Source organism: Nonomuraea sp. NPDC049269 (assembly GCF_043197155.1).
In the GTDB taxonomy this organism is placed as follows: Bacteria; Actinomycetota; Actinomycetes; order Streptosporangiales; family Streptosporangiaceae; genus Nonomuraea.
On record NZ_JBICSO010000001.1, the window covers coordinates 1,291,732 to 1,347,547 of the forward strand.

Annotated in this window: 53 protein-coding genes (2 of these 53 running past the window's edge); 21 read left to right on the plus strand and 32 right to left on the minus strand. The window is 71.3% G+C overall.

Going from position 1 to position 55,816, the window contains the following annotated elements:
- Positions 1-674, plus strand: the 3' portion of a protein-coding gene (locus ACGFNP_RS05880) for an acyl-CoA dehydrogenase family protein (protein WP_393315303.1). 487 nt of this gene lie to the left of the window's left edge; only the last 674 of its 1,161 coding nucleotides appear in the window; its start codon lies beyond the left edge, outside the window; it ends in the stop codon at positions 672-674.
- Positions 675-679: 5 nt separating this feature from the next.
- On the opposite strand, the gene ACGFNP_RS05885 is transcribed toward ACGFNP_RS05880, so the two are convergent.
- The 9 genes from ACGFNP_RS05885 to ACGFNP_RS05925 are packed head-to-tail and all read right to left on the minus strand — an operon-like array spanning position 680 to position 10,425.
- Positions 680-1,741 carry a C45 family autoproteolytic acyltransferase/hydolase gene (locus ACGFNP_RS05885; RefSeq protein WP_393315306.1) on the minus strand — a complete coding sequence of 354 codons (1,062 nt, stop codon included), beginning with the start codon at positions 1,739-1,741 and terminating at the stop codon, positions 680-682.
- Positions 1,738-2,388: an FMN-binding negative transcriptional regulator gene (locus ACGFNP_RS05890; protein ID WP_393315309.1), complete on the minus strand. Its 651-nt coding sequence runs from the start codon at positions 2,386-2,388 to the stop codon at positions 1,738-1,740. The genes ACGFNP_RS05885 and ACGFNP_RS05890 overlap by 4 nt, the downstream gene beginning before the upstream one ends.
- Before the next feature lie 5 nt (positions 2,389-2,393).
- Positions 2,394-3,362 carry a P1 family peptidase gene (locus tag ACGFNP_RS05895; protein ID WP_393315311.1) on the minus strand — a complete coding sequence of 323 codons (969 nt, stop codon included), beginning with the start codon at positions 3,360-3,362 and terminating at the stop codon, positions 2,394-2,396.
- Positions 3,359-4,096 (minus strand): ATP-binding cassette domain-containing protein, encoded by a 738-nt coding sequence (locus ACGFNP_RS05900; RefSeq protein WP_393315314.1) that lies wholly within the window; start codon positions 4,094-4,096, stop codon positions 3,359-3,361. Before ACGFNP_RS05900 ends, ACGFNP_RS05895 begins: the two co-directional genes overlap by 4 nt.
- Positions 4,093-5,121, minus strand: a complete 1,029-nt coding sequence (locus ACGFNP_RS05905) for an ABC transporter ATP-binding protein (RefSeq protein ID WP_393315317.1) — start codon at positions 5,119-5,121, stop codon at positions 4,093-4,095. The genes ACGFNP_RS05900 and ACGFNP_RS05905 overlap by 4 nt, the downstream gene beginning before the upstream one ends.
- On the minus strand, positions 5,118-5,975 hold the full coding sequence (locus ACGFNP_RS05910) for an ABC transporter permease (protein WP_358326921.1): 858 nt from the start codon (positions 5,973-5,975) through the stop codon (positions 5,118-5,120). Before ACGFNP_RS05910 ends, ACGFNP_RS05905 begins: the two co-directional genes overlap by 4 nt.
- A complete protein-coding gene (locus ACGFNP_RS05915; protein ID WP_358326919.1) occupies positions 5,972-6,880 on the minus strand; it encodes an ABC transporter permease in 909 nt (302 codons plus the stop codon). The genes ACGFNP_RS05910 and ACGFNP_RS05915 overlap by 4 nt, the downstream gene beginning before the upstream one ends.
- 2 nt (positions 6,881-6,882) lie before the next feature.
- The gene (locus tag ACGFNP_RS05920; protein WP_393315322.1) at positions 6,883-8,508 is read right to left on the minus strand and encodes an ABC transporter substrate-binding protein; all 1,626 of its coding nucleotides are present in this window, start codon (positions 8,506-8,508) and stop codon (positions 6,883-6,885) included.
- Between the two features lie 6 nt (positions 8,509-8,514).
- The gene (locus ACGFNP_RS05925) at positions 8,515-10,425 is read right to left on the minus strand and encodes a primary-amine oxidase (RefSeq protein WP_393315324.1); all 1,911 of its coding nucleotides are present in this window, start codon (positions 10,423-10,425) and stop codon (positions 8,515-8,517) included.
- Positions 10,426-10,565: 140 nt separating this feature from the next.
- Here ACGFNP_RS05925 and ACGFNP_RS05930 point away from each other — a divergent pair, with 140 nt between their 5' ends.
- Complete coding sequence (locus tag ACGFNP_RS05930) at positions 10,566-11,531, plus strand: LacI family DNA-binding transcriptional regulator (RefSeq protein ID WP_358326913.1); 966 nt, start codon at positions 10,566-10,568, stop codon at positions 11,529-11,531.
- Here the strand turns inward: ACGFNP_RS05930 and ACGFNP_RS05935 are convergent.
- The gene (locus tag ACGFNP_RS05935) at positions 11,526-12,203 is read right to left on the minus strand and encodes a response regulator transcription factor (protein ID WP_358326911.1); all 678 of its coding nucleotides are present in this window, start codon (positions 12,201-12,203) and stop codon (positions 11,526-11,528) included. The two genes, ACGFNP_RS05930 and ACGFNP_RS05935, sit on opposite strands and share 6 nt — an antisense overlap.
- Positions 12,191-13,447: a sensor histidine kinase gene (locus tag ACGFNP_RS05940; RefSeq protein WP_393315329.1), complete on the minus strand. Its 1,257-nt coding sequence runs from the start codon at positions 13,445-13,447 to the stop codon at positions 12,191-12,193. The genes ACGFNP_RS05935 and ACGFNP_RS05940 overlap by 13 nt, the downstream gene beginning before the upstream one ends.
- Before the next feature lie 85 nt (positions 13,448-13,532).
- Between ACGFNP_RS05940 and ACGFNP_RS05945 the strand changes: the two genes are divergently transcribed.
- Complete coding sequence (locus ACGFNP_RS05945; protein ID WP_358326907.1) at positions 13,533-13,691, plus strand: hypothetical protein; 159 nt, start codon at positions 13,533-13,535, stop codon at positions 13,689-13,691.
- On the opposite strand, the gene ACGFNP_RS05950 is transcribed toward ACGFNP_RS05945, so the two are convergent.
- From ACGFNP_RS05950 to ACGFNP_RS05960, 3 genes are all read right to left on the minus strand, one after another.
- Positions 13,692-16,277, minus strand: coding sequence for a beta-glucosidase (locus ACGFNP_RS05950; RefSeq protein WP_393315332.1), 2,586 nt, complete (start codon positions 16,275-16,277; stop codon positions 13,692-13,694).
- A gap of 98 nt (positions 16,278-16,375) precedes the next feature.
- On the minus strand, positions 16,376-17,623 hold the full coding sequence (locus ACGFNP_RS05955) for an MFS transporter (RefSeq protein WP_393315335.1): 1,248 nt from the start codon (positions 17,621-17,623) through the stop codon (positions 16,376-16,378).
- On the minus strand, positions 17,620-18,522 hold the full coding sequence (locus ACGFNP_RS05960; RefSeq protein ID WP_358326901.1) for a DMT family transporter: 903 nt from the start codon (positions 18,520-18,522) through the stop codon (positions 17,620-17,622). The genes ACGFNP_RS05955 and ACGFNP_RS05960 overlap by 4 nt, the downstream gene beginning before the upstream one ends.
- A gap of 89 nt (positions 18,523-18,611) precedes the next feature.
- Here ACGFNP_RS05960 and ACGFNP_RS05965 point away from each other — a divergent pair, with 89 nt between their 5' ends.
- On the plus strand, positions 18,612-19,499 hold the full coding sequence (locus ACGFNP_RS05965) for a LysR family transcriptional regulator (protein WP_393315339.1): 888 nt from the start codon (positions 18,612-18,614) through the stop codon (positions 19,497-19,499).
- 95 nt (positions 19,500-19,594) lie between these two features.
- Here ACGFNP_RS05965 and ACGFNP_RS05970 read toward each other — a convergent pair whose 3' ends face one another.
- Positions 19,595-20,578, minus strand: a complete 984-nt coding sequence (locus tag ACGFNP_RS05970; protein ID WP_358326898.1) for a LacI family DNA-binding transcriptional regulator — start codon at positions 20,576-20,578, stop codon at positions 19,595-19,597.
- 267 nt (positions 20,579-20,845) lie between these two features.
- Between ACGFNP_RS05970 and ACGFNP_RS05975 the strand changes: the two genes are divergently transcribed.
- Positions 20,846-21,592: a hypothetical protein gene (locus tag ACGFNP_RS05975; protein WP_393315343.1), complete on the plus strand. Its 747-nt coding sequence runs from the start codon at positions 20,846-20,848 to the stop codon at positions 21,590-21,592.
- Between the two features lie 41 nt (positions 21,593-21,633).
- Here the strand turns inward: ACGFNP_RS05975 and ACGFNP_RS05980 are convergent, their stop codons facing one another.
- Genes ACGFNP_RS05980 through ACGFNP_RS06005 form a run of 6 tightly spaced genes read right to left on the minus strand, consistent with a single transcriptional unit; the run spans position 21,634 to position 28,057 of the window.
- Entirely contained in the window at positions 21,634-22,668 is a 1,035-nt protein-coding gene (locus ACGFNP_RS05980) for an ABC transporter ATP-binding protein (protein WP_393315345.1), read from the minus strand.
- Complete coding sequence (locus ACGFNP_RS05985; protein WP_393315348.1) at positions 22,661-23,653, minus strand: ABC transporter ATP-binding protein; 993 nt, start codon at positions 23,651-23,653, stop codon at positions 22,661-22,663. The genes ACGFNP_RS05980 and ACGFNP_RS05985 overlap by 8 nt, the downstream gene beginning before the upstream one ends.
- The gene (locus ACGFNP_RS05990) at positions 23,650-24,585 is read right to left on the minus strand and encodes an ABC transporter permease (protein WP_358326890.1); all 936 of its coding nucleotides are present in this window, start codon (positions 24,583-24,585) and stop codon (positions 23,650-23,652) included. Before ACGFNP_RS05990 ends, ACGFNP_RS05985 begins: the two co-directional genes overlap by 4 nt.
- The gene (locus tag ACGFNP_RS05995) at positions 24,582-25,508 is read right to left on the minus strand and encodes an ABC transporter permease (protein WP_358326888.1); all 927 of its coding nucleotides are present in this window, start codon (positions 25,506-25,508) and stop codon (positions 24,582-24,584) included. The genes ACGFNP_RS05990 and ACGFNP_RS05995 overlap by 4 nt, the downstream gene beginning before the upstream one ends.
- 11 nt (positions 25,509-25,519) lie before the next feature.
- Positions 25,520-27,079, minus strand: coding sequence for an ABC transporter substrate-binding protein (locus tag ACGFNP_RS06000; protein ID WP_393315352.1), 1,560 nt, complete (start codon positions 27,077-27,079; stop codon positions 25,520-25,522).
- Between the two features lie 45 nt (positions 27,080-27,124).
- Positions 27,125-28,057, minus strand: a complete 933-nt coding sequence (locus ACGFNP_RS06005) for a 5-dehydro-4-deoxyglucarate dehydratase (protein ID WP_393315355.1) — start codon at positions 28,055-28,057, stop codon at positions 27,125-27,127.
- 94 nt (positions 28,058-28,151) lie between these two features.
- Here ACGFNP_RS06005 and ACGFNP_RS06010 point away from each other — a divergent pair, with 94 nt between their 5' ends.
- Positions 28,152-28,937 carry an IclR family transcriptional regulator gene (locus ACGFNP_RS06010; protein WP_358326883.1) on the plus strand — a complete coding sequence of 262 codons (786 nt, stop codon included), beginning with the start codon at positions 28,152-28,154 and terminating at the stop codon, positions 28,935-28,937.
- An 88-nt stretch (positions 28,938-29,025) separates the two neighbouring features.
- On the opposite strand, the gene ACGFNP_RS06015 is transcribed toward ACGFNP_RS06010, so the two are convergent.
- Positions 29,026-29,808 (minus strand): DeoR/GlpR family DNA-binding transcription regulator, encoded by a 783-nt coding sequence (locus ACGFNP_RS06015; protein WP_358326881.1) that lies wholly within the window; start codon positions 29,806-29,808, stop codon positions 29,026-29,028.
- Between the two features lie 238 nt (positions 29,809-30,046).
- Here ACGFNP_RS06015 and ACGFNP_RS06020 point away from each other — a divergent pair, with 238 nt between their 5' ends.
- The 3 genes from ACGFNP_RS06020 to ACGFNP_RS06030 are packed head-to-tail and all read left to right on the plus strand — an operon-like array spanning position 30,047 to position 33,089.
- Positions 30,047-31,351, plus strand: a complete 1,305-nt coding sequence (locus tag ACGFNP_RS06020; RefSeq protein WP_393315359.1) for an extracellular solute-binding protein — start codon at positions 30,047-30,049, stop codon at positions 31,349-31,351.
- A gap of 8 nt (positions 31,352-31,359) precedes the next feature.
- Positions 31,360-32,280, plus strand: a complete 921-nt coding sequence (locus ACGFNP_RS06025) for a sugar ABC transporter permease (protein WP_358326878.1) — start codon at positions 31,360-31,362, stop codon at positions 32,278-32,280.
- Positions 32,277-33,089: a carbohydrate ABC transporter permease gene (locus ACGFNP_RS06030; protein WP_358326876.1), complete on the plus strand. Its 813-nt coding sequence runs from the start codon at positions 32,277-32,279 to the stop codon at positions 33,087-33,089. The genes ACGFNP_RS06025 and ACGFNP_RS06030 overlap by 4 nt, the downstream gene beginning before the upstream one ends.
- Before the next feature lie 17 nt (positions 33,090-33,106).
- Here the strand turns inward: ACGFNP_RS06030 and ACGFNP_RS06035 are convergent, their stop codons facing one another.
- The 3 genes from ACGFNP_RS06035 to ACGFNP_RS06045 are packed head-to-tail and all read right to left on the minus strand — an operon-like array spanning position 33,107 to position 36,154.
- On the minus strand, positions 33,107-34,342 hold the full coding sequence (locus ACGFNP_RS06035) for an amidohydrolase family protein (protein ID WP_393315367.1): 1,236 nt from the start codon (positions 34,340-34,342) through the stop codon (positions 33,107-33,109).
- On the minus strand, positions 34,329-34,766 hold the full coding sequence (locus ACGFNP_RS06040; protein ID WP_393315370.1) for a GAF domain-containing protein: 438 nt from the start codon (positions 34,764-34,766) through the stop codon (positions 34,329-34,331). The genes ACGFNP_RS06035 and ACGFNP_RS06040 overlap by 14 nt, the downstream gene beginning before the upstream one ends.
- Positions 34,763-36,154 carry an MFS transporter gene (locus ACGFNP_RS06045; protein WP_393315373.1) on the minus strand — a complete coding sequence of 464 codons (1,392 nt, stop codon included), beginning with the start codon at positions 36,152-36,154 and terminating at the stop codon, positions 34,763-34,765. Before ACGFNP_RS06045 ends, ACGFNP_RS06040 begins: the two co-directional genes overlap by 4 nt.
- 143 nt (positions 36,155-36,297) lie before the next feature.
- Here ACGFNP_RS06045 and ACGFNP_RS06050 point away from each other — a divergent pair, with 143 nt between their 5' ends.
- Positions 36,298-37,194, plus strand: a complete 897-nt coding sequence (locus tag ACGFNP_RS06050; RefSeq protein ID WP_393315376.1) for a MurR/RpiR family transcriptional regulator — start codon at positions 36,298-36,300, stop codon at positions 37,192-37,194.
- Positions 37,195-37,200: 6 nt separating this feature from the next.
- Here the strand turns inward: ACGFNP_RS06050 and ACGFNP_RS06055 are convergent, their stop codons facing one another.
- The gene (locus tag ACGFNP_RS06055) at positions 37,201-39,237 is read right to left on the minus strand and encodes a spermidine synthase (protein WP_358326867.1); all 2,037 of its coding nucleotides are present in this window, start codon (positions 39,235-39,237) and stop codon (positions 37,201-37,203) included.
- A gap of 183 nt (positions 39,238-39,420) precedes the next feature.
- On the opposite strand from ACGFNP_RS06055, the gene ACGFNP_RS06060 reads away from it, so the two are divergent.
- The gene (locus ACGFNP_RS06060; RefSeq protein WP_358326865.1) at positions 39,421-40,785 is read left to right on the plus strand and encodes a S8 family serine peptidase; all 1,365 of its coding nucleotides are present in this window, start codon (positions 39,421-39,423) and stop codon (positions 40,783-40,785) included.
- A gap of 55 nt (positions 40,786-40,840) precedes the next feature.
- Here ACGFNP_RS06060 and ACGFNP_RS06065 read toward each other — a convergent pair whose 3' ends face one another.
- On the minus strand, positions 40,841-41,566 hold the full coding sequence (locus ACGFNP_RS06065; RefSeq protein WP_393315379.1) for an ABC transporter permease: 726 nt from the start codon (positions 41,564-41,566) through the stop codon (positions 40,841-40,843).
- Positions 41,566-42,306: an ABC transporter ATP-binding protein gene (locus tag ACGFNP_RS06070; protein ID WP_393315382.1), complete on the minus strand. Its 741-nt coding sequence runs from the start codon at positions 42,304-42,306 to the stop codon at positions 41,566-41,568. Before ACGFNP_RS06070 ends, ACGFNP_RS06065 begins: the two co-directional genes overlap by 1 nt.
- A gap of 67 nt (positions 42,307-42,373) precedes the next feature.
- On the opposite strand from ACGFNP_RS06070, the gene ACGFNP_RS06075 reads away from it, so the two are divergent.
- A complete protein-coding gene (locus tag ACGFNP_RS06075; protein ID WP_358326859.1) occupies positions 42,374-43,072 on the plus strand; it encodes a TetR/AcrR family transcriptional regulator in 699 nt (232 codons plus the stop codon).
- On the opposite strand, the gene ACGFNP_RS06080 is transcribed toward ACGFNP_RS06075, so the two are convergent.
- The gene (locus ACGFNP_RS06080; protein WP_358326857.1) at positions 43,007-43,312 is read right to left on the minus strand and encodes a DUF4190 domain-containing protein; all 306 of its coding nucleotides are present in this window, start codon (positions 43,310-43,312) and stop codon (positions 43,007-43,009) included. The two genes, ACGFNP_RS06075 and ACGFNP_RS06080, sit on opposite strands and share 66 nt — an antisense overlap.
- A 92-nt stretch (positions 43,313-43,404) precedes the next feature.
- Here ACGFNP_RS06080 and ACGFNP_RS06085 point away from each other — a divergent pair, with 92 nt between their 5' ends.
- Together ACGFNP_RS06085 and ACGFNP_RS06090 are read left to right on the plus strand one after the other, a co-directional pair.
- Positions 43,405-43,881 (plus strand): nitroreductase family deazaflavin-dependent oxidoreductase, encoded by a 477-nt coding sequence (locus ACGFNP_RS06085; RefSeq protein ID WP_358326855.1) that lies wholly within the window; start codon positions 43,405-43,407, stop codon positions 43,879-43,881.
- A 54-nt stretch (positions 43,882-43,935) separates the two neighbouring features.
- Positions 43,936-44,727 carry an ion transporter gene (locus tag ACGFNP_RS06090; RefSeq protein ID WP_358326854.1) on the plus strand — a complete coding sequence of 264 codons (792 nt, stop codon included), beginning with the start codon at positions 43,936-43,938 and terminating at the stop codon, positions 44,725-44,727.
- Here the strand turns inward: ACGFNP_RS06090 and ACGFNP_RS06095 are convergent.
- Complete coding sequence (locus ACGFNP_RS06095; RefSeq protein WP_358326852.1) at positions 44,724-45,935, minus strand: low temperature requirement protein A; 1,212 nt, start codon at positions 45,933-45,935, stop codon at positions 44,724-44,726. The genes ACGFNP_RS06090 and ACGFNP_RS06095 overlap by 4 nt on opposite strands.
- A 2-nt stretch (positions 45,936-45,937) precedes the next feature.
- Positions 45,938-46,552 (minus strand): 30S ribosomal protein S4, encoded by a 615-nt coding sequence (gene rpsD / locus ACGFNP_RS06100; protein ID WP_358327083.1) that lies wholly within the window; start codon positions 46,550-46,552, stop codon positions 45,938-45,940.
- Positions 46,553-46,628: 76 nt separating this feature from the next.
- On the opposite strand from rpsD, the gene ACGFNP_RS06105 reads away from it, so the two are divergent.
- Together ACGFNP_RS06105 and ACGFNP_RS06110 are read left to right on the plus strand one after the other, a co-directional pair.
- Entirely contained in the window at positions 46,629-47,330 is a 702-nt protein-coding gene (locus tag ACGFNP_RS06105; RefSeq protein WP_393315386.1) for a DUF2470 domain-containing protein, read from the plus strand.
- 89 nt (positions 47,331-47,419) lie between these two features.
- Positions 47,420-47,932: a hypothetical protein gene (locus ACGFNP_RS06110; RefSeq protein WP_393315389.1), complete on the plus strand. Its 513-nt coding sequence runs from the start codon at positions 47,420-47,422 to the stop codon at positions 47,930-47,932.
- 45 nt (positions 47,933-47,977) lie between these two features.
- On the opposite strand, the gene ACGFNP_RS06115 is transcribed toward ACGFNP_RS06110, so the two are convergent.
- Positions 47,978-49,168 (minus strand): ROK family transcriptional regulator, encoded by a 1,191-nt coding sequence (locus ACGFNP_RS06115; protein WP_358326847.1) that lies wholly within the window; start codon positions 49,166-49,168, stop codon positions 47,978-47,980.
- Between the two features lie 142 nt (positions 49,169-49,310).
- Here ACGFNP_RS06115 and zwf point away from each other — a divergent pair, with 142 nt between their 5' ends.
- The 5 genes from zwf to ACGFNP_RS06140 all read left to right on the plus strand — a co-directional run.
- Positions 49,311-50,786 carry a glucose-6-phosphate dehydrogenase gene (gene zwf / locus ACGFNP_RS06120; protein WP_358326845.1) on the plus strand — a complete coding sequence of 492 codons (1,476 nt, stop codon included), beginning with the start codon at positions 49,311-49,313 and terminating at the stop codon, positions 50,784-50,786.
- Between the two features lie 58 nt (positions 50,787-50,844).
- Entirely contained in the window at positions 50,845-52,785 is a 1,941-nt protein-coding gene (gene edd, locus ACGFNP_RS06125; RefSeq protein ID WP_358326843.1) for a phosphogluconate dehydratase, read from the plus strand.
- A 76-nt stretch (positions 52,786-52,861) separates the two neighbouring features.
- Entirely contained in the window at positions 52,862-53,866 is a 1,005-nt protein-coding gene (gene glk / locus ACGFNP_RS06130) for a glucokinase (RefSeq protein ID WP_393315393.1), read from the plus strand.
- Between the two features lie 13 nt (positions 53,867-53,879).
- Positions 53,880-54,491 (plus strand): bifunctional 4-hydroxy-2-oxoglutarate aldolase/2-dehydro-3-deoxy-phosphogluconate aldolase, encoded by a 612-nt coding sequence (gene eda, locus ACGFNP_RS06135; protein WP_393315396.1) that lies wholly within the window; start codon positions 53,880-53,882, stop codon positions 54,489-54,491.
- A 235-nt stretch (positions 54,492-54,726) separates the two neighbouring features.
- Positions 54,727-55,816, plus strand: partial view of a phospholipase A2 gene (locus tag ACGFNP_RS06140; RefSeq protein ID WP_393315399.1) — the 5' portion only. 4,937 nt of this gene lie beyond the right edge of the window; 1,090 of the gene's 6,027 nt are visible here — the first part of the coding sequence; it begins with the start codon at positions 54,727-54,729; its stop codon lies off the right edge, out of view.

Genomic DNA, 55,816 nt, shown 5'->3' on the forward strand with positions numbered 1-55,816 from the left:
TGTGGATCACCAACGGCTCGGTGTCCGACGTGGCCGTGGTCTGGGCGCGGACCGAGGAGGGCATCCGCGGCTTCCTGGTGCCCGCGGGGACGCCCGGCTTCGCCGTACACGATCTCAAGCGGAAGGTCTCCCTGCGCGCGAGCGTGACGAGCGAGCTGGTGCTGGACGGCGTGCGGCTCCCGCGAGAGGCGATGCTGCCCGGCGCCCGCGGCCTGTCCGGGCCGCTCGGCTGCCTGAACGAGGCCCGGTTCGGCATCGTGTTCGGCGCGATGGGCGCGGCGCTCGACTGCCTGGAGACGGCGCTCGCCTACGCGGCCGAGCGGGAGATCTTCGCCCGGCCGCTCGCCTCCTTCCAGCTCACCCAGGAGAAGCTCGCCGACATGACGCTGGAGCTGGGCAAGGGGCTGCTGCTGGCGGTGCATCTCGGGCGGCTGAAGGAGCGGGGCGAGCTCACCCCCGAGCAGGTGAGCGTCGGCAAGCTGAACAACGTGCGCGAGGCGATCGACATCGCCAGGACGTGCCGCACGCTGCTCGGCGCGAGCGGCATCACCCTGGAGTACCCGGTGATCAGGCACGCGGTCAACCTGGAGTCCGTGCTGACCTACGAGGGCACCTCGGAGATCCACACGCTGGTGGTGGGCAAGGCGCTGACCGGGGTGCCCGCGTTCCACTGACGGGCTCAGAAGGTCTGCCAGGTCGCATCGGTGACCTGGCAGAGCCTGCCCTTGTGCACCCGCATCTCAGCCGCGGCCACGTCCAGGCTGATCACCGCGAGCGTCTCCCAGCGCTGGTCGAGCGGCAGCGCGGGGTCGGCGTGCGCGCAGACCGGTGCCACCGGCCCGTGGCTGGTCATCGCCCGCGCCCTGGCCGTGGCGTCCAGGTCGCCCAGCTCGCCGGTCCGCTCCTCCAGGTGTTCGAGCCTGGCGTAGGTGCCCGGCCGCTCGGTGCCCAGCCGCTCCCCCGCGCTCAGCGCGCCGTCCAGGAAGTGGTTGGCGTGCAGCAGGACACCGGCGGCGTCCGCCTCGACGACCGCGACGCCGTCCGGGCAGATCTCCAGCGACCTGGCCCCTTCCACGGTGACCACGGTGATCACGGTGGACGCCGACGTCCTGGCCGACCTGGCGATCTCGGTGGCCTGCTCCAGGGTGGCGGCCTCGTCCAGGATCCGGCGGGCGACCACGTGCACGGGCACGCCGGCGTTCGCGTGGTCCGACTCGTGGCGCAGGATGTTGAAGTGCGCGCCCAGTCCCGCGCTGTTCACGCCGATCTTGGCCAGCACCCCGAACTCGGTGAAGGTCCGTACCTTGTGTCCCTCGCGCGGCTCGTACGCCCACAGCAGCGGCGCGTCGCGCAGGTGGTCGTGCCAGTCCCAGGTCTGCGTCGTGCGCGGCGGCAGCCCGCCGCCGAGCACGACGGCGGTGGAGCACTCGCCCTCCCCGTCGTGGCGCAGCGCGGCCAGGATCTCGGTGCGCGCGTTGACGACGGCGACCTGCCAGGGCTCCAGGCCTGATCCCGCCGCGATGCCGCCGATCTCCTCGGCGAGCTCCGGCGCCCACGCGGCCGTGCTGTCGAGCGCCCGCTCGCCCAGCTCCCTGACCCGCCCCGCGTGCGCGCCGCTCACCTCGAACAGCCGCAGGTAGCCGTCGAGATTGGCGTGTACGGCCTCGCGCCAGCGGGCGCCGAACTGCCTGCCGCGTCCGGCCGCGTCAAGGCAGGTGGAGGTATAGGAGGGAAAGGTCATCTGGGGTCCACCTCGTCCATCAGTGCCGCGACGGCGGCGCCCGCGTCGCGGTGGACCCGGTGGCGCTGCTCGTCGTCCTTGTCCTGGCTCAGCTTGAACACGCTCTGCTCGGCCGTGACCCGCACGCGGAAGGCCGCCACGCCGGACACGATCCTGGCGAAGACCTCCTCGGAGGCCGGGCTGGGCCGCCAGCTCGGCGTCCGCGGCGACTCCATCGCCTCCACGGTGCGCCGCACGACGTCCAGGGGGTCGGGGTGCGGCTCGATCAGGCCGGTCAGGTGGACGGCCGCGTAGTCCCAGGTCGGCACCGCGGGGTCGACGGCGTAGCTCGTCGGCGAGACGTAGCCGTGCGCGCTGGAGAAGACCACGAGCACCTCGGGCGCCTTTGGCTCGGGCGCTTTGGGCGCGGACCCGTCAGCGGTGGCAGCCGGGTCCCAGGCCCGCCAGTGCGGGTTGACTCTGGCCATGTGGCCGAGCAGCGTCGCCCCCACGAACGTGGACTCGCCGCCGCTCTCGACGATGACGGGCACGTGGGTGGCCACGGGCACGCCGCCGGTCGCGGTGATCACCAGCGCGAACGGGTTCTCCCGCACCAGCCGCGCCACGTGCGTGGAATCCGGCGCCGCAAAACGGGGAAAGCTATACATTCCGCTTACTCCACACTGCTCAAGATGGCGTCCCAGGCGATCTCCGACGCCAGCGCGCCCAGTCCGGCCGGCTTGAGCCCGCCCAGGTCCACCTCGTCGGTGGTCAGCGCGAACAGCACGTCGCCGTCGTTCTGAGTGTGGAAGGGCTGGATCCCCCGGTGCATGGAGCCGTGCACCTGGCGGCTGAGCTGGGTGAGCTCGACGTCGGCCAGCCGTACGTTCGTGATCAGCACCGTCAGCGTGGTGTTGCCCATGACGGCGGGGGCGTCCGACGTGATCGCGTAGTCCACACTCGGGTGGCGCCTGGTGTCCTCGTCGGCGTGGTAGTTGCCGCGCAGGATCGTCCCGTCGCGGCCCACGACCACGCCGACGGAGTTGACCACCGTCGCCACCAGGACCTTGACCGCCCCGAAGGTGCCGAAGGCGGCGCCCTGCCCGGCGAACTCGGCCCGGGCGAACTCGACCTTGCCCGCGCTGGCGCTGCGGCCGGCGCCGCACCTGCCCACGGGGAACTCGCCCTCGACGGCGGCGCGCAGCGCGGCGCGGCCGAGCTGCCCGTCGGGGTGGACGGCGTTGTCCCGGGTGGAGAAGTCGTAGATCACCGCGCCCGAGACGAGTTGGAGTTCATCCCACTTGGTCCGGTTGCTCCGGCGGGCCAGCAGTTCCTCGCTCGCCCCGGCGATCGCCGACATCCCGTACACCGAGCCGCCCGTCAGGCAGATGGCGTGGTTGTAGTCGTAGCCGCCGCTCAGGCCGACCGCTCCGCCGCGGGCGTCCACGGCGGTCCGCGCGCCCGCGGGGACGTGCACGACGGTGCAGCCGGTGGGGCCCTCGCCGTACTCCGCGGTGCCGACGTACACGCCGGGCAGGTCGAAGGCGACCGAGCCGCGTCCCGGGCTGGGCTGCGGGGTCAGCGTGAGGTCGGAGTTACCGGGCACGCCGGCGGCGAAGGCCGACACGGGAGCGAGGGTCACAGGGACTCCAGGAGTTGTCGCGAGTACGGATGTTCGGGTGCGGTGTAGAAGGTGACCGCGTCGGCGGTCTCGACGACCTCGCCGCCGCGCATGACGGCGATCCGGTCGGCCACGTAGCGGACGGCGCCGAGGTCGTGGGAGATGAACAGCGCGGCGAAACCGTACTCCGCCTGCAGGTCCTTGAGCAGGTTGAGGATCTGCACCTGGACGGAGACGTCCAGGGCGCTGACTGCCTCGTCGAAGACGATGAAGCTCGGCCGGGTGATCAGCGCGCGGGCGATGGACACCCGCTGCCGCTGGCCCCCGGACAGTTCGTGCGGGTAGCGGTCGGCGAAGCCGGCCTCCAGGCCGACCTGTTCGAGCGCCTCGGGGACCCGCTCCCCGGCGGCTTTTCCGAGTACGGCCAGCGGCTCGGCGACGCTCTGGCCGATGCGCATCCTCGGGTTCAGCGACCAGTGCGGGTGCTGGAGCACGGCCTGCATCCGCCCGGCCAGGTCCTTGCGCCGCCGGGGGAACGGGCGGCCGTCGAACCTGACGGTGCCGGAGGTGGGCCTTTGCAACCCGAGCGCCACCCGGCTGGTGGTCGTCTTGCCCGAGCCCGACTCACCCACCAGGCCGAGCGTCTCGCCTTCGGCGACGGAGAGCGAGACCCCGCGCATGGCGTCCAGCCGGGTACGGCGCAGCGGCGGGCCCGTGGTGAAGGACACCGTGACGTCGGTGAGATCGAGGATCACGCGATCACCTCCAGCTCGGCGGCCCGGTGGCAGAGCACGTCCTGGGCGCCGACGCGGACCGGTCCGGGGCGCTCGGTGGTGCAGCGGTCCTCGGCGAAGGGGCAGCGGGGCGCGAACGCGCAGCCGGCCGAGGGGCCGGTCAGGACCGGAGGGCGGCCCGGCACCGGCTCCAGCCGCACCCCGGGGGTGGCCGCGGCGGGGGCCGATCTGGCCAGGGCGGCGGTGTAGGGGTGGACGGGATTGCCGAGCACTTCGGCGGCGGGGCCGCTCTCCACCACGCGCCCGGCGTACATGACCGCCACGCGGTCGCATCTGCGGGCGACGGCGGGCAGGTCGTGGCTGAGCCAGACGATGCTCGTGCCCTCCTCGCGGGCCAGCGAGAACACCACGTTCAGCACCTCCTCGCGCACCTGACTGTCGAGCGAGGCGGTCGGCTCGTCGGCGACCAGCAGCTCGGGCGAGGCGGCCATGGCCAGCGCGATCGCCACCCGCTGGGCCATGCCGCCGGACAACTGGTGCGGGTAGGCGGCCGCCACGCGCGGGTCGTCGAGCTTGACCCGCTTCAGGTGGAAGGCCACGTCCGCGTCACTCCCGCCGCCACGACCACCGCGACCACCGTCCCGACCACCGTGGCCGCCGTCCCGACCGCTGTCACGGCCGTCGCGACCATTGCCGCCTTGTTGTCGCAAGACGAGCCGGAGCTGGTTGCCGACCCGCATGGTCGGGTCGAGAGAGGCGATCGGGTCCTGGAAGACGAAGCCGAGCCGCTGCCGGCGCAGCCGCCGCAGCGCGGCGGGCGGCAGGTCCAGCACCGGCTCGCCGGCCACGCGCACCGTGCCCGCGCTGACCACCGCCTGGCGGGGCAGCAGGCGGCCGATCGCCGCGCCGAGCGTGGACTTGCCGGACCCGCTCTCCCCCACGACCCCGACGGCCTCGCCCGCCGCCACCCGCAGGTCGGCGCCGTCGAGGGCGCGGGCCGTTCCGTAGTCGACCTCCAGGCCGTCCACTTCGAGCAGCGCGCTCATATCAGTGCCCTCGTCTCCCTCGGCTCGAACCGGTCGCGCAGCCCGTCGCCCAGCACGTTGATGGACAGGATGGCGAGCACCAGCACGACGCCGGGCCCGATGATCAGCCAGGGGGCCGCCATCATGTAGGTTCCGCCCTGGCGGATCAGCACCCCGAGCGACGCCTGCGGCGGCTGCACGCCGAAGCCGAGGAAGCTCAGCCCGCCCTCGACCGAGATGCCGACCGACAACGCGTAAGTGCCCTGCACGGCGATGGTGCCGGCCACGTTCGGCAGGATGTGGCGGCCGAGGATCCGGGGCAGTCCGGCACCGCTGATGGCCGCCGCGGTCACGTAGTCGCGTTCGGCCACGGCGACGGCGGCGGCTCGTACCAGCCGGATCATCAGCGGGATCGTGACCAGCACGATGCTGGCCACCGCCGCGAGCTGGCCGGGCCCGGCGACGGCCGCCACCAGGATCGCCAGGACGATGGCGGGGAAGGAGTAGAGCAGCTCCACGACCCGCATGACCAGCTCGTTCAGGTAGCCGCCGCGGTATCCGGCCAGGATGCCGAAGCCCGCGCTGAGCGCGGCGGTCACCAGGACGGCGGCCGAGGAGAGCAGCAGCGTGGTGCCGACGCCCTCCATGACGCGCGGCAGCATCGAGCGGCCCAGGTTGTCGGTGCCCAGCCACCAGCCCGGCCCCGGCGGCCGCAACCGCGGGCCGACGATCGCGTCGGGGTCCCCGCCGGCGTGCACCAGCGAGCCGAGCGCGACCAGGACGAGCAGCAGCAGGCAGCCCAGGCCGGTCATCGACAGCGGATCGAGCCGCCGTGCCCGCCGCACTTCGACCCGCGTCTGTCCGGGTCTGTTCACGCGCGCCTCCCGAGCCTCGGGTCGACCAGCCCGACGAGCAGGTCGATCAGGACGTTCATGACGATGAACACGGTGGCCGCCAGCAGCACGCCCGCCTGTACGACCGCGTAGTCCCTGCGTCCGACCGCCTGGACGACGTACGAGCCGATGCCCGGCAGGTTGAACAGGTACTCCACGATCAGCGCCCCACCCAGGAGGTAGGCGGTGATCGTCGCGGTGAGCGTCAGCACGGGCCCTGCGGCGTTGCGCAGGATGTGGTGCCTGACGATGAACCACGGCGTCTCGCCCCGGGCGACGGCGGCGGTGACGTGCGGCTCGACCAGCACGTTCAGCACGGCGTCACGGGTCGTCCTGGCCGTAGCCGAGATGGCGAAGATCGACAGCACCGCGGCGGGCAGCAGGTAGCCGCTGGTCTGCAGGCCGTACCGAGAGACCACGAACACCACCAGGCTGCCCAGCGCGAACTCGGGGACGCTCACGCCCAGCCCGCTCAGCAGCCGCCCGGCGGCGCCGCCGCCTCCCGGGCGGGCGCGCAGCGCGGTCAGCACGCCGAGCGGCACCCCCGCCAGCAGGGCGGCGCCGACCGCGAGCAGGGTGAGCTGGGCGGTCACCGGAAGCCGGGCCCACAGCTCGGCCGCGACCGGCTGCCTGCTGATCATCGAGGTGCCGAAGTCCCCGGTGCCGACCGCCGCCATCCAGTGCCCGTACTGCGCGAACACCGACTGGTCGAGCCCGTACCTGGCAGCCAGCTCGGCCTTCTGCTCGGGCGTGGCGAACGGGCCCAGGATCGTCTCGGCGAACCCGCCCGGCATCAGCCGGAGCGCCGCGAAGATCAGGACGGAGATGCCGAGGAGGGTGACGGCCGAGCTCAGCGCCCGGCCCGCCCACCACAGCAGGAGCCGCATCGTCAGCCCTTCTTGACCCGGGCGTCGGCGACCAGCCGCAGCAGGTTGCCGTAGCCCTCGGTGGCGTACAGGCTCGGGCTGACCGCGTCGGCGCGGTAGGCGACCGTGGCCGGGCGGGTGACCAGCGGGATCATCTGCGCGTCGGTGTCCGCCTTGGCGCACACCGCGGCCAGCGCCTTGTCGCGCTCCGCGCCCGACGGGGTCTCGGCCGCGGCGGCGATCAGCTTGTTGAGGTCCTTGTCGGCCTGCATGAAGCCCACGTTGAAGCCGGCGACGTCGGGGTTCCACCAGGTGGTGACCATGCCGGGGTCGGCGTACCCGGCGAACCACGACAGCGCGGCGTCGAACGTCGCGGGCACCTTGCCGTACACCTTGCCCGCCCAGCTCGCCTCGTCCATCTGCTCGATCTTGACGGTGACGCCGGCCTGCTGGAGGTTCTGCTGGATCACCTGGGCGACGGCGGGGGCCGGCTCGGTGGAGTAGATGCTGAGCGTGAACGACAGGTTCGCGACGCCCGCCTGGGCCAGCAGCTCCTTGGCCTTCGCGGCGCCGCCTCCGGTGGCCGAGGGCAGCGCGGCCGGGTCACAGGCGCCGGGCAGGCCGGCGGGCGTGACGCCGGTGGGCTTGCCCTGGCCGCCGAGCGCCACCTCGGCCATCTGCTTGCGGTCCAGGGCCATGTTCAGGGCCTGCCGGACCCGGGGGTCGGCGAACTTGGGGTTCTTGGAGTTGAGCATCAGGTAGTAGAAGTCGGTGGTGGCCTGGGTGGCGACCTTGACGTTCGCGGCGCCGGCCAGCATCGCGGCGGAGTCGACGTTGCCCAGCGCGGCCAGGGCGGAGCTGCCGTTCTGCACGGCGGCCACGCGGGCGGCCTCCTCGGGCGCGATCGTGACGGTCAGGCTGTCGGCGGCCGGCTTCCCCTTGTCCCAGTAATGCTCGTTGCGGGCGAAATTCCAGGACACGTCCTGGCGGTGCGCCTGCACCTTGAACGGCCCGGTGCCGAGCATCTCCTTGGCCGGGTCGAGCGTCTTGGCCTCGATCTCCTTCATCGGCAGGATCGCGGCGGGCACGTTGGCCAGCGCCGCGAGGAACGGCGTGTACGGCTTGGCCAACGTGATCTTGACCGTGGCCGCGTCGACCTTGGCCACCTTCTCGACCGGGCCGAGCTGCCCCCGCCATACCGACTTGGCGGCCAGCAGCCGCTTCAGGCTGCCCACCACGTCGTCGGCGGTCATCTCCCTGCCGTTGGAGAAGGCGACGCCCTTGCGCAGGTGGAACACGTACGTGGTCGGGTTCGGGTTGTCCCAGCTCTCGGCCAGCCGCGGCTGCGGGCTGAAGTCGGGCCCCACGGTGACCAACGTCTCGTAGACCAGCGACATGAGCTGCCAGGAGGTGGCCACGTCGGCGAGCTGCGGGTCGAGCCCGGTCGCCGCGCCGCTGTCGATGTGCACCGCGACGTTGAGCGCGCCGCCCGCGGGCAGCTTGTCGTCGGCCACGGCCAGGAAGCCGGGGGCGGCCGTCGAGCCGGTCGCGGCGGTGCCCGGCGGGGCCGCCGCCGTCCCGCCGCCGCAGGCGGCGGTGGTGGTGGCCAACGCGAGTGCCGCGACGCTACCGGCCAGTCTGTATCGCATGACGCCTCATCTCTGGTGACAGGAGCCCTGGCTGCTCGGCGGGACGTCGAGCGTGGGGTTGCGGTCGAAGAACCCGGCGGGCTTCAGGGTGAATCCGCACGTGTCGACGGGCATGATCGGCCAGTCCTCGGTACGGGGGAAATGGGTCAGCCCGAACGTGTGCCACAGCACGATGTCCTGGCCGTCGATGTCGCGGTCCGCCGCCGTGTACGCGGGCAGACCGGCGCCACCTGGATGCTGGTTGACCAGGTCACCGGCCGGATACCGCTCCCGGGGGTGGTACCTGGTGACCCAGAGATGGCTGGTGGCGAACTCCGCCCTGGCGCGGATCGAGGAGTCCTCGTGGGCGAGCAGGGTGGGCAGCCCCTCGGGGTACAGCGCGTAGCCGACGGGCTCGCCCAGACGGTTGGTCACCGCCGGGTTGACCACGTGCCAGGTCCGGCCCGTGGCGAGGTCGGCGTCGCGCCGGCCCTCCGACTCGGTGTGCAGCCTGGTGACCTTGCGGCCGAAGGCGTTGCCGTACGGGTTGCCCTCGTCCATGGGCAGGCGTACGACCTCCACCTCGTCCACCGCGTTGGCCGGGCCGTCGACCATCATGTCCAGCCGCGCGGAGAACAGGTGCTGGTGATACGGTGCGGCCAGCCCCGGAGCCACCTGCGAGCCGTACGGCGCGGCCCGCTCGTCGTAGGCGCCGGTGAACACGATGCCGGTGGCCTTGACCTCCAGCTCGATGGTGCCGTCCAGGTAGAGGTACCAGTAGAAGCCGTAGTCGTAGTTGCCGACGGTGACGAAGAAGGAGATGACCAGCCGCCGCTGCCTGCGGGTCTCGCGGGAGCCGTTGGCCGGGTCGGTGTGCTTCCACAGCACGCCGAAGTCCTCCTCGTGCATGCAGATCGCGTTCTGCAGCACCTGGGGCGAGCCGTCGCCGCCGGTGACGGTGACGTCGAAGTAGGTGATCTCGCCCAGGCAGTCGCAGCCCAGCTCCAGCGAGTTGGCCAGCTTGCCGAGCTGGTATTCGCCGGTGTCGAAGTAGTTCTGCCAGAACCGGATCGGACTCGGGTCCCCGTAGGGCACCAGCATCTCGGCCACCGACGCCCGGTAGACGATCGGCCGGCCGTCGAAGCCGATCTGGTGCAGGACCAGGCCCTCGCGCATGTCGTAGCCGAGGCGGACGTTCCACTTCTCCCAGGTGACGAGGTTGCCGTCGATGCCGAAGCTGGGGCCGTCCGGCTGGGTGATGTGGATGGGCCGCTGGGTGGTGCGGTGCTCGCGCTCCAGATGGTAGTCGCCCGCTTCCGCGGGGATGGGCTGCGCGCCGGTGTCGACGATCTCGATCACCACGCCCTTGAGCAGGTCGACGAAGGCCACCAGGCCGTCGATGGGGTGCGCCCAGGGCAGGCTCTCCTCGGTGGGCCGCAGGTGGGCCAGGACGCGGGCGATCCGCCTGCCCTCCTCGCCCGGCAGGCCGTAGCTGCCCGCCGACAGCGCCGCGAGCCACACCAGAGCCGTGTCGTCCAGGCCGCGCCTGGCCAGCGCCTCGGCCCACCCGGCGTCGGCGCCGAGCACCCGCCTGACCAGCTCGTGCTCCTCGTCCAGCATCGGAACCTGGCCGTCGGTGACCGGGTCGATCGGCCGGCGTTCCGCCACCCGTCCTTCGGTGATCGAGACGACGACGTCCTGGGCCTGCTCGGTCGCCAGATCGAGTACGAGGGCGCGGGCCCGCCGGTCCGTGGGGCCTTCTCCGAGCACGGCTTCCTTCGGGGGCTCCTCGATCCCGAGGTAGGCCACCCGGCCGGTGACGGCCAGCACGCCGTCGTCCGCCATGATCCGCTTGACGTCCTCGATCTCCTGCGCGCTGAGCGGGTCGAGCGGATGAGACCGCTCCCCGACGCCGAGAACCCGCCGTCCAGCTGCCATCCGGCTTTCGCCCCTCTCATTACACTGCCGGAACGTTCCGGCATGCGGGTCAACATACTTCCGTGTCAGGGCGAGGACAAGACCTTTGGGCAGGTCGATACATGGCGGAAACAGAACAACGGTGGCGCTAACATCGGGGCGTGCGCGCAGACGAGCCGGCCACTATCCTCACGGTCGCCAAGACGGCAGGGGTTTCCAAGACGACCGCGTCCGACGCGCTCAGGGGCTCCGGCAGGGTGTCGGAAGAGACCAGGGCCCGGGTGATGGAGGCGGCCGACGCGCTCGGCTACGTGCCCAACGGCTCGGCCAGGCACCTGCGCCGCGCGAGCACCGGCACCATCGGCCTGCACGTGCCCGAGGTGCTCACCCGCTCGTCCTACTACATGTCGTTCGTGTTCGGGGTCGTGCAGGGGGCGGCCGACAACGACTACGACGTCACGCTGATCACCTCGGGCCGCCGCACCCCGCGCGTCGACGGCCTCGTCCTCGGCGACCCGCTCGGGGACGACCCGATCGTGGCCAAGCTCATGGACACCGGCCTGCCCACGGTCACCTGCGAACGCTTCACCGGCACCGGGCGGGCCGACGGCGTGGTGCGCTCCGAGCACGCCGAGATGCTGGGCCGGCTCATGGACCATCTGCGGGCCTCCGGCGCGACCCGCCCCGCGCTCATCGTGGCCGGCGACATGAGCGACTGGGCCGCCTCCGTACACCGGGGCTTCCGCGACTGGTGCACGCGCCACGGCGTGGATCCGCTGGTCCGCACGGTCCCCTTCGACTGCTCGGCGGGCGAGGTCCACCAGGCCGCCCGCGACCTGCTCGCGCTGGAGCCGCGCGTCGACGCACTGGTCTGCGGTCCCGCCGGGTCGGCCACGGACCTGCTGCCGCTCCTCCGCGAGGAGGGCCGCGACCTGCTGCTCGCCTCCTGCGTCGACAGCCCCGCGATGCAGCAGGCCGACCCGCCCATCACCGCCATCGACCTGCGGCCCAGGGAGGCCGGGGTACGGTGTGCGGAGCTGCTGTTCGACCTGCTGAGGGGTACGAGCCCGGCGGGGACCGAACGCATCCACCCCATCGAGCTCACCTTGCGAGCCTCCACCTCATGACGGACTCTCGGCGTCATGGACGACCAGGGCGAGCTGGACCCGGTTGTCCAGGGCCGCCTTGGTGAGGATGCGGGAGATGTAGCCCTTCACGGTGCCGACGCTCATGTGCAGCTCGGCGGCGATGACCGCGTTCGGCTTGCCCTGGCCGACCGCCAGCGCCACCTCACGCTCCCGCTCGCTGAGCCGCGCCAGCACCGTCCGGGCGTCGGCGCGACGGCGGTTCTCCTCCTCGGGCACCAGGTGCGCGATCAACCGCCGGGTGACGCTCGGCGACAGGATCGGCTCGCCGCCCACGACCCGGCGGATGGCATCGACGATCCCCTCCGGCGGGGTGTCCTTGAGCAGGAACCCGCTGGCCCCCGACCGCAACGCCCGGAAGACGTGCTCGTCGGCGTCGAACGTGGTGAGCACGACCACCTCGGGCGCCTCGGGGCGGCCGCGCAGTCGCCGAGTCGCCTCGATGCCGTCGAGCCCGGACATCCGGATGTCCATCAGCACCACATCGGGCGCGTACTGGTCGACCGCGGCCTGCACCTCACCACCATCGGCCACCGCGCCCACTACGAGGAGGTCGGCCGCGCCTTTGAGCATCAGCGTCAGACCGGCACGGACGAGCGCGTCATCATCGACGATCAGCACCCGGATCGGTGGCGAGTCACTCACACCGGCCATGGTAGCCACGCCACCAGCCGGAACCCGCCGCCCACCACGGGCCCGCACGCCAACCGCCCACCCGCCAGCACCGCCCGCTCCGCCAACCCTGCCAACCCCGCCCCCGCACCCGTCAGCCCGAGATCGGCCCCGGACGCGAGTCCTCCGGTCTCACCGGCAGGCCCGGCATCCTCCCCGAACCGCCCCACTCCACCGCCTGGCTCGGTGCCCGTCTCGCCAGGCGACGGGTTGCGTACCTCGACCCGCAGCTCGGCGCCCGCCGTACCGGACAGGAGGACCGTGACCGGCTGGCCGGGCGCGTGCTTACGGGCGTTGGTGAGCCCTTCCTGGACGATGCGGTAGGCGGCACGGCCGGTGGCGTCCGGCAGGTCCGCCAACCGCAGCCCCTGGTCGTACAGCTCGACCCGCATCCCCGCCCGCCGGGACTCCGCCACGAGCGGCACGAGATCCGGCCGGTCACGCGTCAACGAGCCGTCATCAGACGGCGGCGCGTCGCGGAGCACCGAGATGACCGCGCGCAGCTCCTCCAGCGCCAGGTGCGCGCTCGACCGGATCACCCCCGCGGCCTCCGCGACCTCGCCCGGCGTCGCACCCGCGTTGAACTCCAGCGCCCCGGCATGCACCGCCAGCAGCGACAGCCGGTGCGCGAGCACATCGTGCATCTCCCGCGCGATGCCGACCCGCTCCGCCCGGCGCGCCTCTTCGGCACGGAGCCGCTGGTCGGCCTCGGCCCGCCGGGCCCGTTCTGCCAGCGACAGCACCAGCTCCCGCCGGGTACGCGCCAGCATGCCCCAGCCGGTCAGCGCCCCACCGAACAGCAGGCCCACCAGCGCCCACACCGGATAGGGCGCCACCCCCGGCGGCCGCCAGGCGAACCTGACCAGCGTCGCCACCACCCCCGCGACCCCCACGGCGATCGCGGCGGGCGGCCGCCGATACAGGGCCGCGATCAGCGCGGCGATCCCGGCCGCCACCGAGGCGGCCGCCGCGGGCACCGACAGCGCGATGATCGCCAGCCCCACGGGCACCGGCCACCTGCGGCACAACCACAACCCCGCGCAGGCCAGCGCACCACCCGCCACGTCGGCCACCAGGTACCAGCCCGGCGTGCCACCCGTCAGATCCCCCCAGACGACCGCGACCGCCCCGGCGAGCGCGAGCACGAAACCGCCCGCCCCGACCGCCCAGTCACGCCGCGACCGCAGCCAACCGGGCCGAACGTCCTCCACGCTGGCCACGAACATGACCGCAGATGCTAGCCCGCCACCGACCCGTGCGTAAGCAACCAAAGTCATCACCGCAGACGACCGAAGTCACGGCGCCCGGTTCATGGGCTGTCGGGGCCAGGCTCCCGAGCTCGAACACGTGACGGGCCGCTACTTCGCCAACGGCAAACCCAAGAGGTCCTCCCAGCTCAGCTACGACGAGGCGGCCGCGGCGCGGCTCTGGCAGGTGAGCGCCGAGCTGGTCGGCCTGACCTCTTCCTGATCACGATCGCCGAGGATCGAAAATGAGGCCCGGCGCCTCGGAGAGGGTCTTCGCGTCCGAGGAGGAGCCGACCTCCAGCCGGAAGGTGCCCGGCTCGACGGCCCAGCGGCCCGCCGCGACGTCCCAGTGCTCGACGGCCCGCCGCCGGACGGTCACCGTCACCGCCACCTCCTCGCCGGGCGCGGCGTCGACCGTGGCGAACCCGGCCAGCCAGCGCGGGGAACGCTCGACGGCGCTGTCGGGGCGGCTCGCGTACACCTGCACGACCTCGCGTCCGGGCCGGTCACCGGTGTTCCGCACCAGGACGGTGACCTCGGCCGTCGCATCGTCTTGGCGAACCTTCGCGGGACCGTACTCCCAGGTCGTGTAGCCGAGGCCATGACCGAAGGGGTAGAGGGCCTCGACCTCGCCGCGGTAGCCGATCGCCGGCCCCTCGTCGTAGGTGAGCACGCCGTCGACCGGCTGGGTGGCGGCGTGGTCCCCCTCTCGGAGCGGCCACGAGGTGGGCAGCCGCCCGCCGGGCTCCACCCGCCCGAGCAGCACGTCGGCCAGCGCGTTGCCGTACTCCTGCCCCGGGAACCAGGTGAGCAGGACCGCGGCGACCTCGTCGTGCCAGGGCAGCAGGACGGGGGCGCCGGAGTTGACCACGACGATGGTGCGCGGGTTCGCGGCGGCGACGCGGCGGACGAGCTCGTCCTGGCGTCCCGGCAGGGCCAGGCTCGTCCGGTCGAACCCCTCGCTCTCGACCTCCTCGTTGGTGCCCACGACCACCACGGCGACGTCGGCATCGCGGGCCAGCGCGACGGCCCGCTCGATCTCCTCCTCGTCCGTGCCGTGCGGCGGCTCCAGGTTGAGCTGAAGCGTGGGGCCGGGCAGCATGCCCTCCGCCCGGCCGAGATCATGTACCAGCGTGACCTCGACGCTCTCACCCGCCGCGAGCCGTACGGGGTGGGTCCGCTGCGGCGGCGTCAGCATGCCCTCGACGATGTCGGCGCCCGGCGGCAGCGTGAGCACGACGTCGTAGACCTCCTGGCCGGCGACGATGAGCCGGTGACGGCCGAGCCCCGAGGAGCCGATCAGGTACGTACCCGCCTCCGTGGCCCTGATCAGGGCGCGGACCTCGATCGTGGCGAGCCGCTCGCGCGGGACGGCCTCGGGGAAGGAGCCCATCACCCAGTTGAACGCGCCCCCGTCGCGCGGCTCCACGGCGAGCACGGACCCGTCGCCGTCGAGGTAGCGCACCTCGGCGCCGTGACCCGACCCGTGGGTGCCGACGCCCGATCCGTCAGGCAGGGCGAGCCAGGGGGCCCGCGCGATCGGCGTGCGGGTGTGCGCGACGACGCCGATGGCGTGCGTCACCTCGACGCCGTCACCGACCGCGGTCCGCAGACCGTCCAGCGGCGAGACCGTGTACGGCGGGAACACGGTGGCGCTCCCACCTCCCAGGGTCCTGGCGACCTCCGCGTTGGGCCCCAGAACGGCGACCCGCCGCAACCCGGCGGGGTCGATCGGCAGCACCCCGCCCTCGTTGCGGACCAGCACGAACCCGGCCGCCGCAGCCGCACGCACCTCCGCCGCGACCCGCTCTTCCGTGTACGCCTCCCGGCCTCTTGGAGCCCCCGCGAAGCCGGCGACCTGAGCGGAATCGAGAGCGACGGCCGAGGCAGCGGGACTGTCACCGGTGTCGGGGGTGGTGTCCAGGGCGCCGACGCGGGCGGCCAGGCGGAGGATTCGCCGCACCTTCTCGTCAACCTCCGCCTCCGGAACCGCGCCCGCCCGTACCGCCGCCACCAGCGCCGCACCCCATGGACCCGACGGCCCGGGCATCACCAGGTCGAGCGCGGCGTTGGCGGCCGCCTCCGTGGAACTGGTGGCGAACCAGTCGGACATCACGACCCCGTCGAATCCCCACTCGTCCCGCAGGACGTCACGCAGCAGCGGGTTCTCGGTCATGGTCGCGCCGTTCACCCCGTTGTAGGCGGCCATCACCGCCCATACCTCGCCCTCCCCGACGATCGTCTCGAAGGGCGCCAGATAGAGCTCGCGGAGCGTCCGTTCGTCCACCCGGGCGTCGAGAGTCATCCGATGGGTCTCGGAGTCGTTGGCGACGAAGTGCTTGACCGTCGCGCCCACTCCCCCGCTCTGCACGCCCCGCACGTACGCGACACCGATCCTGGCGGTCAGCAGCGGGTCCTCGCTGAAGCACTCGAAGTGGCGCCCGCCGTACGGGGACCTGTGCAGGTTGACCGTGGGGGCGAGCAGGACGTCCACGCCCTTGCGCCGCGCCTCGGCCGCCAGCAGGCGGCCGATCGCCTCGACGCGGGCCTCGTCCCAGGTGGCGGCGAGCGCGGTGGGCGAGGGCACGTTGACGGAGGTGTCGCGCTCGTCCCAGATCTCGCCACGGACGCCGGCCGGCCCGTCCGAGACGACCAACCGGCGCAGGCCCACGGCCGGTTCGGGGTGGAGCGACCAGAAGTCGGCGCCGGTGAGCAGCCTCACCTTCTGCTCCAGGGAGAGCGCGGCGACAAGGCTTTCCAGGTTCATGAGGGGGTCCCTGAGCTCGGTGCGGACGTCCTTGATTTCCATCACTTATACGTAGAAGTAAGACGTGTCCGCAAACGTAGTCGCAGCCCTGAGGCGAGCACAAGAGGCCATTGAAACGATTTACACGCGGCCCTTCGCGATCAGCCGCTCGCGGCCGGGATCCCGGCCGGCAGTTCGCGGCGGGCGCGGAGTGGGGACAGGAAAACGGGCAGGAAGGCGATCGCCAGTAACACCGCACCCACCCAGAGGGTGACGCGCACGGTGGTCAGTTCGCCGATCAGGCCCGCCACCGCGGCGCCGACCGCCAGCGCGCCGGTGAGCAGGAAGCGGAAGGTGGCATTCATGCGGCCGAGCAGGCCGTCGGGCGTCATCCGCTGACGCAGGCTGACGCCGAGGACGTTGTCCATGCCCGTCTTGGTCATGGCCAGCAGCCAACCGGCCCCGGCCAGCCACAGCCCCGGGCCGCGGTCGATGAGCGGCACCAGCAGCCCCGCCGGTGCCAGCAGCGGGCCGGCCAGGCCGAGCGTGCGGCCGTGGCCGAGACGCGCGCCGATCGGGCGCGCGCACCGGGCGCCGAGCAGCAGACCGGCTCCACCCGCCGCCCAGAACAGCCCGAGCGCACCCGGCGGAAGCCCCAGCTCGCTGACGAACAGGATCGGCAGCACTGTGTTGACGATCTGCGAGCCGAGGTTGGTCAGGGTCCCGGTGAGAGCCAGGGCGCGTAGTTCGGCGTTGCCGAGGACGTGCCGCAGCCCTTCCGCGATCTGGGCGCCCAGCCGGGTGGGCCTATCGGCGGCGGGCGCGCCCGCGGTGCCGCGTATGGCGGACAGCCGCAGGGCCGAGGCCAGGTAGCCGGCCGCCGCGCACGCCACTGCCACGGGCGCGGTGAGCAGTTGGACGAGCCCGCCGCCCGCGCCCCGCCCGGCCACGTTGCCGGCCGCGATCAGGGTCATGACAGCGGCATTGGCCTGCACGAGGCCGTCCCGGCCGACCAGTTGCGGCAGCACGCTCTGGGAGCCGACGTCGAAGAAGACGGTGGCGCAGCCGGTCAGCAGGACGACAGCGTAGAGCTGCCCGAAGGTGAGGGCGTCCAGCCACCAGGCGAGGGGAATAGAGGCGAGCAGCAAGGCCCGGGCCAGGTCGGCCAGGATCAGCACGCGGCGGTGGCGCATCCTGTCCACCCACGCCCCCGCCGGTAGGCCGATGAGGAGGAAGGCGGCGGTACTCAACGCGGCCAGCGCCCCCGCCTGGCCGGGTCCCGCGTGGAGGGCGGTCACGGCGATGAGCGGGATGGCGACGTAGCCGATGTTGGTGGCGAGCTGGCTGAGCGCCGTCGCGGTGAACAGGATACGGAAGTCGGGCATCCGCCAGGGGGAACTCGTGATCACTTGACTGGTACGTCCTCTGCGACGATGGGGCGTCTGTGTCGCTGGACCAGGCCTACACCGGCCAGGACGACCAGCATTCCGGTCAGGACGCGCAGGTCGAGTCGTTCGTCCAGGACGATCGTCCCCAGCGCGACGGAGACGATCGGCAGGAGGTAGCCGACCGTGGCCGCGCTGGTGGCGCCTTCGTCGGCGACGAGCCGGTAGCTGAGGTAGAAGGTGATCCCGGTGCTGAAGATGCCGAGCACGACGACGGCGAGCACAGCGGTCGAGTTGGGACTCGTCGCAGCTGTGCCGGTCACGGGCAGAGCCGGGACGCTCAGCCCAGTCGCGGTGATGAGCTGGGCCGCGGACAGGGCGAGCGGTTCGGTGCCCTGTCCGGTCAGTTTGCGGCCCATGTACGCGAACGCGACGGCATAACTGGCCGACGCCCCCAGCAGGGCGAGCGCACCCCAGCTCAGCAGGCCGCTCTCGTGCCAGGGCGCGAAGATCAGCAACGTGCCGGCGAACCCGATCAGCAGCCCGGCCAGCCGCAGCCGGTGGAGCCCGCGCTCGGTGCCGATGATCAGGCCGATCAGCAGGGACCACAACGGGGTGGTCGCGTTCAGCACCCCGGCCACTCCCGAGTCGACGCTCTGCTCTCCGACGGCGTACAGGAAGAACGGCAGCGCGTTGCAGAAGAAGGCGGCCACGACGAGGCGTCCCCAGGTCGTGCGGTCCCGTGGCAGGCGCTGCCGGGCCAGGCGGGCCAGGCCGAGCAGGACGACCGCGCCGAGCGCGGCGCGGATGACGGTGATCTGCGCCGGGGTCAGCCCGTTGTCCAGCGCGAGCTTGATCCACAGGAAGGCCGAACCCCACAGCAGCGCGAGTACGGCCATCCGCGCCGATGATCCTCTGGTCACTGAAGTCCCCCCTTTCCACGAGGAAGGCTGCCTGAAGGCCACCTCATAGGACAAGTGAAGATTTGTGGCCAACCTTTAAGCTGGGCTACATGCTCGACGTTCGACGGATGCAACTCCTGCGCGAGGTCGTCACCAGCGGATCGGTCACCGCGGCGGCCGCCAACCTGGGCTACACCCCCTCCGCGGTCAGCCAGCAGATGGCCGCGCTGGAGAAGGAGGCGGGAACGGTGCTGCTGGAGCGGGCCGGGCGCGGCATCCGGCCCACCGCGGCCGGGCGGCTGCTCAGCGAGCACGCGGCCGTCATCGGCCGGCAGCTGGCGGAGGCCGAGACGGCGCTGGCCGACCTGCGCGCCGGGCGGACCGGACGGCTGGCGATCCGCTACTTCGCCACCGCGGGCGCGACCTTGATGGCGCCCGCTCTGGCCCGCTTCCGCCGGGAACACCCTGGCGTACAGGTCGATCTGCGGGTGACCGACCCCGCCGACCCGCTGCCGGAGGTGGCGGGGGGCGAGGCCGACCTGGCCATCGTGGTCGCTCCCCGCGACCGCGTCCACGCGGGCATCCGCCTGGTCCCCCTGCTCGACGACCCGTACCGCGCCGTCCTGCCCAGGGGGCACCGGCTGGCGGGCAGACAGACCATAGAGCTGGGCGAGTTGGCGGACGAGTCGTGGGTGGGCAGCGAGTCGCCCGGGCCCTGCCTGGACGTCCTGCTGGCCGGCTGCGCGGCGGCCGGCTTCGCCCCGCGGGTCGTCGTCGAAAGCGACGATTACCCCACGGCACAGGGGTTCGTCGCCGCCGGCCTGGGGGTCTGCCTGATCCCGAGGATGGGACTGGCCAACCGCCATTCCGGCGTCGTGGTTCGCCGGGTGCGCGGGCCGCAGCCCGTACGGACGATTCAGGCGGCGATTCGGGAGACGTCGGCGGCCCACCTCCCGCTCGCCAGACTCCTGGCCGCGCTCCAAGCCGCGGCAGCCTGAGCTCGCCGGCCCGGCGACCTGCCGTCCTGGATGCCGGGTCGAAGCCGGCGGTGCGCGAAGCGACCAGACCGGACTCGCCGATCATCGCGCCCGGGTCAGGCGGACTCGCGGATCACCAGGCTCGCGGTCTCGGTCCGCGGAGACTGCGGCGACCGCGCGTCATCCGCCCGCAGGATCATCTCCGTCAGGTGCCCGGCCAAGGTCTGGGTGTGCTGGTTGACCGTGGTCAGGGGCGGCACCGCGAAGGGTGCCAGCGGGATGTCGTCCACGCCGATCACCGCGAGGTCGCCGGGAGCGGTCAGGCCGGCGGTCCGCATCCCGGCCAGCAGCGCGAACGCGGTCTCGTCGTTGTAGGCGCAGACCCCGTCGACGCCCGCGGCGTGCCAGGCCCTCGCCACCTCGGCGGCCGTGGCCGTGTCGAGCGGCACATCCTGTACGTCCGGCGGCTCCAGCCCCAGTTCGGCGCAGGCTTGGCGGACGCCGGCGAGCCGCAGGTCGTAGAACTCGCGTACGCGCGGGTCGTCCGGCGCCGCGTAGCCGATGCGACGGCGACCGGTGGCGGCCAGGTGCCCGGCCTGCAGCCGGCCGATCTCGTTCTGAGGAACGGTCAGGATGTTCTCCCCGCCACCGTCCAGCCGGGTACTGACGACCCGGATACCGGCCGCCCGCAAGCTCGCCTGGTCTTCCGCGGAGATGGGGGTGAACGAGACGATGGCCACCGGTTCGAGCTCGCGGGCCAGCGCCGTCACGGGCAGCCGGCGTTCGCGGCGGGTGATCGCGGTCAGGCCGTGGCGTTCGAGGTCGTCAGTGAGGTGCTCGACGATCTGGGCCAGCGCGGCGCCGAGCGGCACGTCGGACAGGACGACCAGCACGAGGTCGCTGCGGCCCCGGCGCAGGGTGCGCGCGGCGGCGGAGGGCGCGTAGTTGAGCTTGTCGACCGCCGCGAAGATCCGGCGCCGCGTCGCCTCGGAGATCTTCTGGTGCGGCACGTTGTTGAGCACGTAGCTGACCGTGGTCTGCGAGACCCCGGCCTCTCGGGCCACATCGATCGAGGTGATGCGGCGCGGCCTGGCTGCCATCAACCCCCCAGGCGTCCCGTACGGCTCCGGGCTGAATCGTAACAGTCGGGTGATGCGCCCAGAACGGGCACTCCCGGGCGACGGGCTACGGGCTCGGCGTGCGGTTCTTAACTGGGAATATCTGGACAATATCTATAAATCACCTATCGATCATCGCTGGCGCGGCTTTCCTGGCAGCTTCCGTGACCCATTTGTGGCCGTACCGCGCAAACCTCAAGAACATGCGGACCGTCAGTTCAGTGGGCATCTGATGCGTGGGAGGCGATGGTGAGCCGAAAACCGAAAGGCCCGGCACAGCAAGATGCGGACCCTCCCAAGGAGCGGAACGTTCAGGTAACGGTGGCGCTGATCACCGTGGTCGGAGCCGTATTGGCGGCGGTGATCGCCGGGATCTTCGGAGTGGTCAATAGCCTGGTCAGCAAAACGGACGACAAACCAACCACTCCTCCCTCCCAAACCCGCTCCGCCACCCCGGGAGCCACTCCCCACACCAGCCCGTCCGGAGAGCCATGCCGACAGTTGCCCGAGCCGGTGACCAGCGACAAGTACGTCAAAATCTCCTACCCCGGCGTGGGCATCAATTTCATCAACTACAGCGTCACCTACAGCCGTGGCAGCGAGGGCCCTTTCGCGCACATCGAGGTTTCCGGTCAGATATCTGGCCGTATCCCACCGCGCCAGCACCTGTATCCGTTCGGCTGGTCTGATCCGGCCACCACAGACAGCACGTCGCAGCACCATACGGGCAACGGCCTATATTACTGGGGGCAGAGCAATCAGATTTTCCCCGATGACAATGGATGCTGGTCTCAGTTGCGCAGAAAACTCGGATACTCGGGCGCCCAGGGACTGACCTTCCGCCATTACTACGGCCTGATCTCGGACTCGGACCTGCCCTGCCTGGAGAGGTTGTCCGACGCGAACAAGAGCGACAACGGGCTCGACCTCGATCAGTTGACGCGATGCGGCGTCAATTTCATCGGCTATATAACTATACCGACCAAACACCTGTAGTCCCAGGATGCGCCGACGCTCGGCGGCGCATCCTGGACGCTTCACCGGACAGCCGGCTCCTGGAGGGGGAAGTGGCAGGCGGCCGCGTGCCGCGGCTCGTCGCCGGACGGCTCCAGGGGCGGCGGCTCCTGGGCGCAGATGTCCTGCGCCTTCCAGCAGCGGGTACGGAACCGGCACCCCGACGGCGGGTCGAGCGGGGAGGGCACCTCGCCCTTGAGCAGGATCCGGTCGGGCCGCGCCCCGGAGGTGACGTCGAGCACCGGCGCCGCCGACATCAGCGCGGCGGTGTAGGGGTGCCGCGGCTGATCGAACACCTGCTTCGTCGGGCCCGTCTCGACGATCTTGCCGAGGTACATGACCGAGACCCGGTCGGCGACGTGGCGGACGACGGACAGATCATGGGAGATGAACACGTACGACACGCCCAGCCTGGCCTGCAGGTCGGTGAGGAGGTTGAGCACCTGCGCCTGGACCGACAGGTCGAGCGCCGACACCGGCTCGTCGCAGACGATGACGTCCGGTTCGAGGGCGAGCGCGCGGGCGATGCCCAGCCGCTGACGCTGGCCGCCGGAGAACTCCTGCGGGTAACGGCGGACGTCGCTCGCCCGCAGCCCGACCATCTCCAGCAGTTCGGCCACCCGCCGGCCGCGCTCCTTCGCCGGCACCAGGTCACGGTGCGTACGCCAGGGCTCGGAGATGATGTCCTCGGCGCACAGGCGGGCGTTCAGCGATGCGAACGGGTCCTGGAAGACCATCTGGACCCGGCGGCGCCACTTGAGCAGTTCCTTGCCGCGCAGCGCGAACGGGTCCGTGCCCTCGAACCTGACGTGGCCCTGGTCCGGGCGCTCCAGCATGAGGAGCACCCGGGCGAGGGTCGACTTGCCGCAACCGGACTCCCCGACCAGGCCCAGCGTCTCGCCGCGCGTCAACCTAAGGTCGACTCCGTCGAGCGCGCGCAGGCGGTTGCGACCGGACGGGCCGCGGGCCACGTGGAAGGTCTTGCTCAGCCCTGCCACGTCCAGCAGGGGAACGGCCGTCTCCTTCGTGGCGAGGGTCGGCGTGGCGGGCTCAGTCATCGCTCAGCTCCCTCCAATGGTGGCAGGCGGACATGCGCCCGGGTCCGGACTCTACGAGGACGGGGCGCTGCTCCGCGCACACGTCGCGGGCCATCGGGCAGCGCGCGCGGAAGGCACAGCCCGAGGGGATCGAGTGCAGGTCGGGCGGGCTGCCCGGGATGGACTTCAGGGTGGTTCCACGCGCCACCTCGGCCGGCACCGAGTCGAGCAGCCCTTGGGTGTACGGGTGGCGGGGCCGGGCGAACACGTCCGCCACCCGGCCGGTCTCGACGATGTTGCCCGCGTACATGACGGCCACATGGTCGGCCTGCTCGGCCACGACCGCGAGGTCATGGGTGATCAGGATCAGCGCGGTCTGCTGCTCGGTGCGCAGCTCGCGCAGCAGCTCCATGATCTGGGCCTGCACGGTGACGTCGAGGGCGGTGGTGGGCTCGTCGGCGAGCAGCACCTTGGGGTGCAGGGCCATCGCCAGCGCGATGAGCAGCCGCTGGCGCATGCCGCCGGAGAACTGGTGCGGATAGGCGCCGACGCGGGCGGCGGGCTCGGGGATGCCGACCCGTTCCATCAGCTCGACGGCCCGCTTTCGCGCCGCGCGGCGCGAAAGTCGCTCGTGGATCCTGAACGGCTCGGCGAGCTGGGCGCCGACCGTCTGGACGGGGTTCAGCGCGGTGAGCGCGTCCTGGAAGACGATGGACAGGCCGGGACCGGCCAGCCGTCTGCGCTGCGCCGGTGACAGGGTGAGGACGTCGGTCCCGTCCAGGCGTACGGCGCCGCCGGCCACATGGGCCACCGGGTCGAGGAGGCCGACGATGGCCTGCGCCGTCATGCTCTTGCCACAGCCCGACTCGCCCAGGAGCGCCAGTGTCTCACCGGAGCGGACGGAGAAGCTGACCTCGCGCACGGCGCGTACCGTCCCCCCGGGGGTTCGAATGTCGACCGACAGCCGATCCACCTCCAGCACCGGGGACCCGTTCGACTCGCTCACGCCCGCACCTCCTTGTTCTCGCGGCGGTTCTCCCGGCGCGGGCGGCGCAGGGTGAGCCGCCACCGCTGGCCGGGGTCCATGGCCAGGCGCGCCCAGGACGCGAGGACGGTCGCCGAGACGGTGGTCACCACGATGGCGAGTCCCGGGAAGACGGCGATCCACCAGGCGCTCTGCAGTACCTGCCGGCCTTGGGCGACCATCAGGCCCCAGCTCATGTCCGGCGGCTGGATGCCGATGCCCAGGAAGCTCAGCGACGATTCGGTCAGCATCACGAAACAGAAGTCCAGGGTCGCGACCGTGAACAGGGTGGGCAGGACGGTCGGCGCCACGTGCCTGGCGATGATCGCCCAGCTCTTGGCGCCGAAGGTGCGCGCCGCGTCGACGAACAGCCGGCTCTGCAGTTCGGCCGACTCCGCCCGGGCGGCGCGCAGGTAGATCGGGATCCGCGCGATCGCCAGGACCAGGACGATGTTCCCGGCGCTGGGGGAGAAGACGTACAGCACGACGACGGCCAGCAGCAGCGAGGGGAAGCTGAGGATGACGTCGGCGACGCGCATGGAGACGTTCTCCCGCCAGCCTCGGTGATAGCCCGCCCACATCCCCCAGATCGACCCGACGACGAGGGAGACCACGACCGCCGGGACGGCGACGGAGAGTGTCGTGCGGCTCGCCACGATGAGCCTGGCGAGCAGGCTGCGGCCGAGCGAGTCGCTGCCGAGCAGGAACGCCCAGCCGTCGTCGAGGCTGAACGGCGGCCGGTTGACCGCCCGCAGGTTCTGCTTCACGGCCAGATCGCCGAGCAGGAGCGGCCCGATGAGGGCGGAGACGGCCACGAGCAGCAGGATCACCACCGCCACGCAGGCGAACCGGTCCCGCAGCAGCAGCCGCCACCAAGTAGCCCGCGAGGCGGCAGGAGCGTCAACGGGAGTCATGTCGTCACCCCCTGGCGGACCCGAGAGTCCAGAAGCGCGTAACAGGCGTCGATGACGATGTTGAGCGCGAAGATGGTGATCGCGGTCACCAGGACCGCGGCCTGCAGCACCGCGAAGTCGCGCTGCAGGATAGAGGTGATCATCAGCTTGCCGATGCCCGGCCAGCCGAAGATGGTCTCGACGACCACGGCCCCGTTGACCAGCCCGACCGTCAGGTCGCCGGCCACGGTGAGCGCCGGCGGCGCGGCGTTGCGCAACGCGTGGCCGAAGACCACCCGCAGCTCCCCCGCGCCCTTGCTCCGGGCGACCTTGATGTACGGCGCGGACAGCGCCGTGACCATCGCGCCGCGCACCACCTGCACGAGCACGCCGAACGGCCGGATCAGCAGGGTGAGCACCGGCAGCACCCACGCCGCCGCGCCCTCCGTGCCCGAGGTGGGCAGCCAGCCGAGGGCCACGGCGAAGACCAGGACGCCCATGATGGCGAACCAGAAGTCCGGCATGCTGGCCGCGGTCGTCGAGGTGAAGCTGGCGACCCGATCGGCCAGGGAGTTCGGGCTGTAGGCCGCCCAGCTCCCGACGACGATCGCGCCGAGGATCGCCAGAATCATCGTGGCGCCCGCCAGCTGCAGCGTCGCGGGGAACGCCCGCAGCACCGCGTCGGCGGCGGGTTCGGCGGTCCGCAGGGACTCGCCGAAGTCCAGCCGGAACACCTGGGCCAGGTAGTCGCCGAACTGGACGAGCAGCGGCTGGTCGAACCCGTGCCGGGCGGCGAACTCCGCCCGCATCTCCGGAGTGGCGCTGAGCGGCAGGTAGAGATTCGACGGGTCGCCGGTCAGGCGCGCCAGGTAGAACACGCCGAGGATCACGACGACCAGCGGGATCGCACTGGAAGTGATGCGACGCCGCAGGAAGGTCAGCACACCTGTTCCTTTCAGCCGGCCGGGTGCATGTCGGCGAGGCGCATCTCGTCGTTCGTGGCGGCGTTGGGCTTGTAGGTGACCTTCTTCGACAGCGCGAGGATGCCCGTCATGTGCGCCATGACCGCGTCCCGTACGACGTCCTTGTTCTGGTAGTCCAGCGCCTTGGCGAACGCCGTCTGGCGCGCCTCGCCCGAGGCCTGCTCGCCGCCGGTGATGAGGTCGTCCAGTTCGGGGGTGCCGAAGCTGCTCTGCGCGCCCTTGCTGCCGTAGATCTGGCCCATGGTGAAGGCCGCGTCACCGGCCTGGTTGCCGTGCTGGGCCTGCAGCAGGGTGGGTCCGGCGTCCTTGGGGAACGGGCGCAGCAGGTACTCCAGCCAGGCGTTCACGTCGAGCATCTGGATCTTCACCGAGAGCCCGGCCTCGTTAAGCGAGTTCTGCACGACCTCCATCGCCTCGGCGGCCTTGGGGTAGATCCCGTTCCGGCCGATGATCGTGATGGCGGTGTCCGTGGGGACGCCGGCCGCCTTGGCCTCCGCGATCAGCTTCTTGGCCTGCGCCATGTCGAACGGCCAGGGCTGGATGGCCGCGCTGTGACCGGTCACGCCTTCGGGAACGAGCTGACCGGCCGGCTTGCCGAGCCCGGCGAAGACCGAGGCGACGAGCCCGTCCTTGTCGATGGCGTAGTTGATCGCCTGGCGCACGCGCAGGTCGTTGAGCGGCGGCTTGGCGGCGTCGATGCGCAGGTAGGAGGTCTCGTTGTTGGGGAACTGCACGGCGGAATCACCGGCGCCGTCCTCGGGGGCGAGGCCGACGGCGAGGTCCGCCTCGTCGCTCTTGACCATCGCCGCGCGGATGCTGCCTTCGCCGCGCCAGACGTACTCCGCGGCGGCGAACTCCGGCGCCTTGCCCCAGTACCCGGAGAACTTCTCCAGGCGCAGGCTGCGGCCGGCGTCCCACTTGGCGATCTTGTAAGGCCCGGTGCCGATGGGCTCGCGGACCTTGCCGGTCGCGCTCGTGGTGGCCGGCACGATCTCGACGAAGGACAGCCGCAGCGGGAGGATCGGGTCCGGCTTGGCCGTCTTCACCTTGAGGGTCGCGTCGTCCACGGCCGTCACCGTGAGCTTGATGCCGCCGAAGACGTACCCGTTCACGTTGCAGTCGATCTTGGAGCCGACGGCGCGGTCGATGGCGAAGGCGGCCGCCTTGGCGTCGAACGCGGTGCCGTCGTGGAACTTCACGCCCTTGCGCAGGGCGAAGGTCCACTCGGTCGGCGAGTCCTGCTTCCACTCCGTGGCCAGCGCCGGCTGGAGCTGCCCGGAGCTCGGGTCACGCTCGGTGAGCGCCTCGGTGATGTTCGCCCGGGTGACGCGCCCGGTCGCGGTGAGGGAGGCGTCGCACGGCTCCAGGGTCGGGGGCTCTTCGGGCAACACGATGCGGACGGTGTTCGCCGCCGCGCCGGACGACTTGGGCTCCGGGCCGCTGTTCGCGACCGAGCAGGCGCCGGCCGACAGCAGCGTGCCGAGAGCCAAGAGGGCGGACGCCGCCTGACGGCGGCGGGGGGTGGTGATCATGGTTCCTCCGAGATCGCCTGCTCCGGGTGCCGGGCAGGCGAGGTGCTAGGCGACAGGCGTCGCGCTGAGAGCGGCCAGGCCGCGGTCGATGATGCGGGCGAGCTGCTCGCGGTGCTCCGGGGTGACCTGCGCCAGTGGCGAGCGGACGGGCCCGGCGGAGCGGCCGCGGATGTCCAGACCGGCCTTGACGAGGGAGACGGCGTAACCGGGAGTCGTCCGGCGCAGTTCGGCGAGGGGGGCGTAGAACTCGCGCAGCAGGAGCTGCTGGGTCGCGTCGTCGCCGTTCTCGAACGCCTCGAAGAACGCGACGGCGACCTCCGGGACGAAGGCCAGCGCCGCCGAGGAGTAGGCGCGGGCGCCGAGGCCGGCGTAGGAGCGGGCGAAGACCTCGGCGGTCGGCATGCCGTTCAGCAGGGGGAGCCGGCCGCCGGTCGCGGTCTGGATGAGCTGGAGCAGCTCCATGTCGCCGTGCCCGTCCTTCAGGGCGACGATGGTGTCCACCTCGGCGAGCTCGACCACCGCGGCGGGAGTGAAGACCGCCGTGCCCCGCTGGTAGAGGATCACGTCCAGCTCCGTGGCGGCGGCCACCTCGCGGTAGTGCGCCACGAGCCCGGCCGACGGCCCGACCTGCAAATACGGCGGCAGAGCCAGCAGCCCGTCGGCCCCGGCGTCCTGCGCCGCACGAGCGAACTCCACGGCCGTCCGCGTGCCGCCGCCGATCCCGGCGAGCACGGGCACCGCGCCGGCCACGTGCTCGGCGGCGGCCCTGACCACCGCCTGGTGCTCGGTGCCCGTCAGCGACGCCAGCTCCCCGGTCCCACAGGCGACGAAGATCGCGGCGGGCTTCGCGGCGAGCACGTCGGTGAGGTGCGTCCTGAAGCGGGACAGGTCCACGTCCCCCGATTCCGTGAACGGTGTGACGGGGAAGGCGAGCAAGCCGGACAGGGAGGCGGCGACTCGCGTGGGAGCAGGGGACATCTACAGCAAACCTCTTGTCTACATATGGAGACGGCGTCTATATTTGTAGCCGAGACATTAAGTCTGTGTTTCCGTACACGTCAAGAGGTGGTCGATGACGCAACCCGTTCTGGAGCCATCGCATCCGTCCGCCGAGACCGGCGGAGGCGTCCGCAGCGTCAAATCGGCCGAGCGGACCATCGCGGTGCTCGAATACCTCAGCTCCGCCACGCAGGCGTGCTCACTGCGCGAGCTGACCACCGCCCTGGGCCTGCCTCGGGCCAGCGGTTACGCGCTGCTCACCACGCTGGTGAGCACGCGCTGGGTCGAGACCGACGGCGCCGGCAGCTACCGCATCGGCATCCGCGCGCTCCGCGCCGGGGCCTCGTACGTCGAGCGGGACGACGTCGTCCAGCAGGCGCAGCCGGTGATGAACGAGCTGAACGACCAGCTCGGTGAGACCATCCACCTGGCCCGCCTCGACGGCGCGGAGATCGTCTACCTGGCCACCAACATCTCCCGCCACTCCCTCACCGTCGTCAGCCGGCCCGGCCGGCGCCTGCCGTCATGGGCGACCGGACTCGGCAAGGTGATCCTGGCCGGGCGCCCGTGGGACGAGGTCGACGCGCTCCTGCCGGAGACTCTGGAGGCGCGCACCGTCCACACCTTCACCGACCGGGCGGCCCTGCGCGCCGAGCTCGAGGAGATCAGCGGGCGCGGCTACGCCATCGACGACCAGGAGTCGACCATCGGCCTGCGCTGCTTCGCCGTCGCCCTCGGCTTCGCCACGCCCCCGAACGAGGCCCTCAGCTGCTCCATCCCCATGGTCCGTCTCGACCCCGACCGCGAGGAGGCGATCGTGGCCGCCCTGCTCCGGGCTCGGGCGCGCATCATCCGCTGATCAGGCGCGGACCGCCGCCTCGGCCAGTTCCTTGATCCGGCCGACGGGCACCGCGACTCCTGGGGTGTCCAAGAACCAGCGGACCCCGTTAGCCGGCCACCTCGACGTTGTACCGCCGCTCGCGCAGCCGCTTGACGGCCTCGGCCGGCGCCTGCGCGTCGACCACGATGACGTCGAACTTCTCCAGCGGCGCCACCCGGTGCAGGGCCACCCGGTCGAGCTTGGTGTGGTCGACCGCCAGGACGCACCGCGTCCCCGCGGCCACCATGGCCCGCTTCACCAGCACGATCTCCTGCTCCTGGTGGAAGGCGTGCCGGTCGGAGATGGCCGAGGTGGAGACGATCACCGTGTCGGTGTTCATCGCCTCGACCGCGTCGACGCAGCCGACGCCCAGGAACGAGTCGTGCGTCGGATGGTATTCGCCGCCCAGCGCCATGAGCCGGATGCCGGGCACGGGAGCCAGCAGCTTGATGGCCTCGAGGAAGTTCGTCACCACGGTCAGCGGGGCCACCTCGGCGAGATGCCGGGCGACGGCCAGCGCGGTCGTGGAATCGTCGATCATGACCGAGCTACCCGGCTCGATCAGCCCCACCACGTGCCGGGCGATCGCCTCCTTCTCCGTGACCTGGGCCGTCAGCCGGTAGGCGATGTTGCTCTCGAAGACGCTCGACGCCTGGGCGCTGGCGCCGCCGCGGTACTTGCGCACCATGCCCTGGAGTTCGAGCTCGTCGAGATCGCGGTGCACGGTCATCACACTCACGTGGAAGACCTCCGCGAGCTCGCTCACCGAGGCGGAGCCGTGCCGCATGAGATGCTCGGCCATCGCCTGGCGCCTGGCGACTCCCCTGTCCGCGTGCTGACGTGACTTCACCTGCGCTCTCCCCATGTCGACGCCAGCGCATCGTAGCGCGGCCCACACTCTTGACACCCCTGCGGAACGACTCGTAGTCTCCTCGCACCTTCACAACTTCACACGATTTAACGTTAGATATAACGTACTTCACGACGTCCGTTATTAAAACGTTCGCATTCGAGTCCGGCGATCAGATCTGCCCCGCCGGGTGCCCTCGGGGGACCCCCCATTTCGAGTTAGACCGAGGAGACAGAGCATGACCGAGCTGCGCGATGCCAGGATGAGCCGCGTCCAGTTCTTCCGCATGATGGGTGGTCTCGCGGTCGCCGCCGCGGCGACCGCGTGTTCGACCAAGCCGCAGACCACCGCCTCCACCGGTCAAGGGCAGGCGTCCGCCATCGAGCTGAGATTCGTCGGTGTGGCCGACCAGAAGGCGCCGATGGACGAGCTGGTGGCGGCCTACAAGCAGGCCAAGCCCGGCGTGACGCTGGCCACCTCGTTCGCCCCTACCGACCAGGTGCAGACCTCGGTGCGCACCCAGCTCGGCGCGGGCAACTCGCCCGACCTGCACGTGGTCTACCCGGGCAGCGGCAGCGCGATGTCGATGGACCAGATCGCCGGGGCCGGGCTGCTGGCCGACCTGTCCGACCAGGCGTGGACCCAGACGATCCCGACCGGTTTCAAGCCCGCCTTCCAGAAGGACGGCAAGACCTACATCTACTCGGCCGGCTCCTCGGTCATCGGCGCGATCTACAACAAGAAGGTGTTCCAGGAGGCGGGCGTCGACGCGCCGCCGACCACCTGGACGGAGTTCCTGGCGGTCTGCGACAAGCTGAAGAAGGCCGGCAAGGCGCCGATCGCGCTGGGCGCGCAGACGCCGTGGGTCACCCAGCTCATCACGTACGCCCTCGTCCCCTCGACCGTGTACGCCAAGGACCCCACCTTCGACGACAAGCAGGCCGCGGGCCAGACCAGCTTCGCCAAGTCCGGCTGGCGCGACGCGATGGAGATGTACCTGGAGCTGCAGAAGCGCGGCTTCTTCAACGACAAGCCGAACGGCACCACCTTCGAGCAGCAGATCTCGATGGTGGCCACCGGCAAGGCGGGCATGGCCATCCAGGTGTCCGCGGTGCTGCCGGACTTCCGCAAGGCGGCGGCCAGCCCCGACGACCTGTCGATGTTCCCGGTCCCCGGCGCGGACGACGCGGCCCAGGTGTGGATCCCGGCCGGCGTGGTGGTCGGCCTCGGCGCCGCCGCCAAGGGCAAGAACCTGGCCGAGGCCAAGGCGTTCATCGACTTCCTCGGCAAGCAGGAGAACATCAACCGCTGGGCCAAGGCGATCGCGGCCATCCCGCTCACCCAGGACGCCTCCTCCAGCATCGACCCCGCGGTGCAGTCGTTCCTGCCCTTCACCAAGGACAAGGCGGTGCCGTTCATGGACCAGCGCTGGCCGAACGCCGAGGTGCAGCCGGTCCACTTCGCGGTTATCCAGGACCTGCTCGCCGGCAAGATCAAGATCGACGAGGCGTTGCAGAAGATGGACGAGGCCTACGCCAAATGACCCGGCAGATGACCACGACAGCGACGCCTGTCGGACGACACACCGCCGCGGCCGGGAGGTCGCGGCGGCGGTTCGCCTCGCTCTCGCCCTCGTGGCTGTTCGCGGCGCCCGCCCTGGTGGTGTACGCCGCCGTCGTGCTCTACCCGAGCCTGGCGGGCATGCTCTACGCCTTCACCGACTGGAGTGGCATCGGCGCGGACAAGTCGTTCGTCGGGCTGGCGAACTTCCAGAAGCTCCTGCACGACGACCAGGCCATGGACTCGATCGGCAACACGCTGCTGCTGACCGTGGCGATCGTGGTCGTGCAGAACGGCGTGGGGCTGCTGCTCGCGCTCGGCGTGCACGCCAAGCTGAAGAGCAGGGCGCTGCTGCGGGTGGTCTTCTTCGCGCCGGTCGTCGTCAGCCCGGTCATGGTGGCCTTCCTGTGGAAGTACATCTACAACCCCGACCCGTCCGCCGGGCTCAACGGGCTGCTCGGCCTGCAGGTCGACTGGCTGGGCGACCCGTCGCTCGCGCTGTGGTCGATCGCGGCCACGGTCGTGTGGCAGTACGCCGGCTACTCGATGGTCATCTTCCTGGCCGGGCTCGAGGGCGTGCCGCGCGAGCTGCACGAGGCGGCGATGATCGACGGCGCGGGAACGCTGCAACGCTTCAGGTACGTCACCTGGCCGCTGCTCGCCCCGGCCCTGACGATCAACCTGATGCTCTCCACGATCGGCGGTCTCAAGCTGTTCGACCAGATCTTCGCGGCGACCAACGGCGGCCCCGGCTACGCCACCGAGACGCTGTCGACCGTGCTGTACAAGCAGGCGTTCGTGTTCGGCAAGTTCGGCTACAGCACGGCGATCGCCCTGGTGCTCGCCCTGTTCGTGGCCGCGGTGTCGCTCGTGCAGGTCTACTACCTGCGCGGCCGGGAGGTGGCCCAATGAGGCGGACGTTCCTGCTGGAAATCGTCATGATCCTGGTGGCGGTGGCGTTCCTCTTCCCGGTGTACGCGCTGATCACGCTGTCGCTGAAGGACCCGGCGCAGATCTCCCAGACACCGCTGGCGCTGCCCGCCCCGCCCACGACGGCCAACTTCACCAAGGCGTGGTCGGCCGCCGCGCTCGGCCCGTCCCTGATGAACAGCACCGTGATCACCGCGGTCAGCCTGGTCGCGCTGATCGCCCTCGGCTCCTTCGCCGCCTACTACCTGGCCAGGGCCAAGAGCCGGCTCGGCTACGGGATGTACGTGCTGTTCCTGCTCGGCATCGTGCTGCCCTTCCAGCTCGGGATGATCCCGCTCTACCAGATGGTGACCGACCTGGGGCTGATCGGCACGCACGCGGGGATGATCCTGTTCTACACGGGGATCCAGCTCCCGTTCACGGTGTTCCTCTACACCGGGTTCATCCGCGCGCTGCCCCGGGACTACGCCCACGCCGCCCAGATCGACGGCGCCTCGCATCTGACCGCGTTCACCCGGGTCGTCTTCCCGCTGCTGCGGCCGATCACCGGCACGGTGCTGATCCTCAACGCCGTCTTCATCTGGAACGACTTCTTCACCCCCCTGCTCTACCTGGGCGGATCGGGGTTCGAGACCGTGCCGGTGAGCGTCTTCGCCTTCGTCGGCCAGTACGTCTCCGACCACGGTCTCGTCTTCGCCGGGCTGGTGCTCGGAGCGCTGCCGATCGTGGTGATCTTCCTGCTGCTGCAGCGCTACGTGATCAAGGGCTTCTCCAGCGGACTGAAGGGCTGAGCCTTCGCGAAATGAACTCAGCCGGAGACGACCTGGCCGCCCTGGACGACGTGGCGGATGTGCTTGGGCTCGGCGAGCACCCCGAGGTCCCGCAGGGGGTCGCCGTCGAGCACGAGCAGGTCCGCCCGCGCGCCCACCGCGAGCGTGCCGATCTCGCCGGCCAGCCCGACCAGGTCGGCCGCGTTGACCGTGGCGGCGCGCAGCACGTCGATCGGCCGCTGCACCTCGCCGCGCAGCCGGAACTCCTGGTTCTGGTGCCGCTGCATGCCGCCCAGGAGGTCGCTGCCGTAGGCCAGCCGCACGCCGGCTCGGGCGGCCCGCTCCAGCGCCTGGAGCCCGGCGCCGAGCACCGCGTCGACCTTCCGCCAGTTCGGCTCCGACAGGCCGAAGCTCCGGCCCTCCTCCTTTAGCGCCCAGTACGTCACCAGCGTGGGCACCAGGTAGGCGTCGTGCCGCAGGAACAGCTCCACGCTGCGGTCGTCGAGCAGGTTGCCGTGCTCGATCGACCGTACCCCTGCCTCCAGGGCGCGGTTGATCGCGCGGGCCGTGTAGGCGTGCGCGGCGACGTAGCGGTTGGCGGCCTCGGCCTCCTCGACGATCGCGCGGAGCTCGTCCATGGAGTATTGGGTGGAGTCGACGCGGTCCGTGGGCGAGGCGACGCCGCCGGAGGCCATGACCTTGATGTGGTGGGCGCCCTTGCGCAGCTCGTCACGCGCGGCGGCGCGCACGGCGTCCACGCCGTCGGCGACCCGGCCGACACCGGCGCAGCAGGGGTGGTCGTCGCGCCCGTTCTGGCCGCGTCCGCGCTGGTCGCCGTGGCCGCCGGTCTGGCTCAGCGCCTTGCCGCAGAACAGCAGCCGCGGCCCGCGGATCAGCCCCTCCTCCTGGGCGTCGCACAGCCCGTAGTCCGCTCCGGAGGCGTCGCGGACCGTGGTGAAGCCGCGGTCCAGCATCTGCCCCATCAGGCGGGCGCTGTGCGCGGCGACGTACGAGGGCGACATGGTGGACAGGCTGCCCAGGTCGGCGGTCGAGGCGGTGACGTGCACGTGCGCGTCGATCAGCCCAGGAACGACGACATTGCCGCCCACGTCGATCACCCGCCCGTCCGCGGGCCCGGTCAGCCCGGGCCCGGCCTCGACGACGCGGCCCTCTGCACAGCGCAGGTCACCTTCGGCGTACTCGCCGGTGACCACGTCGAGGATCAGGGCGTTACGCAGCAGCAGACTCACTTGGTTCCTTTCATTCGGCTTCATGGACGGCGGCGCGCAGGGCCGGCACCGCGAGCGGGGCCAGGGACTGGGCGACGACGACCGACTCCTCGTCGTAGCGCCCCTCGGCGTCCAGGATGTTCAGTACCCCGAGTACCTTCTCCCCCGCCACCACGGGCACGTTGATGATGGCCCCGCACCCGAGGCTCTCGATCAGCTCGTGGTCGGCGAACACCTCCCGCACGGCGGCCCGGTCCGGGCCGAAGAACGGCTCCCCCGCCTCGATGCAGCGGGCCAGCCAGCCGCGGGCGACCTCGACGGTCTTCTCCCCGCCCACGGGATAGCGCGCGGGATCGCTGCTGTGCACGCGGCGCAGCGCCTGCCGCTCCGGGATCCAGGCCAGGACCGTGAACAGCCGCACGCCCAGCGACTCCCGGACCTTCTCCTCCAGCTCCGCCAGACCGGTCATTTCGCCATCTCCCCCGCGGTGTCGGCGGGATCGCCCCGCTCGGTCAGGTCCTCCAGCGACCGCCCGGCCGTGGCCAGGCCGAAGACGACCACGCAGATCACGCCGGTCACCAGCACGGCCGTGGTGAGACCGAACACCCCGGCGAATCCCCAGCTCGCGGCCGTCAGGCCGATGATCGTGGGCGCGAGGATGCTGCCGACGCGGCCGAACGCGCTGGACAGGCCGGTGCCGGTGGCCCGGATCCAGGTCGGGAACATCTCCGGCGTGTAGGAGTAGACGCCCGCGTACGTCCCGTTGAGGAAGAAGGACAGCACCGCGCCCGCGGTCGTGATGGCGACCGGCGTGTCCACCTGGGACAGCCAGAGCGCGCTGATCGCCGCGCCCGTGAGGTAGAGCGCGATGGTGTTCTTGCGGTCCAGCCGCTCCAGCAGCCAGGCGGCGGAGAAGTAGCCGGGGATCTGCGCCAGATAGATGATGATCGAGAACTCGAAGCTCTTCGTCACCGTGATGCCGCGATCCACGAGCAGGGTCGGGATCCAGGAGAAGAATCCGTAGAAGGAGAACGTGATCACGAACCAGATCAGCCAGATGACGGCGGTCCGCTTGGCCATGGCCGGGCTCCACAGGAACCGCAGCGCGCTGAGCAGGTTCACCTTCGGCGTGGCCGTCGCGGGCTGCGCGGTGCCTTCGGGCACGGGCGGGAGGACCTGGCCGGTGGCCCGCTCGACGCGGCGTTCGAGATCGACGACCACCGCCTCGGCCTCCGCGTGGCGACCCCGCTGGAGCAGGAAGCGCGGCGATTCGGGCAGCGAGCGCCGCCACCACAGCAGCATCACGATCGGCAGCGCGGTGATCAGCTGCGCGATCCGCCAGCCGTCGTCCATCGTGGGCACCACGAAGCGGCCGATCAGCGCGGCCATGACGAAGCCGAAGGAGAAGAACCCGGCCAGCGCGCCGATGAACCAGCCGCGCCGCTTGGCGGGCACGAACTCGGACAGGAACGGCGCGATGATCGCGCTCTCGGCACCGGCCCCCGCCCCGGCCAGGACCCTGGCGCCCAGGAACGCCTCGTAGTTCGGCGCGAACGCGGCGACCACGGAGAAGACCGCGTAGAAGGCCAGCGCGTACATCATGACCTTCTTGCGGCCGATGCGGTCGCCGAGCATGCCCGCGATGATCGCGCCGAACAGGAACCCGAACGGGGTCGCGGACCCGATCAGCCCGAGCTGGCCGGGGTCGAGGCCCCACTCGGTCCGGGCGCTGGGCAGCAGGAAGGCGACCACGGCGGAGTCCATGCCGTCGAAGGTGTAGCCGAGTCCGCCGATGAGAAGCAGGAGATAGTGCGGACGGCTCAGGGGGAGCCTGTCCAGACGGGCCAACAAGGTCATGCCAACGCACCTTCCCAAGGTCACAGCCCTGCAGAACGATTGCCTGGCAACGTATAGTGCAAATCACCAAAATTGCAATGTTCTTTGCACATTCTTCCGGTCGCACCCGCGTAGCATGTCTGCCAGCCATGGGAGAGGAACACGTGACAGAGCAGGCCGCCGACGGCTTCCAGGACTGGCTGCGCGAGCGGGCGCCCGAGCGCGGGCTGCGCCCCAAGGCGGCCGCGGTGCTGAGGATGCTCCTGTCGCAGCCGCGCCGGGCGTCGTTCGGCTCGGCCGCGGAGCTGGCCCAGCTCGCGGGCGTGAACGTGGCGACCGTGACCCGCACCGCGCAGGCGCTGGGCTTCGCCGGGTGGCCGGCGCTCCAGCAGGAGCTGCGCGCCCGCTACCTGTCCTCGCTGAGCGCGCCCCAGGTCGCGGCCGAGCACAGCGGCGAGGGCTCGCCCAGCTCCCGATCGCTCCGGCACGACCTGGACAGCCTCGCGCAGCTCAGCAGGCGCCTGGACGAGGAGGCGCTCCGTACCATCGCCGAGGCCGTCGCCGCCGCGGGGCGCACGGTGATCGTCGCGGACGGCAGCTACGCGGCGGTCGGCATCGCGCTCGCGCACAACGCCCGCCTGGCCGGCTACCCCGTCGCGGCGATCACCGGAGGCGACGCCGAGCTCGCGAACTCCGTCGCGGCGATCGGCCCGGGTGACGTGCTGATCGCCATCAGCTTCTGGCGGCTGTACGAGAGCACCGTGCTGGCGGCCAACGAGGCGCGGGCCCGCGGCGCCCGTGTCTTCGCCTTGACGGACGTGGCCGTCCCCGCCCTGGCGAACCCGGCCGAGGTGGTGGTGATGGTCCCGGCCGAGGGGGTGGCGTTCTTCCCGTCACTGACCGCCGGCATGGCCGTCGCGCAGGCGCTGGTCACGCAGCTCGCCACCGTGGATCCGGCCCGGACGAGCGCGTCCATCGAGAAGGCCGAGGGCATGTGGTCGAAGTTCGGCCTGCTGCACCGGCGCCCCGCCCCGCCCGCCCCCGGCGACGAACCCGGCTGACCGCCGTTACGTCACCGCCGCCTTGCGCGGCAGCAGCAGGAAGGCGCCCAGGTACAGCACGGCGGCCACGATGAGCAGGCCCTTGTAGCCGATCACCAGCGCCAGGTACTCCAGGCAGCCGCCCACCATGGCCCCCAGCAGGTTCGCGCCGAAGGACGTCGTGGCGTCCGCCGAGTCCGAGAACCGTTTGGCGAAGACCACGTTCGCCGCGAAGATCGGCAGGAACGCCACCGTCACCGCCGCCACCGCCCGCAGCGGGAGCGGCAGTGACAGCAGCCAGGTGTTGGGCACCAGCCAGGCCAGCAGCAGCCCGCCGAACAGCACCGCGTACATGACCGGCAGCGGCGGGGTGCGGAAGCGGCGGGTGATCTCGACCGCGGCCAGCACGGCGACCAGCACCCCGGCGAACACGATCGCGTTGACCACCCACGTCGTGCCGAACAGCAGCGCGAAGCCCGTCACGCTCTTGGTCTCCAGCAGCAGGAACGCCACCCCGAGCAGGAACAGGTCGGCGTACGGGCGCATCCGCCGGTAGGGGCCGGCGACGACGCGGACGGCGATCAGGCTGACCGCGAGGATCAGGCCGAGCGTGATGAGGTAGAGCGACGGGATGTCGCCGTCCTTCAGGTAGAGGAACGGCCGGTCGTCGCCGGTCGGCGGCGGGGTGCCGGCCGCGGCGCCCGCCCACTCCCCCGCGCACCGCTGCGCGGACGGCGTCGCGCCCGCCGTGATCACGGCCTGCTGGCCCGCCGTGCTGACCACGTCGACGCACGGCTTGTGCCCGAAGGCGCTCTGCACGGTCGAGGCGAGCCGGTCGACGAGCCAGCTCTCGCGGTAGTAGTTGTACATCGAGAAGGTCCCGGTGGGCTTCAGATGCGCGCGGGCGGCCCGCATGGCCTCCTCGGTGAACAGGTAGCTCTCCAGCCGCAGCGAGCTGGCCCCGGACACGAGCGTGAGCGAGTCGGGCAGGGCGAACAGGATCAGATCGTACTTGTCGCCGGTGCGTTCCAGGAAGGCGCGGCCGTCGGTGACGTGGGTGGTCACCCGGGGGTCGTCGTAGGGCCGGTCGGGATGCAGGGAGCCGCCCAGTTCGCGGAGCTTGGGGTCGATCTCGACGGCGTCGACGTGGGCGGCGCCCTTGGACAGGGCGATCGCCACGTCCGTGCCGCTGCCCGCGCCGACGATGAGCACGTTCTTGGGCGGCGTGCTCGCCCGCTCGTACGGCAGGCCGTACTGGCGCTCCCACTGCAGCCGGGCGGCGGCGGGCACGGCCTGCTGGTGCGGGATGCCGTTCACGGAGATGTCGGTGACGGGCACGCCGAGCTGCAGGAACTGCTTGTAGGTGACCTTGTAGTAGGGCGACCAGAACGCCCCGGCGGTCAGCGTCTCGGCCAGCAGCAGCCCCACGACCGCCAGCGACGGCACGGTGACGAGCCCGAGGTAGATGACCCGCGGCCGGGGCACCAGCAGCACCCCGTAGGCGATGGCCGCGACCAGCCCCCAGAACACCGGCGGCGCGCTCAGGAACGACAGCGCGGTGAAGAGCGCGATCCCCGAGAGGCTGCCGATCAGGTCATAGCGGTAGGCCTCCAGGCGGGGCAGCTCGGGAAAGCAGCGCCCGACCAGCTCGGCCGGGCCCATGAGCACGAGCGCGGCCGCGCCGAAGATCACCGGCAGGATCAGCCACGCGGGCGGTCCCGTGGTCGACAGGCTGGTCCAGTACAGGACGCCCTCGGTGTTGCGGTCGACGGTCACGGGGAAGGTCAGCACGACGAAGACCAGGCCGAACAGGATGACCGGCGAATAGTACGGCTGCCGCCGCGCCCGCCCCACGCGCAGGAACCCCAGGCCGATGCCGAGGAACGAGCCGAGCAGCACGAAATTCGTGAAATAGCTGAGATGCACGATGTTCGATCCGGTCCACCGGATCAGCGCCAGCTCCAGGAAGAGCATGAACGCGCTGGCGAGAATGAGCCTCGGTCGTACCGCCAGCCAGTGGCCACCGTCCTCGCCTGCGACCGTCTTCTGTGCCTGGAGCGTCATGCCGCCTCACGCTAGTGAACGAACGGGGATCAAGGAAGCCTGACGACGGGAATGAATATCGTCCCCTTGGCCCTTTTTACGGCATTTCAGCAGGTCAAAGCCTATGAGATGTGCTGGACACGCCCGGACAGATGAAGGAATCTTGGGAGGTTCAATTCCCTCCGAACATCCCGGTGGTGCCCCATGCGCGTTCTGATCCAGCTGCGCCCCTCCCCCGATCTGGTCACGGCCGTCGCCGATCCCGGCCAGACCGCCACCACTGCCGACGTCGCGGACGGCCTGCCCGGAGTCGAGCTCGACACCGCCTTCACGCCCGTGGCGCTGCCCCGGCCCGTCCCCGCGGCCGGCGGCGACCCGCTGTCGCTCAACCAGCCGCTGGACTTCTCCCTGGCCGCCGAGGACGCCTCGGTGCTGGTCCGCGGCACGATCTCGGACGACGAGCTGACGACCCGCGTGGCCCTCCTGCCCACCCTCCGGCCCGACGTCGTCGGCGTCTACTCCGATCCGGTCGTCGAGTCCTCGCTCACCTGCGGCGGCGACGCGCCGTTCGGCGACTGGCATGACGTCGAACGGCTGCTCAACGTCCCCGGGCTGCACGCCGAGGGACTCGACGGCACGGGGGTGACCCTGGCCGTGCTCGACACCGGCATCAACGCCGCCCACGTCGCCCGTCAGCTCGGCCGGGGCGTCACGCTCGACGCCCAGCGGAGCTGGAACCCCTCGGGCGTCGACGGCCGGCCGGGCGAGTTCGAGGTCGACCACGGCACGATGTGCGCCTTCGACACCCTCATCGGCGCGCCGCAGGCGTCGCTGATCGACATCCCGGTGCTGCGCTCCACCCGTCCGGGGGGCACGGCGCTCGACGGGCTGCTGTCCGACGCCGTGGCCGCGTTCGCGCACCTGCGCATCGTGCTCGCCATGCAGCCCGAGGCGTCGAGAGCGCTGGTGATCAACAGCTCGTGGGGGTCGTTCTCCCCTGAATGGGACTTCCCCGTCGGCCATCCGGGCAATTATTCGGACAACGCGGCGCACCCGTTCAACCTGATGGTCGCCAGCCTCGACAACGCGGGCGCCGACGTGCTGTTCGCGGCGGGCAACTGCGGGCGCGAGTGCAGGGACGGCCGGTGCGCCTACCCGAACCGGCCGATCGCCGGCGCGAACTCACATCCCCGGGTCCTGTCGATCGGCGGCGTCGACGTGAGCGGCAAACGGGTCGGCTACTCCTCGCAGGGACCGGGACGGCTGACCGCCCGCAAGCCCGACATCTGCGCCTACACCCACTTCTCCGGGTCCAAGGCGTTCGGCGATGCCGAGGCCGACTCGGGCACGTCGGCCGCGACCCCGGTCGCCGCCGGGCTGGTCGCGGCGATCCGTACGCTCTGGCCGGCCTCGCGGCTGCGGCCCGCGCAGCTGCGCGCCCTGCTCCGCCGTACGGGCGAGGACCGCAGCGAGGTGGGGTTCGACTACGACTACGGCTACGGGATCGTCGACACCGCCGGGATCATCGCCGCGCTCCAGCGCCGGGCCCGGGCGTGTCCTGACGCTTAGCGGATCGACACGTGTGGCGGCGAGCACGGCCGTGGCCGCGCCCGCCGCCGGCGCCTCAGGCGTTCTCCCGGTTGAACACCCGCGTCCCGATCGTGATGCTGACCAGGGCGAAGACCACGGTCACCGCGACGCCGAGGCCGACCGTGCCGGTGGTGTAGCGCCCGGCGAACAGCTCGCGCAGCGCCTCCAGGACGTAGCGGAACGGGCTGAGGTGCGAGAGCGCGTCCAGCCAGCCGGGCGCCATCGACATCGGCAGGAACGCGCCCGACAGCAGGACCAGCGGCACCACCACGGTGCTCATCACCGGCGCGAAGAGCTGGTCGTCGAGCGTCAGCGCGATCGCGTACGACAACGCCGCCAGGCTGAGCCCGAGCACGATCACCAGGACGAGTCCGGCCAGCACCCCGGCGGCCGGGGCGCGCAGACCGAAGGCGTAGCCGACCGCGACCAGCAGCACGGTCTGAAGGATGAGCGTGACCGCGTTGTTGAGCACCCGGCCGAGCAGCAGGGCCAGGCGGCTGGCCGGGGTGACGCGCATCCGCTCGAGCACGCCCGAGCGTTTCTCGAAGACCACCCCGAACCCGGCCATGCCCGTGCTCATCAGGCCGAGCTGGACGATCAGGCCGGGCACCAGCGTCTCCCAGGTGCCGATCGTGGCGAAGATCGGCCCGAACAGGACGAGGAAGAGCAGCGGCTGGATGACCCCGAAAATGAGGCTGACCTTCTGCCGCAGCGTGATGCGGAGATGGTGGTGGAACAGCAGACAGGTGTCGCGCAGCATCAGACGCCCGCCTCCTCGCGCAGGGACCTGCCGGTGATGTCCAGGAACACGTCGTCGAGCGTGCGCCCGCCGGTCTTGAGCTCGGCCGGGGTGCCCTCGGCCACGATGCGGCCGTGGTCGATGATCAGCAGCCGGTCGCACAGGGCGTCGGCCTCGTCGAGGTAGTGCGTGGTCAGGAAGACCGTCACGCCGTGCTCGGCGCGCAGCGCCCGGATGTGGTCCCACAGGTTGGCCCGGCTCTGCGGGTCGAGCCCGGTCGTGGGCTCGTCCAGGAAGAGCAGCGCAGGCCGGTGCGGCAGGGCGAACGCGATGTCGAAGCGGCGGCGCTGACCGCCTGACAGGGCGGCCCCCGGCCGCGCCTCCAGGCCCTCCAGGTCGAGCTGGGCCAGCACCTCGATCACCCGGGCTCTGGCCTCGGCGCGGGGCAGGCCGTACAGCATGGCCTGGAGTTCGAGTTCCTCGCCCAGCGGCGCGGCCGGGTTGATCCCGCCGCCCTGCGACACGTAGCCGATGCGGCGCCGCACCTCGCGGGCGTCGGCCGCCAGGTCATGGCCCGCCACCGTGGCGGTGCCCGACGTGGGCCGGAGCAGTGTGGTCAGCATGCGCATGGTCGTGGTCTTGCCGGCGCCGTTCGGGCCGAGGAAGCCGACGATCTCACCTGGCCCCACCGAGATGTCCACGCCTTTGACGGCCTCGACGCCGCCTTCGAAGGTCTTGCTCAGACCTGCGGTTCTGATCATTTTCATCGCCTCCAAAAATAGAGTAGCCACAATTTTGGTGTGACTGCAATATTGGTAGCATAGAGGCATGGAAGAGGGGCTGCGCGAGCGGAAGAAGCGTGAGACCAGGCAGCGCATCGCCGACGTGGCGATGGGGCTGTTCATGATCCACGGGTTCGACAACGTCACCGTCGCGCAGGTGGCGCGGGCCGCCGACGTGTCGGTCAACACGGTGTTCAACTACTTCGGCACCAAGGAGGACCTGTTCGCCGACCGGCAGAACGAGGTGGTGGACCTGTCGAGCAGGGTGGTGCGCGAGCGGCGGCCCGGCGAGAGCATCGTGGCCGCCTTCCGGCGCGACTTCATCGACGCGCTGGAGACCGGCGACTGGCGGTACGGGATGGGCGAGGGCGCCGAGGTGTTCGGCCGGGTGGTCGAGGAGAGCCCGGCGCTGATCGCCAGGATGCGCGAGGTGGAGCACCTGTCCGGCGCCAACCTGGCGGCCGTCATCGCTGAGGAGACCGGCGCCGGGCCCGACGACCTCACTCCGCAGCTCGTGGCTGACCAGATCCTGAGCACGACGCGACTGCTGGCCCGGCACGCGATACGGCGCAAGATGGCGGGCGAGCAGTGGCCGGAGATCTGGACGGACGTGCGCGCGCAGGCGGCGGGGGCGTTCGACCTGCTGGAGTCGGGGATCGGCGGCTACGGCCGCCGATCGCTAGTGGCTGAGACTGCTCAGGAGGGCGAAGCCGCCGAAGAGCACGATGAAGCCGAGCGTCCCTAGGAACAGGCAGGTGCTGACGATGCCGCAGACGCGTCCGGCCTGCACCATGCCGCGGTTCTCGTAGACGTAGCCGCTGGCGTCGATCTCGCGCAGCGCCTTGTTGCCCATCGACCAGGCGAACGGACCGAGGATCGAGCAGATGACCAGGCTGAGGATGCCCATCACCAGGATCGAGGTGCCGTTGGGGTGCGTCTGAGGTGGCGGCCCGTAATAGGAGGGACCGTAGTTGGGATAGGACATCAGTGCTCGCCCCCGCTTATCGTTTCAGCCGCTTTTTATACCACAGGCCGGCCCTGGGTCGCAGTTGACCAAACGCTTGCTACACTCGCCGCATGCTCCGGGTTCTGAGGCTCTTCCTACAACGGCTGGCGGCGGCCGAGTGGTTCATGAGAGCCGGCCCCAAGTTCATGCCGCAGCTCGATCGGACCGTGCACCGGCTCACCCGGGGACGACTGCTCAGCAACAACCCGGTCATCCCCACGCTGGTCCTGGTCACCACGGGCGCCAAGTCCGGCCTGCCGCGCAGCTCGCCGCTCGCCTGCCTGCCCGAGCCCGACGGCACCCTCCTGGTGGTGGGCAGCAACTTCGGCCAGGCACACCACCCGGCGTGGAGCGGCAACCTGCTCAAGACGCCCACGGCCACGGTGAGCTTCAGGGGCCACGAGTTCCCCGTCACCGCCGCACTGCTGACGGGCGCCGAGCGGGAGGCCGCGTGGCCGTCCCTGATCGAGCGGTGGCCGCTCTTCGACCGCTACACGGAGAAGTCCGGACGGGAGCTGCGGGTCTTCCGCCTGACGCCGGCGCGCTGATCAGCCTGCGTCATCATGGTGGGGCAACTTTTCCATCTTGAGGAGCCCCTGCCCGTGCGTGAACGCACCCGAGCCTTCATTGAGCACCCCCGCTTCCAGCAGTTCATCGTCGGCGTCATCGTGCTCAACGCGGCCACACTCGGCCTCGAAACCGTGCCCGCCGTGGTCGAGCACTACGGTCACCTGCTGACCGCGGTCGATCATGTGGCGCTCTACGTCTTCGTGGCCGAACTGCTCGCGAAGATCTACGTCGAGCGGTCGCGCTTCCTGCGCGATCCGTGGAACATCTTCGACACCGTCATCGTGGGGGTCGCCCTGGCCCCCTTCGCGGGCGGCCTGTCGGTCCTGCGCTCGCTGCGCATCCTGCGGGCGCTGCGCCTGCTGTCGGTGGTGCCCAGCCTGCGCCGGGTCGTCTCGGCCCTGCTGCGCGCGATGCCCGGCATGAGCTCGATCGTGCTGCTGCTCTCCCTGGTCCTGTACGTGGCCGCCGTCATGGCCACCAAGTTGTACGGGGACACGGCGCCGACCCGCTTCGGCAGCCTGCCCACCTCGCTGTTCACCCTCTACCAGACGATGACGGGCGACGACTGGGGCAACATCGCGAGAGAGGTGATGCGGAACCACCCCAGCGCCTGGGTCTTCTTCACGATCTTCATCCTGGTCTGCACGTTCGTCGTGCTCAACCTGTTCATGGCCGTCGTGGTGAGCGCGATGGACGAGGAGTCGGCCGCCGAGCGCGCGGAGCAGCAGGACGACAACGCGGGCTCGACCGAGCTGATCCTGGCCGAGCTGACGGCGCTCCGCAAAGAGATCGCCGAGCTGCGCGAGCAGAGGGTGCTCGACTAGGCGGGCTGCCCGGCGGCCGCCTTGGGCTTGTAGGCCACCCGCCAGAGGGTGACGGTCAGCAGCAGCGCCACCACGCTCCACGCAGGCACCAGCCCCGCGAGCCCGGCGATCGCCGGCGGCAGCACGATCGAGGGTACGGCCCAGCCCCAGATCCAGCGGCGCCCGGCGCCGCTGGCCAGGCCGAGCACGGTGGAGGCGGCGAAGTAGACGGCCAGGCCGCCGCACAGCACCCACTGGACGCCGCCGTGCAGGTGCTCGGCGGGCTTGGCGGCCACCGCGCCGAGCCCCGCCGCCGTCGCGATGATGCCCGCCGTCATGGCGTAGTGCGCGGGCAGCGCGACGAACGGCTTGAGCCCCCGCTCGTGGATCTCGGGCACGGCGCTCAGGCCGTACTGGAGGGTGAGCCACCACAGCGACACGATGAGCCCGAACCCGGCCACGGCGGCCAGGCCGAGGTACCGGTCCCAGCTGAGCCCCGAGGAGGCCATCACGACCTGCATGACCGCCTCGCCCAGCACGATGATGACGAACAGCCCGAGCCGCTCGCCCAGGTGCCCGGGGTCGAGCACGGCGGCCTTCGGGTCCTCCAGATAGCGCGCCTCCAGGAGGCGCCCGGCCCTGGCGGCCCGGCGCAGCTCGCGCGCCCTGAGCCGCTCCGCCTGCGCCTTGAGCTCGTTGACCAGGCGTTCCGGCCGCCGGCTCTGCGCGATGGAGAAGACGATGTCGAGCGCGATGCCGATGCCCCACAGGTAGTAGCGCCACTCGTCCTGCATCCCGAGCGAGGCGATCCAGGGCGTGAGGCCCGCGCCGAGCTGGGCCGCGGGCCAGGAGGTCATCACCGTGCCGGCCGCCTGGATCGACCGGGAGGCGCTGATCCGGCAGGTGACGTAGGCGGCGATGAACCACTGGTCGTGGGTGCCGACACCGGGGATCGCGTGCGCGACGTCGGGGGCCGCCGCCGCCATGACCGCGATGCCGAACATCCCGATCAGCATGCTGCGCAGGTGCGTCTTCTCGGCGCGGACGTTCGAGTAGAGCGTCAGGGACGTCCAGATGCTCCACACCGCGTAGTAGAGGATGGCGAATAACGCCACGTCGCCCCAGGTCGGATGCTGGAGGCGGTGCGCCAGCTGCGCGACCGCCACCACCACGACGAGGTCGAAGAACAATTCCAGCCAGCTGGCGTGCCGCTCACCCGCATCACTCACGGCTAACGAGAATAGAACTCCACGACCAGCTGCTCGTCCACCGGGACGATGATCTGCTCGCGCAGGGGCCTGCTGACCAGCGTGAACCGCAGATCAGAGTGGTCGACGGAGAGATAGGGCGCGATCCGCTCGTCGGCGTGCACGCCCTCCTTGGCGGCCACGAACGGCTGCATCCCGCGCGAGCGCTGCCGCACGCTGACGACCTGGCCGGGCTTGACCAGATAGCTCGGGATGTCGACCTTGCGACCGTCGACGGCGATGTGGCCGTGGTTGACGTACTGCCTGGCCGCGTAGATCGACGGCGCCAGCCCGGCGCGCAGCACCAGGGAGGCCAGGCGGCTCTCCAGCAGCGTGACCAGCTCGGCGCCCGACGCGCCCGGCTTGCGCAGGGCGAGGTCCCAGTAGCGGCGCAGCTGCCGCTCCGACACGTCGTAGTACCAGCGCAGCTTCTGCTTCTCCAGCAGCCGCAGCCCGTAGTCGCCGGTGGTGCGGCGGTTGGTCTTGCGGCCGTGCTCGCCCGGCGGGTAGGGGCGCTGCTCGAAATAGCGGACGGCCTTCTTGGTCAGCGGGACGCCCGCGCGACGTGACAGTCGCACCTTCGGACCGGTGTAGCGCACGTTCACCTCATGTGGTTAGGTAGTCCTTACTTAGGCAAGGCTAACCTACTGCTAGCTGTGATCTCAAGGAGGCGCCATGCTCACGATCCCCGAGCGGATCCGCACCCTCGCCGCGTCGGCGAGCGTCGCCCGGCTGTCCGTCGACGGCACCCCCTCGCCCGCCCGCGGCGGGGTCGACGAGCGTGGCCGCCCGGTGCTGCTGGTGCGGCCGGGTGAGACGCTGCACGGGCTGCGCGACGACGCCGTCGTGGCGGTGAACCTGACCGCCATGCGCGTGCTCGGCAAGGTGGAGCATCCCCGCGGGCTGATCGAGGTGCAGGGGTGGGCGCAGGCCGTACCCGAGAGTGACGCGCGCGGGGCCGCCGTCGCGGTCGCGGCGCACACGGCCGACGAGGCCCTGTTCGACGCGCTGGAGAGGTACGGCCGGCCGGACGCGCCCCGGCTGCTGCGGCTCGACATCGGCCAGGTGGTGTACCTGACCGGGCGCGACTCCGGGGTGCTGGACGCCGACGACTACCTCGAAGCCGCCCCCGATCCGCTGGCCGCCACCGCCGAGCGCGTGCTGGCCCACATCAACGACTCGCACCGGGCCCAGCTCGCGGGCGGGGTGTCCAAGGCCCTGGGCGAGGACGCCGGTGACGTGTGGCTGTGGGAGCTGGACCGCTACGGCGCGACAGTCCGCGTGGACGACCAGCTCCTGCGCTTCCCCTGGCCGACGCCCGCGCACACCGCGCTCTGCCTGGAGACCGCGCTGCGCGGCCTGCTGTGCGCGTGCTGATCGTCACGGATCCGGACGCCACGGGAACTTGATCACGATTCGCTGGGAGTCACCCGGGACCGGGCGCCGGATCACTATCATCGGCGCCTGTGGATCATACGGAGCGGCGCAGGCGGATTCTGATGGTCGCCGGATTACTGGCCGGCTGCCTGATGCTGGCCATCGCGGCGATCCTGGTCGGCGGCGCCTTCACCGGCACGCAGCTCACTCTGGCCGGCCTGCCCGACCACGGCCACCCGGGCCCGCGCGGGCGCGAGCCGGGGGTGATCGAGTCGAAGCTGGCCCGCTACCGCGTCCCGGTCACGCGTCCGGTCCGCACCACGCAGCCCTCCGCGGAGCCCGCGCCGACTCTCCACGCCAGGAAGACCGTCAAGGCCACGCCGACGGCCACCCCCACCTCCTCCCGGCCCACCGGCACCCGCGTGAGCCCCAGCAGCGGCCTGTCACCGGCTCCGTCGCCCCATCGCGGCGCCAGGCCCACCCCGGGACCCGTACTGTCCGAGGCGGCCACGGGGCGCACTCCGACGCCGAGCAGCACTCCCCAGAGCCAGAGCCCGCCGCCGCGCAAGACGAGGAAACCCTGGCCCGGCAAGCGCCCTTGACGCCCTCGTCGTCCAAGCCGCGGCAGTTTCGTCCGGCGCTGACCGTCAGGAGCTGATCTTGAGGCGGGTGGTCATGCTGTCGTCGACGGCGTCGGGCGAGAGCACGTGGTCGAGGACCATGACCGCGCACCCGCTGATGCCCGCCCCGGCCCCCAGCCTGCTGGGCTCGATGCGAAGCCGGCGGGTGGCCAGCGCGGTGGAGCGGCGGTAGACGACCTCGCGGATGCTCGACACCAGCGGCCCGAACGCCTCGGCCACGTCGCCGCCGAGCACCAGGACCGCCGGGTTGAGGATGTTGACGGCGCTGGCCAGGACCTCGCCGATCCGGCGGCCCGCCTCGCGGACGATCGCCATCGTCTCGGCGTCTCCGGCGCGCACCAGGGTGGTCACGTCGGCGATGGTCTTGACGTCCTTGCCCGCGGCCCGCAGGTCGCGCAGCAGCGCGGTGCCGCTGGCGACGGAGTCGACGCAGTCGGTGTTGCCGCAGCGGCAGAGCACGCCGCCGCCCTCGCGTACCGGGATGTGCCCGATCTCGCCCGCCGCGCCGAGCGCGCCCCGCAGGATCTCACCGCCCGCGATGACGCCCGCGCCGATCCGGGTGGACACCTTGACGAACATCAGGTCGCCGAGCTCGGGGTAGGCGCCCCGGTGCTCGCCGATGGCCAGCAGGTTGACGTCGTTGTCGATCAGTACGGGCACCGGGAAGCGCTCGTGGACCAGCGGCGGGATCACCACGCCCGTCCACGAGGCCATCACCCTGGCGCTCTCCGTGCGTCCCTGCGCGAACTCGACCGTGGCGGGCACGCCCATGCCCACACCACGCAGCAGCGAGCGCGGCCGGTCGCCGAGCAGCTCGTCCCAGGTGTCCATGACGAGCGGCAGCACCACGTCGGGGCCCTGCTCGACGTCGATGGCGAAGTCGCGGCCCACCAGCTCACGGCCCGCGAGGTCGCAGACCGCCACCCGCGTACGACTGGCGCCCAGGGCGGCCACGAGCACCACGCCGCCTGAGGCGTTGAACTCCAGCCGGACCGGCGGCCGGCCACCGGTGGACGGCGCGTCGGCCCGCTCCACGACCAGGCCGCGGTCGAGCAGCTCGCCGACGCGCAGTTGCACCGCGGGTCGGGACAGGCCGGTCACCCGGCCGAGGTCCGCCCGTGTCACCGCCTCACCGGTGCGGATGAGGCGGAGCACCTCGCCACTCGTGGCAAGGGTCGCGGCGGTACGTCGAGGCATCCGCCAAGTGAATCACAGGAGGTTAGGTAATGAAAAGTCATGACTTTTGCATCTCAAATAGCAAAACTACGCTTGCATAGGTACGCAACTCTGGCTAGTGTCCGTTCTGTCCCTGCTTGGTTGATCATCGGAGTTCCCAGCCGTGTCCCCCACCTCAGCTCCCACCGCCGCTTACACCGCTGACCTCGTCGTCTTCGGCGGAACCGGCGACCTGTCCATGCGCAAACTGCTCCCGGCGCTGTACCACAGCGACGTGGAGGGCCGCCTCTCCCCCGAGACGCGGATCATCGCCATGTCCAGGGGCGGGCTGACCGACGAGGACTTCCGCGGCAAGGTGGACGCCGAGGTACGCGACCAGGTCCCGGCCGACCCGGGCGCGTGGCAGCGCTTCCTCGGCCGCCTGCACCACGTGTCCGTCGACGTGGGCGGCGAGAACCGGTCCGGCTGGAGCGCGCTGACCGCGCTGCTGGGCGGGCACGAGCAGCGCGACCGGGTGTTCTACCTGGCCAGCCCGCCGATGACGTTCGGCCCGTTCTGCCGCGAGCTGGACAAGGCCGGCCTGGTGACGCCGAGTTCCCGGGTGGTGCTGGAGAAGCCGCTCGGCCGCGACCTGGCCAGCGCGCAGCGGATCAACGAGGAGGTCGGCGCCATCTTCGACGAGGCGCAGATCTTCCGTATCGACCATTACCTGGGCAAGGAGACCGTGCAGAACCTGCTCGTGCTCCGCTTCGCCAATGCCTTCCTTGAGCCGATCTGGAACTCCCTCTGGATCGACCACGTGCAGATCACCGCCGCCGAGACCGTCGGCACCCCCGGCCGGCGCGGCTACTACGACCAGGCCGGCGCGCTGCGCGACATGGTGCAGAACCACCTGCTCCAGCTCCTCTGCATGACCGCGATGGAGCCGCCGGCCCGCAACGACCGCGAGGCGATCCGCGACGAGAAGGTGAAGGTGCTCCAGGCGCTGCGGCCCATCACCGGCACCGAGGTCGACCGCTTCACCGTGCGCGGCCAGTACACCGAGGCGGACGGGATGCCCGGTTACCTGGACGAGCCCGGCTCCACCGCGCCCACCGAGGCCTCGCGCCGGGTGGAGACGTTCACCGCGATCCGCGCCGAGGTCAAGAACTGGCGGTGGGCCGGGGTGCCGTTCTACCTGCGCACCGGCAAGCGGCTGCCGCGCCGGGCGTCGGAGATCGTGGTGCAGTTCAAGGACGTGCCGCACTCCATTTTCCCGGGTGGCTCGCCGAACCGCCTCGTCCTGCGGTTGCAGCCGGAAGAGGGCATCGAGCTGCACATCATGGCCAAGGAGCCGGGAGCGGGCGAGGTGGCGCTGAAGCCGGTGCCGCTGAGCCTCAGCTTCGGCAAGACGTTCACCACGCGCGTACCCGAGGCCTACGAACGGCTGCTCACGGACGTGCTGGCGGGCAACCCGACGCTGTTCATGCGGCGTGACGAGGTGGCCGCCGCCTGGCAGTGGATCGACCCGATCCTGGCCTCCTGGGAGTCGTCGGCCGAGCTGCCCGAGCCCTACCCCGCCGGGTCCACCGGCCCCGCGGGCGCCCACGAACTGCTCGCCCGCAGCGGGCGCGTGTGGCACGAAGAGGACCAGGCGTGAGCGAGCGCCCCACCGAACACCGCGATTCTGGGTTTGAGGACCCGACGAAGGAGGGTCTGTGAACCCCGTCATCCAGGAGATCACCGACAGGATCACCGAACGCAGCCAGGCCAGCCGCGCCGTCTACCTGGCGCGGATCCGGCGCGACGGGGAGGCCGCCCGCGCCAAGGGCCCGGCGCGCGCGCACCTCGGCTGCGCGAACCTGGCCCACGGCTTCGCCGCCGCGCCCGCCGCCGACAAGCCCCTCCTGATGGGTACGGCCAAGCCCGGCGTGGCGATCGTGACCAGCTACAACGACATGCTCTCCGCCCACCAGCCGTACGAGACCTACCCGGCCGAGCTGAAGGCGGCGGTGCGCGCGGCCGGCGGCGTCGCGCAGGTGGCGGGCGGCGTGCCCGCGATGTGCGACGGCATCACGCAGGGCCGCGCCGGCATGGAGCTGTCGCTCTACAGCCGCGACGTGATCGCCATGGCGGCCGCGATCGCGCTGTCGCATGACATGTTCGACGCGTCGCTGCTGCTGGGCGTCTGCGACAAGATCGTGCCGGGCCTGCTGATCGGGGCGCTGCACTTCGGGCACCTGCCCGCGATCTTCGTGCCCGCCGGCCCGATGACCTCGGGACTGCCGAACAAGGTCAAGGCACGCACCCGGCAGCTCTTCGCCGAGGGCAAGGTGGGCCGCGACGAGCTGCTCGACGCCGAGGCCAAGTCGTACCACTCCCCCGGCACCTGCACCTTCTACGGCACCGCCAACTCCAACCAGGCGCTGATGGAGGTCATGGGGCTGCATCTGCCCGGCTCGACGTTCGTCAACCCGCACACCGAGCTGCGGCACGCGCTGACCGAGGCGGCCGGGCGCCGCGCGGTGGAGATCACCGCGCACGGCCCCGAGTACACCCCGGTCGGCGAACTGGTCGACGAGAAGTCGATCGTGAACGCCTGCGTGGCGCTGCTGGCCACCGGCGGCTCCACCAACCACACGCTGCACCTGGTCGCCATGGCCGCCGCCGCGGGCATCGTGCTCACCTGGGACGACCTGGCCTGCCTGTCGAAGGCCGTGCCGTCGCTGACCAAGATCTACCCGAACGGCCAGGCGGACGTGAACCACTTCCGCGACGCCGGCGGCATGCAGGTGCTCATCGGCGACCTGCTGGACGAGGGTCTGCTGCACGCCGACGTGCTGACCGTGGCGGGGCGCGGCCTCGACCACTACCGTTCGGCTCCGACGCTGGCCGACGGGAAGCTGACCTGGTCGGAGCTGTCCGACGGCAGCGCCGACCTCGACGTGCTGCGGCCGGTGGCCGCGCCGTTCGCCGCCGACGGCGGCATCCACATGCTCGAGGGCAACCTGGGCCGGGCCGTCAGCAAGGTGTCGGCGGTCAAGGCCGAGCACCTGGTGATCGAGGCTCCGGCCAAGGTGTTCGACGACCAGCTCGACCTGCTGCGCGCGTTCGAGGCGGGCGAGCTGGACGGGCAGGACTTCGTGGCGGTCATCCGCTACCAGGGGCCGAGCGCCAACGGCATGCCCGAGCTGCACAAGCTCACGCCGCCGCTGGCCGTGCTGCTCGATCGGGGGCAGCGGGTGGCGATCGTGACCGACGGCCGCATGTCCGGCGCGTCCGGCAAGGTGCCCGCGGCCATCCACCTGTCGCCCGAGGCGGCGGACGGGGGGCCGATCGCGCTGGTCCGCGAGGGCGACGTGATCAGGCTCGACTCGGCGGCGGGGACGCTGGAAGTGCTGGTCCCGGCCGAGGAACTGGCCCGGCGCACGCCCGGCGGCCGGCCGCTGAGCGACGCGCAGTGGGTGGGGACGGGGCGCGAGCTGTTCGCGACGTTCCGCCGCATGGCGGGGCACGCGGAGCAGGGCGCGGGGATCTTCGGCATCAGCGGCGCCGAGTCCCCGGACCACGGCCCCGGCCTGGGCTTCCCCGCCGAGGCGGGCGCCTCCCACCTGGAGTCCGGCACCCCGCTCGGCCAGCCCGCGGGCGTCGCGGGATGACCGCGTTCCAGACGCCGTATGAGCACACCGCACGACACGTTCCACACGCCGCGTTCCGCTCGTCGGACAGTGCGCCGTGAGCGCGTTCGATCTGCCGTGGCTGGTCGCCGACATCGGGGGTACCAACGCCCGGTTCGGGCTGGTCACCTCGCCGGGGGCGCGGCCGTCGCACGTCGCGGTCCTGGCGGGGGCCGACTACGACACCCTCCCGGAAGCCGTAGCCGCCTACCTCGCGGAACACGCGGGCGGAGTGCGGCCGGGGGCGGCGTGCCTGGCCGTGGCGGGGCCCGTCGACGGTGACCGCTACACGCTGACGAACTCGGCCTGGAGCGGCTCGGCGAGCGACCTCGGCCTGCCGTACGCGGTGCTGCTGAACGACTTCGAGGCGCTGGCCGTGTCGCTGCCTCATCTGGAGCCCGGCGACCTGGCGTCCCTGGGCGGCCCGGAACCCGCCCACGGCGTCAAGGCCGTGCTCGGCCCCGGCACCGGGCTCGGTGTCGCCGGGCTGGTGCCCGCCGACGGCGGCTGGACGCCGGTCCCCGGCGAGGGCGGGCACGTCACGGTGCCGGTGTTCGACGACCGGGAACGGGAGATCGTCCGCGCGCTCCACGCCGGGGGCCTGGACCACGTGGTGGCCGAGCACGTCCTGTCGGGACCGGGCCTGGTACGGCTGCACCGGGCGCTCGCCGAGGTCAACGGCGTCAATCCGCCCGGCCTGTCGGTCTCCGACATCGTGGCGCGGATGGACGACTCGCTGTGCGCGGAGACGGTCGAGGTGTTCTGCGGAATGCTGGGGAGTTTCGCCGGGAACGTGGCGCTGACCCTCGGTGCCAGGGGTGGCGTCTATCTCGGCGGCGGAGTGCTGCCCCGTATCGTGGAGCGTGTGCGTACCAGCGACTTCCGCGCCAGATTCGCCGACAACCCGGACATGGCCGGCTACCTGTCGGCCATCGCGACCACGCTCATCGTCGCCCCGCAACCGGCGCTGACGGGCGCCGCCGCCTGGCTGGCGCAGCGCGCGACAAGGGAGTTGGGGTCCGCGCGCGAGCGTATTGAGCTTCCCCCGATAGGCCAAAGATGAGGAGAGAACTTTCATGAGCCTGCTCGATCTCGCCCCCGTGATCCCGGTCGTGGTGATCGACGACGTGGAGACGGCCGTGCCGCTGGCGCGGGCGCTGGTCGCGGGCGGTCTGCCGGTCATCGAGGTGACCTTGCGTACGGCTGACGCGCTGGAGGCCATCGCCAGGATCGCCGCCGAGGTGCCGGAGGCCGTGGTCGGCGCCGGGACAATCCGGACTTCTGATGATATTGCGGCGTGTTTGACGGCTGGGGCGAAGTTCCTGGTATCGCCAGGGACGACGCTGGCGCTGGCCGACGCGATGGCGGCGAGCGGGCTCCCGTACCTGCCGGGCGCGGCTACCGCCACCGAGGTGATGGCGCTGGCCGAGCGGGGTCTGAAGGAGCTGAAGTTCTTCCCGGCCGAGCCCGCGGGCGGCGTACCGTACCTGAAGGCGCTGGCGGGACCGCTGCCGGACGTGCGGTTCTGTCCGACCGGCGGCATCAGGCCGGCCACCGCGCCCGACTACCTCGCGCTGCCGAACGTCGGCTGCGTCGGCGGCACCTGGCTGACCCCGGCCGACGCCCTGGCGGCGGGCGACTGGGGCCGCGTGGAGAAGCTCGCCGCCGAGGCGGCCGCCCTCCGCTAGCGGCGCCCCACCGAGGCCGCCGCCCACCGATGGCGGCGTCCTGCCGAGGCCGCCGATGGCGAGCGGCCGCCGCGCCCCATGCCCCCAACGCGTTCTATACGGCACCTATACAACCGCTGATCAGCCTGAGCCCGACTGGCTCATCGCGTTGCAGCGGAGGTAGACGGTGTTCAACAAACCTGGGGGGCTCATCGCGTTACCGCCCCTCGTCGCCCTGCTACTGACATCCAGTGCCGTGATATCGCTCCCGGCCGGGGCGGAGCCCGTCTCGGCCAAGGCGCCGGCTCCGGCCGCCGCCTGTCCCGACGAGATGCCGACCGAGATCTCCGCCCGCCTGGCCGCCCAGGTCTGCGGCAAGCGGATCAAGGCGACGTCGCTCACGTCCGAGACCGACGAGTACTTCCTCAATCCCAACGGCACCGTCACCCAGGACCACCGCTACCGCCCGGTCCGGGTGAAGCGGGGCGAGCAGTGGGTGGCGGCCGACTCGACACTGGTCGCGAACCCGGACGGGTCGGTCACGCCGAAGGCCGCCTCCCTCGCCTACAGCTTCTCGGGCGGCGGCGCGGGCCCACTGGTCACCGCCACCGAGAAGGGCACCGAGCTGAGCCTGGGCTCGCCCCTCGGCGCCCTGCCCAAGCCGGTGCTGAACGGCGCGAGCGCCACCTACCCCGAGGTGCTGCCCGGCGTCGACCTGGTGCTCACCGCCGATGTGGACGGGTTCGCCGAGAAGCTCGTCGTCAAGAGCCGCGAAGCCGCCGCCGATCCCAAGCTGAAGACGCTGAAGTTCGCCACCGCCCTGAAGCATGGCACCTCAAAAGCCGATAAATCCGGCAATGTCATGATCGTCGATGCCAAGGGCGAGCCGGTGTTCGCCTCCTCGGCACCCGAGATGTGGGACGCCGCCACCGAGACCGCCATGACGCGCAACCCCGCCACCCCGGCCATCGCCGCGCGGGCGGGCAAGCGCGCCAGGATGGACGTGAAGCTGTCCGGCCGCGCCATCGAGGTCGTCCCGGACGCCGCCCTGCTGGCCGATCCCGCCACGGTCTTCCCCGTGACGATCGACCCGAGTTTCACCGCCGCCAAGTCGGCCTGGACGTACGTCGACTCGGCGTACCCGACCAGCTCCTACTACAACTCCGGCAACGACGCCACGGCCGGCACCGCCGACTCCGGCGGTTACAAGCGGCGCTCGTTCTTCAACATGAGCCTGTCGGGGCTGGGCACGGGCAAGCACATCATCTCCGCGACCTTCAACATCAAGGAGACCTGGGCCTGGTCCTGCTCGGCCAGGAACGTCGAGCTGCACCGGACCGCCGCGG

Excerpts from the sequence above, each read along its gene's own strand:
- ACGFNP_RS05885 (WP_393315306.1), bottom strand. The coding sequence starts at position 1,741 with ATGACCTTTCCCTCCTATACCTCCACCTGCCTTGACGCGGCCGGACGC.
- ACGFNP_RS05890 (WP_393315309.1), bottom strand. The coding sequence starts at position 2,388 with ATGTATAGCTTTCCCCGTTTTGCGGCGCCGGATTCCACGCACGTGGCG.
- ACGFNP_RS05905 (WP_393315317.1), bottom strand. The coding sequence starts at position 5,121 with ATGAGCGCGCTGCTCGAAGTGGACGGCCTGGAGGTCGACTACGGAACG.
- ACGFNP_RS05915 (WP_358326919.1), bottom strand. The coding sequence starts at position 6,880 with ATGCGGCTCCTGCTGTGGTGGGCGGGCCGGGCGCTGAGCTCGGCCGTC.
- ACGFNP_RS05920 (WP_393315322.1), bottom strand. The coding sequence starts at position 8,508 with ATGCGATACAGACTGGCCGGTAGCGTCGCGGCACTCGCGTTGGCCACC.
- ACGFNP_RS05925 (WP_393315324.1), bottom strand. The coding sequence starts at position 10,425 with ATGGCAGCTGGACGGCGGGTTCTCGGCGTCGGGGAGCGGTCTCATCCG.
- ACGFNP_RS05935 (WP_358326911.1), bottom strand. The coding sequence starts at position 12,203 with ATGGCCGGTGTGAGTGACTCGCCACCGATCCGGGTGCTGATCGTCGAT.
- ACGFNP_RS05940 (WP_393315329.1), bottom strand. The coding sequence starts at position 13,447 with ATGTTCGTGGCCAGCGTGGAGGACGTTCGGCCCGGTTGGCTGCGGTCG.
- ACGFNP_RS05945 (WP_358326907.1), top strand. The coding sequence starts at position 13,533 with ATGGGCTGTCGGGGCCAGGCTCCCGAGCTCGAACACGTGACGGGCCGC.
- ACGFNP_RS05950 (WP_393315332.1), bottom strand. The coding sequence starts at position 16,277 with ATGGAAATCAAGGACGTCCGCACCGAGCTCAGGGACCCCCTCATGAAC.
- ACGFNP_RS05965 (WP_393315339.1), top strand. The coding sequence starts at position 18,612 with ATGCTCGACGTTCGACGGATGCAACTCCTGCGCGAGGTCGTCACCAGC.
- ACGFNP_RS05970 (WP_358326898.1), bottom strand. The coding sequence starts at position 20,578 with ATGGCAGCCAGGCCGCGCCGCATCACCTCGATCGATGTGGCCCGAGAG.
- ACGFNP_RS05980 (WP_393315345.1), bottom strand. The coding sequence starts at position 22,668 with ATGACTGAGCCCGCCACGCCGACCCTCGCCACGAAGGAGACGGCCGTT.
- ACGFNP_RS05990 (WP_358326890.1), bottom strand. The coding sequence starts at position 24,585 with ATGACTCCCGTTGACGCTCCTGCCGCCTCGCGGGCTACTTGGTGGCGG.
- ACGFNP_RS06000 (WP_393315352.1), bottom strand. The coding sequence starts at position 27,079 with ATGATCACCACCCCCCGCCGCCGTCAGGCGGCGTCCGCCCTCTTGGCT.
- ACGFNP_RS06005 (WP_393315355.1), bottom strand. The coding sequence starts at position 28,057 with ATGTCCCCTGCTCCCACGCGAGTCGCCGCCTCCCTGTCCGGCTTGCTC.
- ACGFNP_RS06010 (WP_358326883.1), top strand. The coding sequence starts at position 28,152 with ATGACGCAACCCGTTCTGGAGCCATCGCATCCGTCCGCCGAGACCGGC.
- ACGFNP_RS06020 (WP_393315359.1), top strand. The coding sequence starts at position 30,047 with ATGACCGAGCTGCGCGATGCCAGGATGAGCCGCGTCCAGTTCTTCCGC.
- ACGFNP_RS06025 (WP_358326878.1), top strand. The coding sequence starts at position 31,360 with ATGACCACGACAGCGACGCCTGTCGGACGACACACCGCCGCGGCCGGG.
- ACGFNP_RS06030 (WP_358326876.1), top strand. The coding sequence starts at position 32,277 with ATGAGGCGGACGTTCCTGCTGGAAATCGTCATGATCCTGGTGGCGGTG.
- ACGFNP_RS06035 (WP_393315367.1), bottom strand. The coding sequence starts at position 34,342 with ATGAAGCCGAATGAAAGGAACCAAGTGAGTCTGCTGCTGCGTAACGCC.
- ACGFNP_RS06040 (WP_393315370.1), bottom strand. The coding sequence starts at position 34,766 with ATGACCGGTCTGGCGGAGCTGGAGGAGAAGGTCCGGGAGTCGCTGGGC.
- ACGFNP_RS06045 (WP_393315373.1), bottom strand. The coding sequence starts at position 36,154 with ATGACCTTGTTGGCCCGTCTGGACAGGCTCCCCCTGAGCCGTCCGCAC.
- ACGFNP_RS06055 (WP_358326867.1), bottom strand. The coding sequence starts at position 39,237 with ATGACGCTCCAGGCACAGAAGACGGTCGCAGGCGAGGACGGTGGCCAC.
- ACGFNP_RS06060 (WP_358326865.1), top strand. The coding sequence starts at position 39,421 with ATGCGCGTTCTGATCCAGCTGCGCCCCTCCCCCGATCTGGTCACGGCC.
- ACGFNP_RS06065 (WP_393315379.1), bottom strand. The coding sequence starts at position 41,566 with ATGCTGCGCGACACCTGTCTGCTGTTCCACCACCATCTCCGCATCACG.
- ACGFNP_RS06070 (WP_393315382.1), bottom strand. The coding sequence starts at position 42,306 with ATGATCAGAACCGCAGGTCTGAGCAAGACCTTCGAAGGCGGCGTCGAG.
- ACGFNP_RS06075 (WP_358326859.1), top strand. The coding sequence starts at position 42,374 with ATGGAAGAGGGGCTGCGCGAGCGGAAGAAGCGTGAGACCAGGCAGCGC.
- ACGFNP_RS06080 (WP_358326857.1), bottom strand. The coding sequence starts at position 43,312 with ATGTCCTATCCCAACTACGGTCCCTCCTATTACGGGCCGCCACCTCAG.
- ACGFNP_RS06085 (WP_358326855.1), top strand. The coding sequence starts at position 43,405 with ATGCTCCGGGTTCTGAGGCTCTTCCTACAACGGCTGGCGGCGGCCGAG.
- ACGFNP_RS06105 (WP_393315386.1), top strand. The coding sequence starts at position 46,629 with ATGCTCACGATCCCCGAGCGGATCCGCACCCTCGCCGCGTCGGCGAGC.
- ACGFNP_RS06115 (WP_358326847.1), bottom strand. The coding sequence starts at position 49,168 with ATGCCTCGACGTACCGCCGCGACCCTTGCCACGAGTGGCGAGGTGCTC.
- eda (WP_393315396.1), top strand. The coding sequence starts at position 53,880 with ATGAGCCTGCTCGATCTCGCCCCCGTGATCCCGGTCGTGGTGATCGAC.